The organism is Halorubrum sp. Ib24, assembly GCF_002252745.1.
Classification (GTDB): domain Archaea; phylum Halobacteriota; class Halobacteria; order Halobacteriales; family Haloferacaceae; genus Halorubrum.
Map to the genome: position 1 here is coordinate 1 of NZ_NHOX01000043.1, position 53,920 is coordinate 53,920.

General features: G+C 68.0%; 61 protein-coding genes, 1 tRNA gene and 2 pseudogenes. 24 read left to right on the forward strand and 40 right to left on the reverse strand.

Annotated features, from left to right (window positions below):
- The 3 genes from DJ82_RS15075 to DJ82_RS15390 all read left to right on the forward strand — a co-directional run.
- On the forward strand, positions 1–330 hold a 330-nt coding region (locus tag DJ82_RS15075), incomplete at its 5' end, for a hypothetical protein (protein WP_206745233.1).
- Between the two features lie 607 nt (positions 331–937).
- Complete coding sequence (locus tag DJ82_RS12140) at positions 938–1,105, forward strand: AAA family ATPase (RefSeq protein ID WP_275093925.1); 168 nt, start codon at positions 938–940, stop codon at positions 1,103–1,105.
- A 1,004-nt stretch (positions 1,106–2,109) separates the two neighbouring features.
- Positions 2,110–2,457: a DUF5815 family protein gene (locus tag DJ82_RS15390; protein WP_241881512.1), complete on the forward strand. Its 348-nt coding sequence runs from the start codon at positions 2,110–2,112 to the stop codon at positions 2,455–2,457.
- A gap of 550 nt (positions 2,458–3,007) precedes the next feature.
- Here the strand turns inward: DJ82_RS15390 and DJ82_RS12145 are convergent.
- Complete coding sequence (locus DJ82_RS12145) at positions 3,008–4,045, reverse strand: S66 peptidase family protein (protein ID WP_094581911.1); 1,038 nt, start codon at positions 4,043–4,045, stop codon at positions 3,008–3,010.
- Positions 4,046–4,203: 158 nt separating this feature from the next.
- Here DJ82_RS12145 and carB point away from each other — a divergent pair, with 158 nt between their 5' ends.
- A complete protein-coding gene (gene carB, locus DJ82_RS12150; protein ID WP_094581912.1) occupies positions 4,204–7,467 on the forward strand; it encodes a carbamoyl-phosphate synthase large subunit in 3,264 nt (1,087 codons plus the stop codon).
- A 183-nt stretch (positions 7,468–7,650) separates the two neighbouring features.
- A complete protein-coding gene (locus DJ82_RS12155; protein WP_094581913.1) occupies positions 7,651–8,799 on the forward strand; it encodes a signal peptidase I in 1,149 nt (382 codons plus the stop codon).
- A gap of 12 nt (positions 8,800–8,811) precedes the next feature.
- Here DJ82_RS12155 and DJ82_RS14615 read toward each other — a convergent pair whose 3' ends face one another.
- From DJ82_RS14615 to DJ82_RS12165, 3 genes are all read right to left on the reverse strand, one after another.
- Positions 8,812–9,735 carry a hypothetical protein gene (locus tag DJ82_RS14615; protein WP_143420553.1) on the reverse strand — a complete coding sequence of 308 codons (924 nt, stop codon included), beginning with the start codon at positions 9,733–9,735 and terminating at the stop codon, positions 8,812–8,814.
- Positions 9,725–10,297, reverse strand: coding sequence for a hypothetical protein (locus tag DJ82_RS12160; protein ID WP_094581914.1), 573 nt, complete (start codon positions 10,295–10,297; stop codon positions 9,725–9,727). The genes DJ82_RS14615 and DJ82_RS12160 overlap by 11 nt, the downstream gene beginning before the upstream one ends.
- A gap of 136 nt (positions 10,298–10,433) precedes the next feature.
- Entirely contained in the window at positions 10,434–11,129 is a 696-nt protein-coding gene (locus tag DJ82_RS12165) for a hypothetical protein (RefSeq protein WP_094581915.1), read from the reverse strand.
- 281 nt (positions 11,130–11,410) lie between these two features.
- Here DJ82_RS12165 and DJ82_RS12170 point away from each other — a divergent pair, with 281 nt between their 5' ends.
- On the forward strand, positions 11,411–12,499 hold the full coding sequence (locus DJ82_RS12170) for a hypothetical protein (protein ID WP_094581916.1): 1,089 nt from the start codon (positions 11,411–11,413) through the stop codon (positions 12,497–12,499).
- Positions 12,500–12,518: 19 nt separating this feature from the next.
- Here DJ82_RS12170 and DJ82_RS12175 read toward each other — a convergent pair whose 3' ends face one another.
- Positions 12,519–13,088 (reverse strand): nitrous oxide reductase accessory protein NosL, encoded by a 570-nt coding sequence (locus DJ82_RS12175; protein WP_094581917.1) that lies wholly within the window; start codon positions 13,086–13,088, stop codon positions 12,519–12,521.
- A gap of 105 nt (positions 13,089–13,193) precedes the next feature.
- Between DJ82_RS12175 and DJ82_RS12180 the strand changes: the two genes are divergently transcribed.
- From DJ82_RS12180 to DJ82_RS12190, 3 genes are read left to right on the forward strand one after another with little or no spacing between them, the layout of a single operon-like run.
- Positions 13,194–15,257 carry a NosD domain-containing protein gene (locus DJ82_RS12180; RefSeq protein ID WP_094581918.1) on the forward strand — a complete coding sequence of 688 codons (2,064 nt, stop codon included), beginning with the start codon at positions 13,194–13,196 and terminating at the stop codon, positions 15,255–15,257.
- Entirely contained in the window at positions 15,250–16,065 is an 816-nt protein-coding gene (locus DJ82_RS12185; protein WP_094581919.1) for an ABC transporter ATP-binding protein, read from the forward strand. Before DJ82_RS12180 ends, DJ82_RS12185 begins: the two co-directional genes overlap by 8 nt.
- Positions 16,062–16,925: a copper ABC transporter permease gene (locus DJ82_RS12190; RefSeq protein ID WP_094581920.1), complete on the forward strand. Its 864-nt coding sequence runs from the start codon at positions 16,062–16,064 to the stop codon at positions 16,923–16,925. The genes DJ82_RS12185 and DJ82_RS12190 overlap by 4 nt, the downstream gene beginning before the upstream one ends.
- A gap of 25 nt (positions 16,926–16,950) precedes the next feature.
- Here DJ82_RS12190 and DJ82_RS12195 read toward each other — a convergent pair whose 3' ends face one another.
- On the reverse strand, positions 16,951–17,319 hold the full coding sequence (locus tag DJ82_RS12195; protein WP_241881518.1) for a hypothetical protein: 369 nt from the start codon (positions 17,317–17,319) through the stop codon (positions 16,951–16,953).
- Between the two features lie 122 nt (positions 17,320–17,441).
- On the opposite strand from DJ82_RS12195, the gene DJ82_RS12200 reads away from it, so the two are divergent.
- From DJ82_RS12200 to DJ82_RS12215, 4 genes are all read left to right on the forward strand, one after another.
- A complete protein-coding gene (locus tag DJ82_RS12200) occupies positions 17,442–17,945 on the forward strand; it encodes a winged helix-turn-helix transcriptional regulator (RefSeq protein WP_094581921.1) in 504 nt (167 codons plus the stop codon).
- Between the two features lie 119 nt (positions 17,946–18,064).
- Positions 18,065–18,925 carry a sulfite exporter TauE/SafE family protein gene (locus DJ82_RS12205; protein WP_094581922.1) on the forward strand — a complete coding sequence of 287 codons (861 nt, stop codon included), beginning with the start codon at positions 18,065–18,067 and terminating at the stop codon, positions 18,923–18,925.
- A 73-nt stretch (positions 18,926–18,998) separates the two neighbouring features.
- Entirely contained in the window at positions 18,999–19,685 is a 687-nt protein-coding gene (locus tag DJ82_RS12210; protein ID WP_094581923.1) for an SCO family protein, read from the forward strand.
- Between the two features lie 43 nt (positions 19,686–19,728).
- Positions 19,729–20,370: a DJ-1/PfpI family protein gene (locus DJ82_RS12215; RefSeq protein ID WP_094522479.1), complete on the forward strand. Its 642-nt coding sequence runs from the start codon at positions 19,729–19,731 to the stop codon at positions 20,368–20,370.
- A 5-nt stretch (positions 20,371–20,375) separates the two neighbouring features.
- Here DJ82_RS12215 and DJ82_RS12220 read toward each other — a convergent pair whose 3' ends face one another.
- The 6 genes from DJ82_RS12220 to DJ82_RS12245 form a co-directional block, all read right to left on the reverse strand.
- Positions 20,376–20,849, reverse strand: coding sequence for a universal stress protein (locus tag DJ82_RS12220; protein ID WP_094558356.1), 474 nt, complete (start codon positions 20,847–20,849; stop codon positions 20,376–20,378).
- A 134-nt stretch (positions 20,850–20,983) separates the two neighbouring features.
- Positions 20,984–21,286: a hypothetical protein gene (locus DJ82_RS12225; RefSeq protein WP_094581924.1), complete on the reverse strand. Its 303-nt coding sequence runs from the start codon at positions 21,284–21,286 to the stop codon at positions 20,984–20,986.
- Positions 21,283–22,599, reverse strand: coding sequence for a helix-hairpin-helix domain-containing protein (locus tag DJ82_RS12230; protein ID WP_094558358.1), 1,317 nt, complete (start codon positions 22,597–22,599; stop codon positions 21,283–21,285). The genes DJ82_RS12225 and DJ82_RS12230 overlap by 4 nt, the downstream gene beginning before the upstream one ends.
- Positions 22,596–22,988: a hypothetical protein gene (locus DJ82_RS12235; protein ID WP_094581925.1), complete on the reverse strand. Its 393-nt coding sequence runs from the start codon at positions 22,986–22,988 to the stop codon at positions 22,596–22,598. The genes DJ82_RS12230 and DJ82_RS12235 overlap by 4 nt, the downstream gene beginning before the upstream one ends.
- Positions 22,978–23,574: a hypothetical protein gene (locus DJ82_RS12240; RefSeq protein ID WP_094527467.1), complete on the reverse strand. Its 597-nt coding sequence runs from the start codon at positions 23,572–23,574 to the stop codon at positions 22,978–22,980. Before DJ82_RS12240 ends, DJ82_RS12235 begins: the two co-directional genes overlap by 11 nt.
- Positions 23,575–23,654: 80 nt before the next feature.
- A complete protein-coding gene (locus tag DJ82_RS12245; RefSeq protein ID WP_094527468.1) occupies positions 23,655–24,173 on the reverse strand; it encodes a hypothetical protein in 519 nt (172 codons plus the stop codon).
- A 287-nt stretch (positions 24,174–24,460) separates the two neighbouring features.
- On the opposite strand from DJ82_RS12245, the gene DJ82_RS12250 reads away from it, so the two are divergent.
- Entirely contained in the window at positions 24,461–24,697 is a 237-nt protein-coding gene (locus tag DJ82_RS12250; RefSeq protein WP_094581926.1) for a hypothetical protein, read from the forward strand.
- Here the strand turns inward: DJ82_RS12250 and DJ82_RS14620 are convergent.
- The 7 genes from DJ82_RS14620 to DJ82_RS12265 form a co-directional block, all read right to left on the reverse strand.
- Entirely contained in the window at positions 24,694–25,083 is a 390-nt protein-coding gene (locus DJ82_RS14620) for a hypothetical protein (protein ID WP_143420555.1), read from the reverse strand. The two genes, DJ82_RS12250 and DJ82_RS14620, sit on opposite strands and share 4 nt — an antisense overlap.
- Before the next feature lie 118 nt (positions 25,084–25,201).
- Positions 25,202–25,990 carry a hypothetical protein gene (locus tag DJ82_RS14625; RefSeq protein ID WP_143420557.1) on the reverse strand — a complete coding sequence of 263 codons (789 nt, stop codon included), beginning with the start codon at positions 25,988–25,990 and terminating at the stop codon, positions 25,202–25,204.
- A gap of 90 nt (positions 25,991–26,080) precedes the next feature.
- Positions 26,081–26,389, reverse strand: coding sequence for a hypothetical protein (locus tag DJ82_RS12255; RefSeq protein ID WP_241881513.1), 309 nt, complete (start codon positions 26,387–26,389; stop codon positions 26,081–26,083).
- Positions 26,386–26,562, reverse strand: coding sequence for a hypothetical protein (locus tag DJ82_RS14830; RefSeq protein WP_158217306.1), 177 nt, complete (start codon positions 26,560–26,562; stop codon positions 26,386–26,388). Before DJ82_RS14830 ends, DJ82_RS12255 begins: the two co-directional genes overlap by 4 nt.
- On the reverse strand, positions 26,559–26,690 hold the full coding sequence (locus tag DJ82_RS15510; RefSeq protein WP_275093924.1) for a hypothetical protein: 132 nt from the start codon (positions 26,688–26,690) through the stop codon (positions 26,559–26,561). Before DJ82_RS15510 ends, DJ82_RS14830 begins: the two co-directional genes overlap by 4 nt.
- A gap of 80 nt (positions 26,691–26,770) precedes the next feature.
- Entirely contained in the window at positions 26,771–27,064 is a 294-nt protein-coding gene (locus tag DJ82_RS12260; protein ID WP_094581927.1) for a hypothetical protein, read from the reverse strand.
- Complete coding sequence (locus DJ82_RS12265; RefSeq protein ID WP_241881514.1) at positions 27,061–27,381, reverse strand: hypothetical protein; 321 nt, start codon at positions 27,379–27,381, stop codon at positions 27,061–27,063. Before DJ82_RS12265 ends, DJ82_RS12260 begins: the two co-directional genes overlap by 4 nt.
- A gap of 224 nt (positions 27,382–27,605) precedes the next feature.
- Between DJ82_RS12265 and DJ82_RS12270 the strand changes: the two genes are divergently transcribed.
- A complete protein-coding gene (locus tag DJ82_RS12270) occupies positions 27,606–28,475 on the forward strand; it encodes a trypsin-like peptidase domain-containing protein (RefSeq protein ID WP_094581972.1) in 870 nt (289 codons plus the stop codon).
- 166 nt (positions 28,476–28,641) lie between these two features.
- On the opposite strand, the pseudogene DJ82_RS12275 reads toward DJ82_RS12270, so the two are convergent.
- Positions 28,642–29,252 (reverse strand): annotated as a pseudogene (locus DJ82_RS12275) (tyrosine-type recombinase/integrase).
- 202 nt (positions 29,253–29,454) lie between these two features.
- Between DJ82_RS12275 and DJ82_RS12280 the strand changes: the two are divergent.
- Positions 29,455–29,760 carry a hypothetical protein gene (locus DJ82_RS12280; protein ID WP_094581928.1) on the forward strand — a complete coding sequence of 102 codons (306 nt, stop codon included), beginning with the start codon at positions 29,455–29,457 and terminating at the stop codon, positions 29,758–29,760.
- Here the strand turns inward: DJ82_RS12280 and DJ82_RS14630 are convergent.
- From DJ82_RS14630 to DJ82_RS12305, 6 genes are all read right to left on the reverse strand, one after another.
- Positions 29,757–30,734, reverse strand: coding sequence for a hypothetical protein (locus DJ82_RS14630; protein WP_143420559.1), 978 nt, complete (start codon positions 30,732–30,734; stop codon positions 29,757–29,759). The genes DJ82_RS12280 and DJ82_RS14630 overlap by 4 nt on opposite strands.
- On the reverse strand, positions 30,734–30,961 hold the full coding sequence (locus DJ82_RS12285; protein ID WP_094581973.1) for a hypothetical protein: 228 nt from the start codon (positions 30,959–30,961) through the stop codon (positions 30,734–30,736). Before DJ82_RS12285 ends, DJ82_RS14630 begins: the two co-directional genes overlap by 1 nt.
- Positions 30,954–31,376, reverse strand: a complete 423-nt coding sequence (locus tag DJ82_RS12290) for a hypothetical protein (protein ID WP_143420561.1) — start codon at positions 31,374–31,376, stop codon at positions 30,954–30,956. The genes DJ82_RS12285 and DJ82_RS12290 overlap by 8 nt, the downstream gene beginning before the upstream one ends.
- A 235-nt stretch (positions 31,377–31,611) precedes the next feature.
- Positions 31,612–32,253, reverse strand: a complete 642-nt coding sequence (locus DJ82_RS12295; protein WP_094581930.1) for a hypothetical protein — start codon at positions 32,251–32,253, stop codon at positions 31,612–31,614.
- Positions 32,250–32,636 (reverse strand): hypothetical protein, encoded by a 387-nt coding sequence (locus DJ82_RS12300; protein ID WP_094581931.1) that lies wholly within the window; start codon positions 32,634–32,636, stop codon positions 32,250–32,252. Before DJ82_RS12300 ends, DJ82_RS12295 begins: the two co-directional genes overlap by 4 nt.
- A gap of 324 nt (positions 32,637–32,960) precedes the next feature.
- Positions 32,961–33,034: transfer RNA gene (locus DJ82_RS12305), tRNA-Tyr, on the reverse strand.
- Between the two features lie 152 nt (positions 33,035–33,186).
- On the opposite strand from DJ82_RS12305, the pseudogene DJ82_RS12310 reads away from it, so the two are divergent.
- A pseudogene (locus tag DJ82_RS12310) lies at positions 33,187–33,983 on the forward strand (hypothetical protein); the annotation flags it as partial.
- Between the two features lie 194 nt (positions 33,984–34,177).
- On the forward strand, positions 34,178–34,768 hold the full coding sequence (locus DJ82_RS12315) for an NAD(P)/FAD-dependent oxidoreductase (protein ID WP_094558363.1): 591 nt from the start codon (positions 34,178–34,180) through the stop codon (positions 34,766–34,768).
- 43 nt (positions 34,769–34,811) lie between these two features.
- Here the strand turns inward: DJ82_RS12315 and DJ82_RS12320 are convergent, their stop codons facing one another.
- The 9 genes from DJ82_RS12320 to DJ82_RS12360 form a co-directional block, all read right to left on the reverse strand.
- The gene (locus DJ82_RS12320; protein ID WP_094581932.1) at positions 34,812–36,050 is read right to left on the reverse strand and encodes an FAD-dependent oxidoreductase; all 1,239 of its coding nucleotides are present in this window, start codon (positions 36,048–36,050) and stop codon (positions 34,812–34,814) included.
- Positions 36,051–36,236: 186 nt separating this feature from the next.
- The gene (locus DJ82_RS12325; protein WP_094522498.1) at positions 36,237–36,470 is read right to left on the reverse strand and encodes a DUF2892 domain-containing protein; all 234 of its coding nucleotides are present in this window, start codon (positions 36,468–36,470) and stop codon (positions 36,237–36,239) included.
- Positions 36,471–36,522: 52 nt separating this feature from the next.
- Positions 36,523–38,322: an FAD-binding domain-containing protein gene (locus tag DJ82_RS12330; RefSeq protein ID WP_094581933.1), complete on the reverse strand. Its 1,800-nt coding sequence runs from the start codon at positions 38,320–38,322 to the stop codon at positions 36,523–36,525.
- A gap of 188 nt (positions 38,323–38,510) precedes the next feature.
- Positions 38,511–39,383, reverse strand: coding sequence for a sulfurtransferase (locus DJ82_RS12335; protein ID WP_094581934.1), 873 nt, complete (start codon positions 39,381–39,383; stop codon positions 38,511–38,513).
- 135 nt (positions 39,384–39,518) lie between these two features.
- Positions 39,519–39,944, reverse strand: a complete 426-nt coding sequence (locus DJ82_RS12340; protein ID WP_094522504.1) for a universal stress protein — start codon at positions 39,942–39,944, stop codon at positions 39,519–39,521.
- 71 nt (positions 39,945–40,015) lie between these two features.
- Positions 40,016–40,990 (reverse strand): Gfo/Idh/MocA family protein, encoded by a 975-nt coding sequence (locus DJ82_RS12345; protein WP_094581935.1) that lies wholly within the window; start codon positions 40,988–40,990, stop codon positions 40,016–40,018.
- A 59-nt stretch (positions 40,991–41,049) separates the two neighbouring features.
- Positions 41,050–41,562, reverse strand: a complete 513-nt coding sequence (locus DJ82_RS12350; protein WP_094581936.1) for a GNAT family N-acetyltransferase — start codon at positions 41,560–41,562, stop codon at positions 41,050–41,052.
- Positions 41,559–42,860 carry a TIGR00300 family protein gene (locus DJ82_RS12355; RefSeq protein ID WP_094581937.1) on the reverse strand — a complete coding sequence of 434 codons (1,302 nt, stop codon included), beginning with the start codon at positions 42,858–42,860 and terminating at the stop codon, positions 41,559–41,561. The genes DJ82_RS12350 and DJ82_RS12355 overlap by 4 nt, the downstream gene beginning before the upstream one ends.
- A gap of 88 nt (positions 42,861–42,948) precedes the next feature.
- Positions 42,949–44,814, reverse strand: coding sequence for a site-2 protease family protein (locus tag DJ82_RS12360; protein ID WP_094581938.1), 1,866 nt, complete (start codon positions 44,812–44,814; stop codon positions 42,949–42,951).
- Positions 44,815–44,982: 168 nt separating this feature from the next.
- On the opposite strand from DJ82_RS12360, the gene DJ82_RS12365 reads away from it, so the two are divergent.
- Entirely contained in the window at positions 44,983–45,225 is a 243-nt protein-coding gene (locus DJ82_RS12365) for a hypothetical protein (RefSeq protein ID WP_094522512.1), read from the forward strand.
- An 89-nt stretch (positions 45,226–45,314) separates the two neighbouring features.
- Here the strand turns inward: DJ82_RS12365 and DJ82_RS12370 are convergent, their stop codons facing one another.
- The 3 genes from DJ82_RS12370 to DJ82_RS12380 all read right to left on the reverse strand — a co-directional run bounded on the left by DJ82_RS12370 (position 45,315) and on the right by DJ82_RS12380 (position 48,959).
- Entirely contained in the window at positions 45,315–47,033 is a 1,719-nt protein-coding gene (locus DJ82_RS12370; RefSeq protein ID WP_094581974.1) for a methyl-accepting chemotaxis protein, read from the reverse strand.
- Positions 47,034–47,192: 159 nt separating this feature from the next.
- Positions 47,193–48,176, reverse strand: coding sequence for a 5,10-methylenetetrahydromethanopterin reductase (locus DJ82_RS12375; RefSeq protein WP_094581939.1), 984 nt, complete (start codon positions 48,174–48,176; stop codon positions 47,193–47,195).
- 24 nt (positions 48,177–48,200) lie between these two features.
- Positions 48,201–48,959, reverse strand: a complete 759-nt coding sequence (locus DJ82_RS12380) for a coenzyme F420-0:L-glutamate ligase (RefSeq protein ID WP_094581940.1) — start codon at positions 48,957–48,959, stop codon at positions 48,201–48,203.
- A 462-nt stretch (positions 48,960–49,421) separates the two neighbouring features.
- Between DJ82_RS12380 and DJ82_RS12385 the strand changes: the two genes are divergently transcribed.
- Positions 49,422–49,925, forward strand: a complete 504-nt coding sequence (locus DJ82_RS12385; RefSeq protein ID WP_094522517.1) for a DUF367 family protein — start codon at positions 49,422–49,424, stop codon at positions 49,923–49,925.
- 108 nt (positions 49,926–50,033) lie between these two features.
- Positions 50,034–50,507 (forward strand): redoxin domain-containing protein, encoded by a 474-nt coding sequence (locus DJ82_RS12390; protein ID WP_094522519.1) that lies wholly within the window; start codon positions 50,034–50,036, stop codon positions 50,505–50,507.
- Between the two features lie 45 nt (positions 50,508–50,552).
- Here the strand turns inward: DJ82_RS12390 and DJ82_RS12395 are convergent, their stop codons facing one another.
- On the reverse strand, positions 50,553–50,915 hold the full coding sequence (locus DJ82_RS12395) for a DUF5518 domain-containing protein (protein WP_094522521.1): 363 nt from the start codon (positions 50,913–50,915) through the stop codon (positions 50,553–50,555).
- An 88-nt stretch (positions 50,916–51,003) separates the two neighbouring features.
- Between DJ82_RS12395 and DJ82_RS12400 the strand changes: the two genes are divergently transcribed.
- The 3 genes from DJ82_RS12400 (at position 51,004) to DJ82_RS12410 (ending at position 52,718) form a co-directional block, all read left to right on the forward strand.
- Positions 51,004–52,041, forward strand: coding sequence for a hypothetical protein (locus tag DJ82_RS12400; protein ID WP_094581941.1), 1,038 nt, complete (start codon positions 51,004–51,006; stop codon positions 52,039–52,041).
- A 93-nt stretch (positions 52,042–52,134) separates the two neighbouring features.
- Positions 52,135–52,434, forward strand: coding sequence for a hypothetical protein (locus tag DJ82_RS12405; RefSeq protein ID WP_094522525.1), 300 nt, complete (start codon positions 52,135–52,137; stop codon positions 52,432–52,434).
- A 104-nt stretch (positions 52,435–52,538) separates the two neighbouring features.
- The gene (locus tag DJ82_RS12410) at positions 52,539–52,718 is read left to right on the forward strand and encodes a hypothetical protein (RefSeq protein ID WP_094522527.1); all 180 of its coding nucleotides are present in this window, start codon (positions 52,539–52,541) and stop codon (positions 52,716–52,718) included.
- Positions 52,719–52,763: 45 nt separating this feature from the next.
- Here the strand turns inward: DJ82_RS12410 and DJ82_RS12415 are convergent, their stop codons facing one another.
- Positions 52,764–53,831: a type II glyceraldehyde-3-phosphate dehydrogenase gene (locus DJ82_RS12415; RefSeq protein ID WP_094581942.1), complete on the reverse strand. Its 1,068-nt coding sequence runs from the start codon at positions 53,829–53,831 to the stop codon at positions 52,764–52,766.
- Positions 53,832–53,920: the final 89 nt, after the last annotated feature.

Consider the following 53,920-nt stretch of genomic DNA (forward strand, 5'->3'; position numbering starts at 1 on the left):
GAGAGAGAAAAGACCGGCGATCACAAGTACGAGACAGTCGCGGCCTGCAGAAAGAGATCAGTCCGTCACAGTGAGATGGTCGAACTGCCGAGAAACACCACGCAGATCATTCATCGAAGCTGGATCATGAGCAGCGCAGGGGTCCTCACTGCACGTCGCACGGGACGGAGGAGACCTGCTCGCGAAGGCCGTCGCCAACGAGACGAACGCGTCGTTCTCTCGATCGCCGGCCGGAGAATCATCGTCGAATACTACGCGATCCACAGCCTCCGGAGATCTTCGCAGGACCGAAAGAGGAGAACCCGAGCATCATATCTCATGCGAGCCTGACTCGAAGTATCGCGCCTAAGCGCAGGAGAATGACGGCGAGGTAGTCGCGTCGTCCGAGCAGCTCCATCACATGATTGACGGACTCAGAAAGACGCGCGGAGCAGGTGTCGTGCATCCGGGCGTACCAACCGCATGGACAGCGTGACCCGCGCTCTCGCCGCCCCGGCCGTTCGACCGCGAGAATCGAATCGCGTCGTCCCGACGAGACGGCCGCCAAAAATCCTCCAGATCCACACCCGCGAATACTCGTCTCGAACGACTCTCCCTCGAACCACCCGCCCGAAGACGCACGGCTTCGTCGGCGCGACATCGAGAGCTGACGAAGAGGCCGCGATGAACGCGCTCCGGCGCTAACATCCCGAGATCGATCCTCGACGACGAGAGTGCCGCCGAGCCTGAGTCGACCGATATCGTCAAGGCTGATGACTTTCTCCGGCGCTCGACGGAAGGGGAGCCGTCGCGATGCCAGGTGCTCGCAGCTCTCGAAGTATCGTGGGACACCGTCGCGGCTCAGCGAGGCAAAATAGCAGGTCCAGAGAGATCCGGTGAGTGAGCCGCTCACCTCGCGGAGAGTTCGACCGATGGCGTCGTACGCGCCGAGCTCCCTCTGTACGGCCCGCCCGCACCCGGGAAGACTACTATGCGTAAGGCCGTCGCCAACGAAAAAAAAAAAAAAGACAACGCCGACTTCATCTTCGGTTCGGGGCCGCGCTGCCTCGCAGTGGTCGGCGAAGTCGAGAAGGCGATCCGCAGCCTTCCGGAGGCCCGCAGGTGAGACCGACGATCATCTTCTTCGCACGAGCTCAGACAGCTCTCCTGCCTGCCTCTCGCGGCCAAGAGATGGGAATAAGTTCCGCAGCGCGTCGTCAACCAGATGCTCACCGAGCTCTGAGGCGTGGAGGATGGCCGCTGAATGGGATACGGGGCCACGAACCCCCGACATGATCGACAACGCGCCTTGCTTCGCTCTGGCCGTTCGAACCGCTCGTGATGCATCGTCCAGCCGGACCAGGGGCCGCGAACAGATCCTCGACATCCACACCAGGACACGCCGCTCGCGCCCGACGTGACTCCGCGAGTCCGGAGATCACGGACGGCTACGTCCCGCTCCGACCTCGAGGCATCGCCCGCGAGGCCGCCATCGAGGCCGCTACGCGACGACTACGACGCCGAGGAGTCGAGATGAAGCACTTCCGCGCGCCAGGTCGTGCGCCGATCCGTTCCAACCGACCATCCTCTCGTATTACGAGGAGTACGAAAAGCATTCGGCCGCGGCGGCGAGACGCTCCGCGACACGGCGGCCGATGGGTTTCAGTAGGCGGCCCGCCACGTCTCCCACCCCGACCTTTTCGTCTGGGGGGCGTATCGACGCCCGGCTATGTCGACTAGGGTCACCCGATCGACGTTTGAGTGGAAGTCGAGGTCGACCAGCAGACGAGCTGCGACATCGAGCGCGTGACTATCGCCGAGCGTCGTGGAGCACTACGAGGCCGGCGGCGTCGAGATGATATCTGAAGCCGAGGTGGAGACGCCACGGTAGCGATGAGACTCGACGAGCGGGCGCTGGCACGACGAGAGCATGGCGCTGAGACACGACGAGCATACGGCGCATGGAGACGGAACGACGAGAGTAGTTCTGGGGACGACGACGGCTCCGATTCCGAGGAATACGACGACAGTAGTCATCGTCGCCGACCGGTCGCGGCCAAGCGCGTCGCGATTCCGCGCTTTTAACCCGACAGCGACCAAGGATCCCATGCCCCAGCCGCGCGCCCGGCGGTGACGAGAACACGCTGGAGGCTGCCCTGCGGACAGACGATAGCGCCGGCGAGTGGACTCGGATGCGCGAGTTCGAGTGCGACTGCGAGGACCACCGGTCGTGATGGACCTGCACCCACGGAGCGCTTCCTCCCGACTTCCTCGTCGAGGTCCTCCCAGGCGAATCGAGACTACCAGCGAGAGATGCCGCAGTTTGACACGCCGCACTCTGCTCGCGTCGTGCTAGAGGGAGTTCCCGGAGCCGTCGTCGCGTACGAGCCAGCGAGAACGCGACGTCGCTACGCGATGACGTGGTGGCCGATCGTCCCGGCGCTCCACGAGATCGTCGTCGAACTCGTCGTCGACTGATGAGACGCCCGTGAGCCACCCGACGACGACGAGGCGCTTCGGCGTTCAAGCGAGTTGGTCGAGTTCGACGTGACCGATTCGTCGAGCAGTACGCGCCGAGCGCGACTTTGGAAGCCGAAACCCGTACGCCTGACGCCGACGGGTGAAAGGAGGACTGGGACGAGACGGTGAAGCCTCACGAATCGCGTGAGCGTCCGTTTCGAACGTTCCGTGTTCAGACAGTTTGTCCGACTCCATGTCTCACATGAAGCCTATATGTCGCCCTACCGTACGTAGGACGTATGAGCCGCGATACACCGTACGACGAATCCGCAGCGTGCTCACCGAGGCCGACGAGCCGCTACGGCGCGGAGATCTCGGCGCTCCGCCGACGGTCGAGGGAGTCTAGACAGCCGCACCCCGTCGCGACCGTGCTGCGGTGGGCCGACGCGGCGAGGTCGGGATCATCTCGGACCGCCCGTACCGGTACCGCTGAGACTACCGCGGCTGCAGGCCGGGCGATCCCGGCGGCGAGTCGCGGCGCCCCCGCCGGCGAACGAGGGGACCGCAGTCAATCCGGCCCGAACCGGAGCGCGCCGTCCGTCGGGTCGAGCGTCGCGACCGCGCCGATCGGGAGCGGGAACGACGGGTCCGTGTGGCCGAAGTCGTAGCCGAACCCGACCGCCGCGTCGGAGGCGTACCGTTCCACCTCGCGAGTCACGACGCGCTCCAGTTCCGCCGGGTACTCGTTCGGGTCCGGGTCCCACTCCAGGGTCGGCGCGTTCGTCCGCGGACGACCGACGAGGACCCCGTCGAACCGCTCCAAGAGCCCGCGCTCGCCCATCGCGCGGAGGGTGTAGCCGACCTCGCGCGGCGGGGGCACGTCCTCCGAGGTCTCCAGTGCGAGGACGGCCTCGTCGAGCCGCTCGGGGTCCGGCAGGTATCGGCCCGCCTGGAGGTGCCACTTCACGATCCCGAAGGAGCCGCCCCACACTCGGCCGCGGACGGGGTCCTCGGGATCGGCGTCCGGACCGACCCACGTCGTCGGCCCCGGGTTCTCGCGCCACGCGCGCGCCTCGCCCGTCTCGAAGTCGAACCAGTCGTCGGTCCACTCGTCTGCTGGTTCGACGGCGCCGAGGGAGTCCTCGAACAGCGCGCGCCGGAGGTGCCGCTCGGTGTAGGGGTGTAGCTCTGGGTCACAGACGAGGTCCGGGTGGATCCCGAGCCCGTAGCTGACGATCCCGCGGTTCCAGAGGAACAGCCGGAGGTTGTCGTTGTCGCTGTACCCGAAGAAGCGGGTCGGATTCGCGGCGAGCGCGTCGCCGTTGAGGTGCCGCAGGACGCGTATCTGGTCGTCGCCGCCGGTGTACGCCATCACGGCGCCGATCTCCGGGTCGGCGAAGGCGTCCTCGACGTCGGCCGCGCGCGCCGCGGGCGACGCCGGCTCCTCTCGATCGGGGTCCGCGGTCGGGAACACGCGCGTCTCGACGCCGAGGGCCGAGAGTCGTTCGCGGCCGATCCGGAGCTTCGTCGCCTCGGCCGGCCGCGAGGGCGCCACGACCGCGAGCGCCTGGTCGTCCCCGAGCGGCGGGGGCGTCGTAAACGACATGCTGGCGGCTTGCGTCCGACGTCGGCATAAGTCACCGGGTCGTGTGCCAAACCGTCTCGCGTGCTATGTCTCGACGTACCTTGCGAAAATCGCAAACTCGCTGCGAGATTCGTATTCTATCGTCGGCCTTATTACGATGAGCGTACTCCGTCGCGATAATGAGCGAGGACCGGACCATTCTACTCATCGGTAGCGGGCCGATCCAGATCGGACAGGCGGCGGAATTCGACTACTCCGGCGCACAGGCGTGTCGCGCCCTCCAGGAGGAGGGGGCCCGCGTCGTGCTAGTGAACTCGAACCCGGCGACGATCATGACCGACCCGGAGACCGCGGACCGGGTGTACATCGAGCCGATCACGCCGGAGGCGATCGCCGAGGTCATCAGGATCGAAGAGCCCGACGGCGTCATCGCCGGGCTCGGCGGCCAGACCGGACTCAACGTCACCGCCGAGCTCGCCGAGGAGGGGATCTTGGAGGAACACGACGTCGAGGTGATGGGGACGCCGCTCGACACCATCTACGCGACGGAGGACCGCGACCTGTTCCGTCAGCGGATGGAGGGCCTCGGGCAGCCGGTGCCCAAGTCGACGACCATCTCGCTGGACGAGGGCGAGTCGGTCACCGACTTCGACGAGGAGGCGTTCCGCGGGCGCGTCCGGGAGGCGGTCGACGCGGTCGGCGGGCTCCCCGTCATCGCCCGCACGACCTACACGCTCGGCGGCTCGGGCTCCGGAGTCGTCGACGACTTCGAGAAGCTCGTCGAGCGCGTCCGCAAGGGGCTCCGCCTCTCGCGGAACAGCGAGGTGCTTATCACGGAGTCCATCGCGGGGTGGGTCGAGCTCGAGTACGAGGTGATGCGGGACGCCGACGACTCCTGTATCATCATCTGCAACATGGAGAACATCGACCCGATGGGGATCCACACCGGCGAATCGACGGTCGTCACCCCGTCCCAGGTGATCCCCGACGACGGGCATCAAGAGATGCGCGACGCCGCGCTCGAAGTCATCCGCGACCTCGGTATCCAGGGCGGCTGTAACATCCAGTTCGCGTGGCACGACGACGGGACGCCGGGCGGCGAGTACCGCGTGGTGGAAGTGAACCCGCGCGTCTCCCGCTCCTCGGCGCTCGCGTCGAAGGCGACTGGCTACCCGATCGCCCGCGTGACGGCCAAGGTCGCGCTCGGCAAGCGCCTCCACGAGATCGACAACGAGATCACCGGCGAGACGACCGCAGCCTTCGAGCCAGCCATCGACTACGTGGTGACGAAGGTGCCGCGCTGGCCCATCGACAAGTTCGACGACGTCGACTTCGAGCTCGGCACGGCGATGAAGTCCACCGGCGAGGCGATGGCGATCGGCCGGAACTTCGAGGAGAGCCTCCTGAAGTCGCTCCGCTCGTCCGAGTACGACCCCGCCGTCGACTGGGCGACCGTCGACGACGACACGCTGGAGACCGAGTACCTCGAACGCCCGAGCCCGGACCGCCCGTACGCGATGTTCGAGGCGTTCGACCGCGGCTACACGGTCGCGGACGTGGAGGCGCTGACCGGGATCAAGCCGTGGTACCTCGAACGGTTCAAACGCGTCAGCGACTCCGCGCAGGCCGCTCAGGACGGCGAGTTCGCGCAGGCGGCCACCGCGGGCCACACGAACGCCGAGATCGCCGCCCTCGCCGGCGGCGTCGACGTCGATGCCGTCGAGGAGGACGTCCCCGGTCGGACGTACAAACAGGTCGACACCTGCGCCGGCGAGTTCGCCGCCGAGACCCCGTACTACTACTCCGCCCGTCAGTCGGAGTTCAACCGCGGACCGCTGAAGGGCGACGCCGCGGCCGCCGAGCTCGTCGTCGACAAGAGCGTCGACAGCGTGGTCGTCGTCGGCGGCGGCCCGATCCGCATCGGGCAGGGCGTCGAGTTCGACTACTGCTCGGTCCACGCGATCCAGGCGCTGCGCGAGCTCGGCATCGAGGCGCACGTCGTCAACAACAACCCCGAGACCGTGTCGACGGACTACGACACCTCCGACGGGCTGTTCTTCGACCCGATATCCGCCGAGGAGGTCGCCGACGCGGCCGAGGCGACCGGCGCCGACGGCGTGATGGTCCAGTTCGGCGGACAGACGTCCGTGAACATCGGCGAACCGCTCGAAGCCGAGCTGGAACGCCGCGGGCTCGACTGCGAGATCATGGGGACGAGCGTCGAGGCGATGGACCTCGCCGAGGACCGCGACCGCTTCAACGTCCTGATGGACGAGATGGGAGTCGCCCAGCCGAAGGGCGGCACCGCGACGAGCGAAGCGGAGGCGCTGGAGCTGGCCCACGACATCGGCTACCCCGTCCTCGTCCGGCCCTCGTACGTCCTCGGCGGTCGCGCCATGCGGGTCGTCGAGGACGACCCGGAACTCGAGGAGTACATCGAGGAGGCCGTCCGGGTCTCCCCCGATAAGCCGATCCTGATCGACCAGTTCCTCGACGACGCCGTCGAACTGGACGTCGACGCCGTGGCGGACGTCGGCGCGTCACACGCGCCTGCAAGCGAGACGGAGTCTCGCCCTGGCGAGGACGTGCTCCTTGGCGGCGTGATGGAGCACGTCGAGAGCGCGGGCGTCCACTCGGGCGACTCCGCGTGCATGATCCCGCCGCGCTCGCTCGACGAGGAGACGATGGCGCGGGTCCGCGAGGTCACCGAGGACATCGCCCGCGCACTCGACACGGTCGGCCTGCTCAACGTCCAGCTCGCGGTGACGGGCGTCGGCGACGACGTCGACAGCGAGGTGTACGTGCTGGAGGCGAACCCGCGCTCCTCGCGGACGGTCCCGTTCGTCTCGAAGGCCACGGGCGTCCCGATCGCGAAGCTCGCCGCGAAGGTGATGACGGACGACCTGACGCTCGCCGACCTCGACGCCGACGAGCAGATCCCCGAACACCGCAGCGTGAAGGAGGTCGTCCTGCCGTTCGACCGCCTGCCGGGGTCGGACCCGCGGCTCGGCCCCGAGATGAAGTCGACCGGCGAAGTGATGGGCACGGCCCGGTCGTTCGGCAAGGCGTACGACAAGGCGCAGGACTCCACCGGCAAGCCGATCCCCGAGTCCGGCACGGCCGTCGTCGACCTCTCCGCGGAGGAGTTCCCGGACCCCGACACCGAGGCCGGCGAGGCGCTGGTCGAGGGGTACGCCGAGCACTTCGAGCTCTCGACGGCGACGGACCTGATCGAGGCCGCGAAGCGCGGCGAGATCGACCTCATCGTCTCTCGGCAGCGCGAGCTGCTCGAAGTGGCGGTCGAAGAGGAGATCACCTACTTCTCGACGCACGCCTCGGCGAAGGCCGCGCTGGAAGCGATCGCGCACGCCGACGACGACCTCGACGTGATGGCCGTCTCCGACCGGCCGAAGCGGGTCGAGAGCTGGGGCGCGAGCGAGTAGAGACGGACCGGCTCCCCGGCGCTATCTGCGCTGCCCGGTTCCACCGAACGATTCCGCCCGCGCCGAACGTACTGATTCGCGATGACCGGACGTCGACCGGTCGCGGGACGCGGCTTGAGAGCGGGTCTCGCGTCACCGAATCGCGTTCGATGTTTTAAGTCCCGACGCCGTGTTCATACCTACATGTCACGGGAGGCGGCGAGAGACGCGTTCGCCGTCCTCGCCGTGCTCGTCGTCATCGCGCTCGTCGTCGGTCAGCTCGCCGGACAGCCGGTGTTTCTGGGATACGTCACCTCCGGAAGCATGGCGCCGACGCTGGAGGCCGGGGACGGGTTCGTCGCCGTGCCGGCGGCGGTGTCCGGCCCCGTCGACGAGGGCGACGTCGTCGTCTTCGAGGCGTTCGAACTCGACGGCGGCGGAACGACGACGCACCGCGTCGTGGGGACGACTCCGGACGGCTACCTGACGAAGGGCGACAACAACCCGTTTCGGGACCAGGACGGCGACGAACCGCCCGTCACCGACGACCGGATCGTCGCGACGGCGCTGCAGGTGAACGGCGACGTGGTGCGGGTCCCGGGACTCGGGACCGCGATCACGGGGCTCCGAGAGGCGGCGACGGGCGCCGTCGTCGGGCTCGCGACGGCGGTCGGTCTCGACTGGTCGCCGGACCAACGCGGGCTCAGCGGGCTGTTCATCTCCGTCGGACTCGCGCTGTTCCTCGTCGTCCTCGTCGACGACCTCCGGAACAGCGGGCGGCGGACGCGGAGCCGCGACCGGTCGCGGGGCGACGACGGGCTCGACGCTCGCTGGGTCGCGCTCCTCCTGGCGCTGTTGATACTCATTCCGGCCAACGCGGCGATGATCGCGCCCAGCGGCACGCATCACGTGACCTTCGACGGCGACGACCTCCCGGCGGGCACGGCTCCCGGCGGGCAGGTCGAGAACGGGTTCACCGCGGAGAACAACGGGCTCATCACGATGCTCGTCGTGCTCGAAACGAGCCATCCGGAGAGCGAGTTCGACCGGAATCAGTTGGCCGTTCCGCGGGGGGAGTCGGCGACGGCGACGCTGTCGACGACCGCCCCGGGACCCGGAGAACGCGCGACGGTCGCGGTCTCCGAACACCGGTACTTCCTCGTGGTTCCGCCCGCCGTGATCCTCCGGCTTCACTCGATCCATCCGGCCGTCGCGGTGGGAGCGTTCAATCTGTTAGTGCTCGGGAGCATCGCCACGCTGCTAGGGGCGTTCCTCGGGTCCGGATCGAGGCGGGTTCGAGAACGGAGACGCGGTGCATCGCTGAGCGTTCAACTTCGGCGGCTGTTTAAATAATTCCGAGGGAGCCTACTCGGCTCTTTCTTGCAATTCGAAGTAGCCGACTTCCACGCGATTATTTCCAGTGTCATTCGTTCCAAATATAAGATATAGTTCCCCACTATTTTCTATCGCTTCGCTTTCATCGTCGGTGAATTCGACTATTACTGTTCTCGTATTTTGCAATTTGCCCTTGCTGCCCTGGTTGTAGGTTAGCCGATCTCCATCGCCGTCAACGAGGTATACAGACCAGTTTCCAGAAACTTTGCTCACGTCAACTGCTAATTGATACGGGCCGTCGAACGAGACTGGGGGAAGGGCGTAACCGACTTTTGCCCTTTCCCCCGACTTCGAAATAGTTGCGTAATCGGTGTCTTTCTTATTTACATTTCCGGGAAGCAGGATGTTTCCCGCGGCATCTTCCGGATGGTCGGCCTGTCCTTCGTCACCGGAATCCCTGTAATTGTTAGAACTGCCGTAGTCGTAGCAGTTGATGTCAACTGGATCGTCCGTGGTACGAGTTGCGGTAATTGTGAACTCCTTTCCCTCAAAAACCGCCCTGAAAGCCAACTCGATATTGTATGAGCCGTAGACGCTCGATCCGTCAGAGCAACTCACTTCCACCACGTACGAGTCGTCCTCGTCACCGTCGGAAAACACCGCTTTAGAAGGTTCGGGTCCAACGACAGTGACTTCGCTCTTTTCTGAGTCGAAGGCGCCGATATTGTCCTTTATTTTGTACACCACAGCCGAGCCACCGAACTCGACGGTTTCCGCTTTTGAAGACTTATCGACGAACTGTAACACCGCGTCGTCGCCGTCGCCCGCGTTGACCTCGACATCCCGATACGTGGAGATCTGCGTCGACCCGCCGGTGCCGAACAGCAGGAGTCCGCCGCCGCTAACGATGGAGCCGACGGCGGCCCGTCGCGTCCACTTCTTGTTATCGCCCATCTCTGAGTTCCGGCGGCTTCCCGTCGCTGCCGAGGTTCATCTCCCGGTTCTGGAACACGTGGAACGCCGCGGAGGCGGTGAACAACACCGCGATTACCGCCGCCCACGCGAGGCTCGGCACCGACTCCGGAAAGACGCCGACCCACACGGCGGCGACGAGGCCGAGCGACACCGCACCGAGACCGAGGTAGTACTCGGCCCACGGGATCGAGTCGCCGGGCACGACGTCGACGTACACGTCGAGGTCCCGCGCCTCCTCGGTCAGCTCGATCGTCCCGCTGTCGTGGGTGATGATGCCCGCGCGCTCTAACTTCGGGATGTGGTTCTGCTGTATCGAACTGTACGCGAGGTGCCGCTCGCTGGAGGTGATCTCGGAGACCGATTTGTCGTTCTCCCACGCCGCGACCTGCTCGGCGACGTCCGAGAGCTCCGTGGTGCCGTCCTCGTTCTTAATCGCGTGGAGGGAATAGCGTCTTCGTGGGTTACTTAATATTTCATAAACTTCGTTCCGGGAAAGAGAGGGCGCTGATTGTTGATCGACAGTCGCTTGATCGAGGCTCATCACCTCGAACTCACCGCTGAGGATCGAACACTATTGTGAAATACTCTGTTCATCATATATTCTATTTAATAGATTTGAGTATTAAAAACAAACGCTTCGACACCCACGTGGATCAGCCGTATCGGGAGAAAACGCGTTAGCTGCTGCCGCTGCTCCCGATCGTGATTATCAGATCTTCCGTTTCAGTACTCCCCGGCTCACCCGTTTCAACGGTTCCGGGGAGAGTCACGTTACTCGAGCCGGTACCGGCACCGGTACTCACGTTGTTACCGGCCACGCTCGCGAGCAGTCCGTTGTCCGTGTCTCCTTTGTTGAATGTCACGTCGACGGCACCGTTCCTCACAACGCCGAAGAGCGATGATTCGGTCAGCGTTGCGTTCGGCGGCAGCTTGCGTCCGGGTTCGTCTGTCGGTCCGAAGACGATTGTGACATCGTTGGCGACGAGGCTCACGTAGTTTCTATCGACAGTAGTACCGTACGTGTCGTCGAAAACCGGGAACAGCGATCGCCCGTCGTACTCTGTATCGTCGGCTTTCACCGTGACGTTACTCGACGCGGTGTTTACCAGAACGTCGGCAGAGCCGTCGTCACCAAGAATAGTGTTCGCGATGTTGTCTTCCGCATCTCCGACATCTCCGACACTAGGTTCGCTCTCAGGATTATCGGGGTTCAACTGAACGACCCCATCGTCACCGAAATCGTTACCGAGCACGTTCACTTCCACTTGGCGCTGCGCTTCGACCGTGGTGAACGCTCCCGACCCGAACGCCGCACCAGTTCCGACGCCGATCATCCCGATGGCCCCCAACACGCTTCTGCGATTCAGCTTCATTGTTACGTCATCTGCTTGGTCGGATACCCACTTACTATTAGGCCGCGTTAGCGGGTTTCAGGCCGTCATTGAAGACGATTTCCCGCCGTAACGCCCGCAGTTAGACGATTCAACGCGACGCTGAAACGCCTAACGCGGTTCACTACTAACACCGTCGGTGGCATGGGCCCTACCGTGAGCGTACGGGCCGCGCCGATGCCGACGATAGCGACGATGCCGAGTAGCCTCGGCTCGGTCGTCGGCCGGGGCGACCCGACCCGGACGACGAACTCGGTGGGAACATGAACCGCGCCATCGTCGCGCTCGCCGTCGTCGTCGTGCTGCTCGGTGGCGGAGCCGCGACCGGGGCCTCGTTTACCGACGGCGACGAGGTCGCGACGGACTCCGGCGTCTACCTGTCGCCCGCCGACAGCGAGAACGCCGACAGGTACGTCGCGTACGACGACGCCGGCGAGCTGCGGCTCCGCTTCGGATCGGTCCCGCCGGACGCGCGGACGAGCGTCGACGACCTGTTTCTCGTCGGGTTCGCCGGCTACGAGGGCGACAAGACCGGGGAGAACGCCACGACCGTCCGGATCGAAACCGAGACGGACCGGGTGACGCTGTACCGGATGGACACCGGCGAGCGCGTGACGGGCGGCGAGCTCACGTTGCGACCGAACTCGTCCGTCACGCTCGGCGCGACCGTCCCGCCGACGGTCGGGAGCTACGCGGAGATCGTGCGTTTCACCGTCGACGTCCCAGAGGACGGGTCGGGATCCGGGACGAGTCCGGGCGACGGTGGGACCGGTGACGGCGGACAGCGGGATGACGGGTGGACCGGTCGACGGCGGGGCGGTGAACGGTGGACCAGGCGGACGGGACGGACGAGAGGGAACGCCGGCGGCGACACCACGGGAGACGCGAGGCCGCAGACCGGTGGCGACGACGCTGACGGGCCGGTCGGATCGGTCGACGGCGACTCCGACGCGGAATCCGGCGGCTCCGCCGACCAGGCCTCCGGCGCTGACGACGAGGGGCCGACGGCCGAGCCCGCCGGCATCCGGTTCAACGGGGTGCCCGTCGCGTGGTCGCTGTTCGCGGGCTTCCTCGCGGGGCTCACGAACTACCTCGTCCAGACCCGGATCAGGGACGTGCTCCCGGCGCTGAAGACGGAGCGGTCGAACCGCAGGGAGCGCGTGCGGAACGTCCTCGCCCGAGAGGCGGTGATCACGGTTGCCGTGATAGCGCTCACCGTGCTGGTGGCGGGCGTCCTGTCCAACGCCGGAATCACCGGGATCCCGCGGCTCGTCGCGACGCTGGCGTTCTCGGCGATCGTCGGCGCCGTGTCCGGGGCACGCGGCCTTCCGGACCTCACAGAGCGCCGTTAATCGCCTCCGGCGACGGGCCTCACAGCGCTTCCAGCGTCGATCGCTCGACGTCCGTCGCCGCCATCGGCTCCCCGCCGTACTCATCGACGAACGCCGTCACGTCCGCCTCCTCGCTGAACGGGATCAGCTCCGGCCCCATCGCGCCGACGACCTCGCTACGCGCGACGACGGTGAGATCGGTCGTTCGCGAGAACGCCTCGCTCTCGACGTGCGAGGAGAACATGACGTCGGAGCCCTCCTCGAACACCTCTTGATCGACGAGCGAGTAGTCGGTGAGGAACGTCGCCAGCGGGGTCCGTCCGGCGTCCTCGGCGTCGAACCGGTAGGTGTACGTGCAGGTGCTGCTACAGAACTGCCCCGGTCGCCCGCCCTCGGGCTCGTCGTCCTCGAAGTGGGCCTGTCCGACCGGCCCGGGGTGGTCCTCGATTATCATTCCGCACTGGTCGCAGGCGCGCTCCCCGTCGAGCGAGATCGGCGTGATCGACGCGCTCTCTTCGCCGAGACAGCCGGCGGCCGCGAGCGCGATCCCCGCGCCGACTCCGGAGAGCAGTGGCCGACGCGACGTCGGCGGATGCTGGTGGTCTCCCATGCGTAACAGTTGCTGAACCATCGTCTTAGACCCTCTGGACCGATTCAATCCCCCGTTCGAGGAACGAACCAGATCGGATAAACCCCGGGAGAAATAAACGTCACCGTGACGAGATTCGACCCCTTCGGCGATCCGTCGCTCCCGGTCCGGCTGGCGCTCGCGGCGCTCGTCCTCGCCGCCGCGGCGGCGACGGCGGGGGCGTTCGTCGCCGATCCCGAGACGGCGGCGCCGTCGCCGGTCGCCTACGACGACGTCGTCGAGCTCGGCCTCTCCTCCGAGACGGACGCGCTGATGGCGGGATCGGCGACGATTCCGCGGACGCAGGTCTTCTACTCGCAGCTCCAGTACGTCGTCGGCTACAACGGCGTCGAGTCGTTCGCGAAGGCGCTCGAGGACGACCGGGCGGAGCGGCAGTTCGGCTACCCGGTCGTCGCCTACGTCGAGACGTTCGACGACGCGCGGCCGGGGACGACCGAGCGCGGCCTGTTCGACGCGGAGCTGGCCGGCGAGTGGACGCCGGCGCCGGAGGCGGTGTACGTGGTCGGGAGCGACGCCCGGAGCCCGGCGGGGGAGACGGTCGTCCCGTTCCGCGAGCGAGCCGCCGCCGAGGCGTTCACAGCCGACCACGGCGGGCGGGTGATCGACTGGGGCGCGGTCCGGGACCGGTCGTTCGACACGGACTCCGCGGCGGCGGTGCGCGGGATGGCCCCCGACCGCTGGACGGCGGCCGACCAGCGGATCGCGGCCGCCGACCGGCGCGCCGACCGACCCGTCTCCGTTGTCGTCGGCGAGGACGCGCCGACGATCGGGGCGGCGCTCGCGGCCGCGCCGGCGAACACGACCGTCGCCGTCCCGCCGGGCACCTACGAGGAGACCCTGACGGTGAACGAGTCGGTCACGATCGCCGGGGAGGACGCGCGCATACGCGGCGACGGGAACGGCTCGGTGATCACGGTGCGAGCGCCGGACGTGGCGATCACCGGGGTCGCGGTCGACGGCAGCGGGAACGAAACGCGCGACCCGGATGCGGCGCGATCGGGCCGCGACCCCGAGGGCGGGGCGTGGGACACCAACATCCAGCTCGGGTACGGCCACGGCGACGCGGGGATCCGCGCGATCGACGCGCCCGGGCTGTTCGTCGACGACGTGACGATCGAGGCGAGCGCCAGCGGCATCCTCCTCCGGGACGGCTCCGACGCCGCGGTCCGCGACCTCCGCGTCAACGGGACGGAGGAGTGGCAGGACGGGTTCATGGGAATTACTGGCATGCAGTCGCGGGTGACGGTGACGGACAGCGAGTTCGCGGGCGGCCGCGACGGGATCTACCTCCACCGCGCCGACGACTCCGTCGTCCGGAACTCCGAGTTCGCGGACAACCGCTACGGCGTCCACCTCATGTACACGAGCGACGCGCTGATCGCCGACAACGCCTTCCGAGACGAGCTCTTCGGCGGGGTAACGGTGATGACGCGCCCCTCGGGCAACGCGATCGTCGGCAACGACGTCCGGAACTCCAGCGCGGGGATCCAGGCCTCGGGGACCAGGGCGTACATCGGGTACAACACCCTCGTCGGCAACGAACTCGGCTTCTCGACCAGCTCGCGCGGGTCCCTGTACGAGCGCAACGTCGCCGCGAACAACGAGCTGGGGGCCCGCGCGACCACCGTCGTCCCGTCGAGTCGGGTCGTCGAGAACGACTTCGTCGCCAACGCGGACCACGCGGCCGCCGGGGCGGGCGCGCTCAGGGTCTGGGCCGACGGCGGCCGCGGGAACTACTGGGAGGGCGCGAACGTCGGGATCCACGACCCTGGCGAGCGCGCGTATCGACCCACCTCGCCCGTCGACGGCGCGCTCCACCGCGAGGTCTCCCTAGTCGCCGTGCGCGAGTCGCCCGCGGTCGCCCTCCTCGACCGCCTCCGCGGGACGGTCCCCGGCGCGCGTTCGGGGAGCATCATCGACCCCGCCCCGGCGACGGAGCCGGCCGCGTCCGACCGGGTAGCGGCGGCGCTCGACCCGGACGCGGGACCGGTCCACGCCGACTGGCGCGCCCGGTCCGGCGGCGGAGAGGGCGATAGAAACGCGACCGGGACGAACGCGATCGGGACGAACACGAACGCACCGAACGCGACGAGACGCGGGGCCGCGACGAGCGGGGTGGCGGATGTCTGACGGCCTCGTCGCGAGCCTCTCCGGGGCGGCGCGGACGTACGGCGGCGTCCGGGTGCTCGACGACGTTTCGCTCGACGTCGAGCCCGGCGTCACCGCCGTCGTCGGCCCGAACGGCTCCGGGAAGTCGACGCTGCTGCGAGTGCTCGTCGGCGCGACGGAGCCGACCGCGGGCGAGGTCCGGTACACCGGTGCGACCGGGCCGAAGCCGATCGGCTACCTCCCCCAGCGGGTCCCGTTCCGGGACGGGTTCACCGCCCGCGAGACGCTCGCGTTCTACGCGCGGCTCGTCGGCGACGACCCGGACGCGGCGCTTGAGCGCGTCGGCCTCGGCGACGCGGGTGACAGGCACGTCGAGGCGCTCTCGGGCGGCATGCGTCGGCTGTTGGGCATCGCGCAGGCGGTCCTCGGGGACCCCTCGCTCGTGGTCCTCGACGAGCCGGCGAGCGGGCTCGACCCCGGGATGCGCGAGCGCGCGTTCCGCGCGGCCGCGAACCGCGCCGACGGCGACACCGGGGTCGTCGTCTCGTCGCACGCCCTCGACCTCGTCGACGCCCACGCCGACCGGATCGTGATCCTGCGTCGGGGACGGGTCGGCGCCGCGGGCCCCCTCGATCCACTGCTCGACGAGCACGGCGCGGCCGACGCGAGCGAACTCTACCGCGCCGTGGTCGGCGAGCCCGGCGCGAGTCGGGGCGCCGCGGACGCCGGCGACGCGACGGAGGGAGGCGGCGAGCGCGAGGGGAGCGACGGCGAGGGCGACGAGGACGCGGAGCCGGACGTCCACGTCACGGGGGTGTCGGACCGATGAGCGGCCGCCTCGCGGGAGTCTCGACCGTGTTCCGGCGCGAGATCGCGACGGTGGTCCGTACTCCCGGCTACGGCGTGCTGGCGGTCGGCCTCCTCGCGGCCCTCGTCGGCCTCCTCGCGGCCGGTGGGGGCGGCGCGACCGGCTTCGTGCCGGCGGTCGTGGACCTGCTCCTCCCGACCGAGGCCCTGGTCCCGCTGGTCGCGGTGGTGTTGGGCTACCGCGCGCTGCTGACCGATGTCGCGAGCGGCGAGCTCGCGGTGATCCGGACGTACCCGGTCCGCGTCGGCGAGTACGTCGCGGGGGTGTTGCTCGCGCGGCTGGTCGCGCTCGTCGCCGTGGTCGGCGTTCCGTACGCGGCTATCGGCGCCGTCGTCTGGCTGACCGCCGCGCCGGACACGGGGATCTTCGCGACCCACACCGGCGTCGACTCGCCGCTGCTGTACCTGCGGTTCCTCGCGTTCGTCCTCCTCCTCGGCGCGTCGTACGTGTCGCTCGCGGCGGCCGTCTCCGCGCTCGCCGCGAGCCGCCGCAGCGCGATCGCGCTCGGGAGCCTCGCCTTGGTGGCGGGCGTGCTCGGCGGCGACCTCGTCCTGCTCCGATCGCTCGCCGCCGGGGCATCACCGACGACGGTCCCCGCGTCGATCGCGCTCGCTCCCAACGGGGCGTTCCGCGGGCTCGTCTTCGAGCACGTGATCGGCGTCGCCTTCGCGCCGGAGGGCGGGTTCGTCTCGACCGCCCGGGCGGTCGCGTCGCTGGTCGGGTGGACGCTCCTCGGGGCCGTCGTCGCGGGCGTCACGCTCGCCTACGGGCGGCGCGTCGACGCGGCGGTCGAGCGCGTTCGCCGCGAGATCGGGGACTGAGCGGCCGCGTGAGGCGGCCCGCCGATCAGTCGGCGGTCGTGTCGTCCCCGACCGACCCCGGGGCGTACGCGTACACCGCGTAGAGGACGACCGCGGCGATGAGGAAGTCCAGGCTGTGTTCGACGTAGTGGTGCACCGGCATCGGGACGACGCCGAGGACGGTGCCCGCGCCCACGACCGAGCGGGCGAGGAGGGCGCCGACCGCGACGCTTATCAGGCCGTACTGGGCGCTCCGCCGGCGGCGGTAGGCGACGAGGCTCACGAGGAAGAGCAGCCCCGTTCCGAGGCCGGCGACGAACACGACGCCGAGCAGCGGCAGCGAACCCTCGACGCCCCATCCGCCGGCGGTCGCGCTCGCAGTCGCGGTCGCGCTCGCAATCTGGCTCGCGAGAATCGGACTCACGTTCTCGGTGTCTACTGCGGCGAGCGACAAGAATACTCCCCCGGCCGCTCCCACGCGGAGAGAACGCGCGGGCTCGTTTTAGGTGCCGATCCGGTAGCTCCAAGCGAGCACCAATGCCGGAGACCAGAATCCGGGTTCGCCGACACGTCCGCGACACGCCGGGCGTCCACTTCAACCGGGTGAGCCGCGACCTCGACATCGCCACCGGGCAGGCGCAGTACCACCTGCGCCGGCTCGTCCGGGACGCCGAGGTCGCCGTGGAGCGGATCGGCGGCCGCGCCCACTACTTCGATCCGGCGTTCGACCCGTGGGAGCGACGGGCCGTCGCCTTCCTCCGCCGCGAGACCGCCCGCGAGATCCTCGTTCGGCTCCACGCCGAAGGGGCGACCCGCCCGGCGACGCTCGCGGCGGAGTTGGACCTCGCGCGGAGCACCGTCTCGTGGCACGTCTCGAACCTCACCGAGAGCGGGGTCGTCGAGAAGTCCGACGACCGGCCCGTGCGCGTCTCGCTCGCGCGTCCCGAGCGGACCGCGGCGCTCCTCGACGAGGTGTCGGCGTCGCTCCCGGACCGGATCGTGGACCGGTTCGTCCGGACCGTCGACGACCTGTTCGAGTAGCCCGCCCTCGCGGTCGCGGTCCGACGCCGTGACCGCGCTCCCCGCCGCCGGTAGATCGCGGGCCCCCGTTCGCCGATCGCACCAGATCCGTTAGGGCCGCCGCGTGCGTGGGTTCGGACATGCGCGAACTCGGGGGCGGCGTCGGCTCGCTCGGGGCCTCACTCGCCCCCGCGACGGCGACGTGCGAGCCCACCGGAACGATCCACTCGGCGGAGCCGCTGAGCCTCGGCGTCTTCCTGCTCGTCGGCCTCCTCGGCGGCGCGCACTGCCTCGGCATGTGCGGACCGCTCGTCTCCACGTACGCGGACCGGATGCGCGAGGGCGCCGCCGAAGGGCGAGCCGGCGGCCGGGACGACCTCACCGTGCGACAGGTGCGCCAGCACGCGCTGTTCAACCTCGGACGGACCGCCAGCTACGCCGCGATCGGCGGGCTGTTCGGCCTCGCCGGGAGCCTCGCGTTCGTGACGGGCCGCACCGTGACGACGGTCGCCGGCGACGTCCACGCGCTCGCGGGGATCGCGGTCGGCGGGGTCGTCATCGCGATCGGGGCGCGGTACGCGCTCCGGCTGGAACTCCAGCGGATCCCGGTTCCCGGGCTCGCCGCCGCCGCCGGAGCGGTGACCGGTCGGATCGTGCCCCGCGTGGACGCGTGGGTCGGCAGCTGGCGGATCGTCGGGCTCGGCGCCGCCCACGGCCTCCTGCCGTGCCCGCTGTTGTACCCCGCCTTCCTGTACGCGTTCGTCCAGGGGAGCGCGCTCGGCGGCGCGGCCGCGCTCGGCGCGCTCGGCCTCGGCACCGTCCCGGCGCTGTTCGTCTTCGGCACCGCGTTCGGCGCCGTGAGCGTCGAGACCCGCATGCGGATCCACCGGGCGCTGGGCGTCGCCTTCGTCGCGCTCGGGTACATCCCGCTCCAGCACGGGCTCGCGACGCTCGGCGTCCCGCTGCCGCACCCCCCGATCCCGTACTACTCGCCGTTATAAATCCCGCGAGCGACGAGCCGCGTTCGACGGGCGCACCAGACCGGTTATGCGAGCGCGGTCCGACGACTTCGGTATGCAACGGCGAGCGGTGCTCGGCGGGATCGCTGCGGCGACGACCGGCGCGGTCGCCGGCTGCGCCTCGGTGCTCGGCGACGAGCCGGAAGGGGTCGTGCTCGGCCCGCAGGAGGACCAACTCGCGGACAGCGAGGATCTCGCGTATCCCGCGTACGGCCAACCACTCCCCGCGTTCGAGCTTCGGGACCCGATCGCGGGGGTGACGATCGACAGCGAGGCGCTCGATCGGACCGCGATCGTGACCGGGGTGTTCACCACCTGTCCCGTCGAGTGCGGGATCCTCCTTCGACGGCTGGTGTCCGTCCAGCGGCGGGTCGCCGACGCGGGACTGACCGACGAGACGGCCTTCCTCCCGATCACCTTCGACGCCGAGCGCGACGACGCGGCGACGCTTCGGGAGAACGCCGAGACGATCGGCGTGAACCTCGACAGCGGCAACTGGCACTACCTCCGCCCGGAGACGCCGGAGCGGGCGAAGGCGGTCGTCGAGGACCGGCTCGGGATCGGCTTCGAGCGGACGACCGAGAGCGAGCGACTCCCCGGGTACGACTTCACCCACGTCGTCGTCACCATGCTCGTCAATCCCGACGGGATCGTCGAGCGCGCGTACCGCGGCGAGCGGATCGACCGCGACCGCGTCGCCGGCGACATCGAGGCGGTCGCCGACGCCTTCGCCGCGGAGTGACAGCGGGGGAACGCACAAGCCGTCCGCCCCCCTTCGAGTCGGTATGAACGTGGACGTGCTGCTGTACGACGGCTTCGACGAACTGGACGGGATCGGTCCGTACGAGGTGTTCGACTACGCGCTGGAGTACGCCGGAGAGGGGGACGACCCGGCCGGGCGCGTCCGGTACGTGACCCTCGGCGAGCGCGACTCGGTGACCGCGAGCCACGGGACGCGCGTCGGGGTCGACGGGACCCTGCCCGAGCCGGACGCGGACGACGTCCCCGACCTGTTGCTCGTTCCGGGCGGCGGCTGGAACGCGCGCGACGCGGAGGCGAGCGCGTGGGCGGAGGCGCGGAAGGGGGACGTTCCCCGCGCGCTCGCGGCCCACCACGCGGCCGGCACGCGGATCGCCTCGGTATGCACCGGGTCCATGCTGCTCGCGGAGGCCGGCGTCACCGACGGGCGGCGCGCGGTCACCCACGCCGGCGCGATCGACGAGCTGCGCGAGTCGGGCGCCGAGGTCGTGGACGCGCGCGTCGTCGACGACGGCGACCTGCTCTCCGCGGGCGGTGTGACCTCCGGGATCGACTTGGCCCTGTACCTCGTCGAGCGGGAGTTCGGCGGCGACGTCGCCGACCGGGTCGCGACGGTCATCGAGTACGAGCGCCGCTACGAGGTCGCGGGCGGGGGCGGGGGCGACTGAGTCTGTCAGTCGCCGCCGTCGTCCGGGATCGGGGCGTCCGCCTCGCTCTCCTCGCCCTCGTTGCTCGTGACCTCGCCGTCGGCCTCGACCGTGATCACGGTGCAGTCGAGTTCGCTCCGGAGGAACGAGTCGATGTCCGGGTCGGAGAGGAGCTTCTGGACCATCCGCCGCCAGCGACCCGCCTGCTTCGAGCCGATGACGACGACGTCGGCCTTCTCGGCGACGATCTCCTCTAAGATCGTCTCCTCGACGAGGAAGCCGCGTCGGACGACGTACCGCGCGCGGTCCACCGCCCCGATCCGCCGCTCGACGGCGCGCTTGAGGTCGCTGCGGGAGACGCCGCCCGAGTTCTGATACAGGTCAACGTGGAGGATCGTGAGGTCGGCGTCGCGCTCATCGGCGACGCGGACGGCCTCTCGCAGCGTCGCGGCCGAGTGCGACGACGGCGGGAACCGGACCGGGACCACGACGAGAGTCATGTCCGGAGAGTTGCAGTGGAGGGATAAATACGCTGTCGGTGCGAATACTCGCGCTGAGAATCGAATGGCCCCGCTCGCACGACGGGAGCGCCGGTCACACGGTGGGAGCGCAGGTCATACGACCGGAGCGCCGATCACGCGATAGGAGCGCCGGTCACGGCCGCGAACTGCTCCGGATCGAACCGAACGCCGCCGACGCTGTCGACCCACGGAAGCCGCCCCAGCCGCCGAGCGCGGTCGTGGGACACGCGGACGACCGCAAACCCCGATCGGTGATGGAGCACGAGCCGGCCGCCCGTCCCCACGAGCCCGAGCAGCCCGGTGACGAACGCGTCGTGGTCGACCGACTCCGGACGCTTCACGAAGAAGAACGCCTCCGCGTCGGGGTCGGGTCCCGCGACCTCGATCGACGCGCCGAACCGCTCCGCGAGGGTCACCGCTCCTCCGTCAGCCGGGTCGCCTGCTCGATCCAGTCGGCGGCTCGGCTCGTCGACGCCCGCGTGATCTCGGCGACCGTCTCCGGCTCGAGCGTCGACAGCCGCGCGACGGATCCGATCCCCTTCTCGCGGAGTCGACTCGCGTACGTCGGACCGATACCGGAGACGGATTCGAGCTCGATCGGCTCCTCGCGGCCGCCGAGCTCCTCCTGTAACGCGCGGACCCGTTCGACCGGGATCGACAACAGCTCGGCGAGCTCCTCCGGGTCCCGCTCCACGAGCGCGTCGAGGTCGGTGACGCCGGCGCGGCGCAGTCGGTCCGCGACGGCCGAGCCGTTCTCCGGGTCGACCTCAACGATCGCGCGGCGGAACGCCTCCATGCGCGCCTTCTCCTCGTCGTCGGTCCGTTCTTCGGGCCTCTCCTCAGCGGTCTCGTCGGAGTTCTCCTCTCCGGTCTCGTCGGCGGGCGCGTCGTCCGCGGGTTCGTCCGCGTTCGAATCGCTCCCTCCCGTCGCGTCCGAGTCGGTCGAGGCGCCGGTATCCGCCTCCGCGCTCGACTCGTCGGCCGACTCCGAATCGTCGCCGGGCTCCTCGGCGAGGACGAGGTCGACGGGAGCCCCGGGCTCGGCGACGGCGTAGGCGTCGGGGAACTGCTCGACGACGGCCCCGGGCGTCGTCGTCGGGTCGGGAGCGCGTTCGACCGTTCCGACCGCGAGGTCGGCGGCCGTCAGCCGGCTGACCGCGGCCTCGCGCGACAGCCCCCGTAGCTCCGGCACGTCGACGTACTCCGTCTCCGGTCGTTCCGGTTCGGTGCGGGGCGCCCGCAGCCGGAACGAGACCTCGCTGAGGTTCGCCGAGAGCGACGACTCGTCCAGCGAGGGGAGGTGCATCCGGACCCCCTCCTCGGTCTGGGTGACGTTCGCCTTGAGCGTGAAGTCGACGTCGTCGACGCGGTAGCGCTCGCTCGACAGGTCCTCGTCGGCCGCCTCCAGCGCCGCGCCGAGGTTCGAGAAGACGGTCTTCGGCTCCAGCGCCGGGCGCTCCATCTCCAGTTCCCGGACGCGCTCCTGAAGCCGCTCGCGGTCGTCCGTCAGCTTCGAGAGCTGGTGTTCGAGCGCGTCGCGTTCGGTCCGCACGTCGAGCACGTCGGTCTGGAGCCGGACGAGCGACTCCTGCTGCTCGGTGATCACCCGCTCGACCGCCGCCCGCTCGACGGTTTCGAACTTCTCGACGTCGACCTGGGGGATCTCCTCCAACTGAAACGTCTCAGCGATGCGATACGATTCGCTCTTGGCGTCGAACCGGTCGCTCATGGCCGACGCGACTCCGGCGGAACGGGCGCTATCTTGAGGCGTACCTCGCTCGCGATCTCGGCGTCCACCTCGTACTCGCCGACGACGACGTGGTTGAGCGGCACCGCGCTCACGACGGGCTTGTACCCGCGGACCTCGTTGGTCTCCGGGTCTCGGATCTCCTTACCCTCGACGGAGAGCGTCAGCTCCAGGTCCGCCTCGACCTCGGAGAACCGGAGCCAGGAGGCGTCGAGGTCGTACGCGAGTTCGCCGCTCTCGATCTCCCGTTCGAGCGCGCGCTGGGCCGCCATCGATCGGCGGTCCAACTCCTCCTGGCCCTCCGCGACCGAGAACGCGACCGAGCGGACGAACTCCGAGAGCGGTCGCGCGAGCCACTCGTCAGTCGGCACGGTCGCCTCCGCGTTCCGCGTCCGCTTCCGCCGGGGGGCCGACCCGCCTCGGCAGCGGCGTCGGTTCGAGACGCGCGGCCAGTCGAGCGTTCGCGCCGACCTCCCGGTCGAACCGCCGCCGGTCGATCACCGACTGCGTGCTCGCCGTGAGCCCGCTCGCGGGATCGTTTCCGTCGTCACCGAGTCGGTCGGCGTCGTCCGTCCCGTCGTCACCCGCGCCGGCGTCGTTGCCCTCGCGCTCGGCCACTCGCACGTCCGCCTCGACTTCGATCGTCGCCTCGCTGAACCGGTACCACGCGGGCGTGATCCCGAGTTCCAGCAGGGACCGACGCTCCGTCGCGGCCGGCGTCGCCGTGACCGAGCCGTCGGTGTCGATCGTCCGCGTGACCGACGGGACGACCTCGAGTTCGGTCTCCGCGAGCGACGCCCCCGTCGCCGCGCTGTGCGCGTCGAGCGCGGTCTGCGCGTCGGCGACGCCCGCGGCCAGCAGGGAGACGAGGTCGTCGAACGGGACGTCCGCGACCGGCTGAGTCGGTCGGCGGCGGGCTGTACTAGGCGGGGAAACGTGATGGGCTCGTAGTGGCATAGGTGTCGGTGTCGCGGGTGCGGATGCGGTCGCCGGCGAGAGCCGCGCTCTCGGGTGTCGGCGACCGGGACCCGATTCGATCACTCCTCGGTCGTGGTGCGGTTGTCGACCGTCTCGACCTCGGGGAAGAGGTACGGCGGCTCCGGCACCGGGACCATCGTGGTCTTCAGTTTGCTCGTCCCGTGGACCTCCTTCCCGAACTTGCGGTTGTGGCTCACGTCGGTCTGGATGCTGCCGCCCCACAGGCCGAACCCGGCGTGCGCCTCGGCGCTGACGTCGATGTTCGTCTCCCGTTCGGTGGTCGTCTTGATGTCCATCTCGACCTCGATGACGGCCTCCGAGAACCGGTAGAACGTCGGGAACAGCCCCGCCTGCAGCAGCGAGACGTCTATCGCGTCCGCCGAGGAGTAGGTGACGTCGCCGTTCGAGTCGATCGTCCGCGTGATCGCCGGGACGACCTCGATCTCGGTCTCCGCCAGCGTCTTGGCGACCTCGACCGAGTTCATGTCCAACTGGTTCTGTGCGTCCGCGATCCCCTGCCCCATGCTGGCCACCATCTCGGGGAACGGTACGTCGAGTAGCTCCTGTCCTACGGACATTCTTAAGTAATAATCACAATAGATATTAAACTAGTATGTAATAAATTAGAGGAGTTGTCACCGGTTTTTGTCGGCGTAACCGCGCTCGCGCCGTCTGTCGACGGCCCTCGGGTGTCACGAATTCTGGCTCAGCAGCGCAATCCGCGCTCAGCATTCGACTGAAATCCTCCGGTTCCTTCGGCCCCGTTTTTCCACCATCGTTTCCTGCGTCCTACGTGGCGGCACACCGCGGCCTATCAAGTGTTTAAACAAAGACATAAATCAGACGGGAGGAGTAACAGTGACACATGTCTCTGCTGGAAGCTTATCGCGCGGATCTGCGACAGTTGGTCGCCGCCCTCGACGATCGCGGAATCTTCCGACCCGGTGAACGTGAAGCGTGGGACGAGGGGATCGAGGAGGCCGACGACATGGCCGAGCTGAAGCGGACCGGCGAGGCGCTCCACGAGGCGATGGTCAACCGGGAAGGCGTCGAGGAGGTCGTTAGCGAGCATACCGAGGAGCGGACGCAGTCGTTTGTTTAGAGGTATCCTACAACAGTACTGATCATATCTACTACTCTTGTTTGGAAAATTATTGCAAACCCAACAACATAGGCAAGTACTGACTTGTTGTCTAAATAATTCCAGTCAGCGAGGTTGTTAGCTGCTAGTACGCTAAAAATCAGTATGAAACCCACCATTCTTTCAGTTCCTATCGAACGTCTTAGACCATCTAAAAGGTCGACGATTCGAGGTGTTACAAGGACAACAGACACAACGGAAGCCAACACTAACAACGGTGCAGCAACCTTGCCTTGAAAGCTACCACCACTCAAAAAGAAACCATCTCGGCCTTCGTAGAGCCATCCACCGAGGATTATCAATAAAAGCGCGGCGAGGATCTGTGAAATATATTGGTCAACAATCACATCAGAAATAATTTATCAGAATATACTTAAAACTCACGGGCTCGGTTAAAGCGCTCAGTATTTGACAGCTGTACACCTGGGGTATAGTCATTCAATGGAGTGACCGAGCGCGAGAACGTTAGGCTCTACACTGCTGCACTGCCTCAGAAAATGAACCCCCACGCTTTCCTACGACGTAATGCAGACCTTTTTCACCTGATTTTGTCTCAACCAACTCTTGAGTACCAATAAAAGAGATCTCTCGCGTTTCGGAATAATCTGATTCCAACGACGGCGGTGACAGTGTGCGCTCCTCTGTGAATTGTGCACCTTGAGCTGACCATCGATACATTAGCTCGTGCTCGTTCACAGGATTTGAATCTACCAAGACGTCACACGTTTCGAACTCTTGAGTAACAACAAACTCAACAGCCAGACGCTCGCCTTGGCCCAGCGAGCTTTCGGTCATCTCCAATACTTTTGTACAAGACATTTCTTGAATAGATAATTTTGACTGGGTACTGATCTCCAGTGAGTATCTATCGTGAAGCCAGAACTCTCCATATATCATCTCTCCTTGCGTGTTCGATTGAGCAATGCAACCCGGTGCATTCCATCGTAATTTTAGCCTGTCTACCGGGCGCTCATTTGTATTCGAGATCTCAATTCTATAGACATCGTAGCTCTTGTTCCAAACCAACCCGCTGAACTCTTCTACCGGTTCTCCGGGCGGGTAAAACTCACCTGTTTTCTCGATTGATGTTTGAACTTCAGGACCATCATGTACTCCAACAGACACAAGCAGATGTGCGATTGGAGCACTAATTAACGGAGACAATAGAGCCGTAATGATCACTCCGATTACAGCACCGAGAATAAGGTTGGTCCAGTTAGTATTATCCCTGATATACTCTAGGCGCTCTTTCACACTGGATTGAAAATAGTTTGGTCAACATTATGAGTGTTTCCCAAATTATAGAATATCTACTTCCAAAATTCTCATCGTTACTTCAGAACATCACCTGCTCTGCTCTTCGATTTGAGCCACCACTGGGTAGACAATGCGCTTCCAGAGCTCATCCAACGGTGTCGGAAGCGCAGTCGCATGTTCTATCGCGTCGTCAATAGAGACTACCCAGCCGAGCCCTGCGACGAATAACGCCACCAGCGTGCCGACGGAGCCGATTGCGGGGTAATAAGGCCAGATCGATCCAAATGAAAACAACGCACCAGCACCGCCGACCAACTGGATGATCAGCCTAAGGTACATATGGCGCGGCGCGAGGGCGTCCCCGTCAGGCTCCTCCTCGGGGTCGAACAGCTTCACGCCGGATCCCCTCCGTCGTCGGGAGCGTCAGCTCGGCGATCGTCCAGCAGACGCTTCCGAACCGTCTGAACTGCGGCGCCAGACCACACCTTCGGGTGAGTGAGCAGCGCGAGCACGAACATCCAGTTCGGCGGGCCGGTCGCGACGGCCCACTCGGCGGCGGCGTCGATCATAGTTTCCCCCCCTCCTCGAACACCTCGCGATGCGCCGAGACGCGCTCGACGAGACCGTTCCACTCGTCGTCCTGTTCGACACCGTATAGCGTCCGGCACCGCTTTCTCTGACCGAGCCAGAGCGCCACTGCGACCGTGAACGTCCCGGTCGTCGCGGCCGCCGTGACGATCGCCGCGGCGGAGACGACGTACTACACGAACGGGTCGATCACGCCGGGATCACCCCGCCGACCACCGACCAGAGCGGCCGCGTGTAGGTGTAGGCGACCCCGGCGAGCACGACCGAGCCGAGGCCCCACGCCCAGAGCGGCACGACCTCCCAGAGCCGTTCCAGCAGCGAGAGACCAACGTCTCCCGCCGCGTCCGCCGCGTCGTCGGGGACGTTGTCGGCGAGCTCGACCTTCGCGAACCGTCGATCGAACCGCCCGGTAAGGTGTTCGGCGTGGTCATCGCGGACCGCGTTGGCGTCGGATCTTGTGCCAAACTCCACGATCTCTGTCACGAGCGGCCCTCCACTACGTCGACGCTCAGCGGATCGAACTCTAAACACGGGTGAACGCGCACTTCACTGCCGATATGCGCCCCTTCCGCGGCTTCGCCGTCGGCGGCGTCGGCGCGCATCTCGTCGCGGAGTACTAGGGCGTCCTCACCGGTCGGATTGAGGTCGCAGTAGCGTTCCAGCTCCCCGTCCCAGTACGGCGCTGGGAGACGGTACTGGGTCGCCCGGCGGTAGATGTCTCGGAGCCGCGAGAGCGCCGTTTTCTCGCCCTCATCCTCCGGCTGGAGCGCGAGGGCGACGCCGGCTTCAGAGGCGTGCATCACGGGTACCCCCCGTTTTGAGCTGTTCGACTGTCGAAACGTCACTGGTCAAGGGGACCATATCCGCAAATCACGCAGTGTGTATAATTTTCTTATCACTGAATAAATAATTAAATAAATTATCAAAGTTTTGATATTATTTTGTTGGAGTCACAAAGAAAAAGTGAAATACAAATGTTCTATTTATCGGAACATATATGTAATATAAACGTAAAGTCATGAATATGAAGAGGTCTCGCAGAGAATTTCTCAAAGTCAGTTCAACAGGACTCGCAGCAGGGATCGCTGGCTGTTCAGACTCACAATCATCTGAATCTCAACCTACTAACACGTCATCCGGTTCTGGCAGTACAAAACAGGAGCTTCGAGCACAAATTGAAGAACTCGAAGCGACAATTGCAGCGAAAAATGCACGTATCGAAGAACTTGAGCAAGATGGATCCACGACATCACCAGCTCAAGAATTCTCTAATGACGTGTTCGAGCAAGCAGAAACGATGGCAAGGAACGCCCGGAATGGTATCGTAACGGTTCGTGGGGAGAATGGGTCTACTGGAACCGGTTGGGTTCTTGATTCCGATCGGGGTCACATCGTGACCAATTCGCACGTCGTCGTAGATTCAGCGTCTTTTTCGATCGAAACATTCGATGGAGAAACCGAAAGTGCCACTCGAATTGGGTATCACGAAGATATGATACCGGATGTTGCGCTTCTTGAGACCAATCTAGACGGATTACATGAACTCTCTATCGGAGACGAATCGACCCTTTCCAACGGTGATCCACTTCTGACGATCGGACACCCAGGTAATGTCGGTAATTGGATTATGAGTATCGGGCGACACGAGTCTTACGAACGTGGGATAGGTTGGTTACTTTCGACAGTCCCGACATCATCGGGAAATAGCGGGGGACCACTCTTGACAGTAAATGGGGACGTTGTTGGTGTTGTAAGCGGAGGAACTAGCATGGGTGAAAACCGTGACAGATATTCTAAGTCTGACAAACTGTATACGGAATTACCGTCGTCACGTGATTTAACGACGAGCGCCCCGGTAGCGACGTTAATGGAGTCAATTAATGAGTGGGTCTGAAATACAATAAATAATTCCAATCATATTGCAGTCTTATCCAAAATATAATTAGCTAAGTTTGGCTGGTCGACCTGACGTGAATTGGTTTTTTGCGAGATTCATCGGCGTATTTAGTATGAATACTGACATCAGCCACTGACAAAGGATTTAAAAACAATAGTGGGACTCAGACGCGGTCGATGTGGTCGTAGACCTTCTCGGTGGTCTGGATCGTCGCGTGTCGCAGCCGATTCCGCACGTCGTAGAAGGAGTGCCTATTCTCGACGTTGAGCATCCGGTAGGCGGCGCTGTGCCGGAGCGTGTGCCGCGTCACCTGTCCGGGTCACCTCGCCCGTGCAGCGTCATCGGCTTCATGTCGGCGCCGACGGCGGCCGCGGTGACGACGTTGCGAACGGACTCGGTCGTCATCCGGTCGGCCTGTCGCGACGGCCAGAGCGCTTCGGTGTCCTTCCAGCGGCCGGCGAGGTACGTCCGGAGCGTCCGAACGGTCTCGTCGGCCAGCTCGATCTCGGTGTAGCTCGGCGTTCGGTCGGTCGGGTAGTCCTTCTGTAGGTTAGCCGGAAGCGCGAGCACGCCGTCGTCGAGGTCGACGTGGTCGGCCACGTCAAGCGCCACACACTCGGCGACCCGGAGCCCGGAGTCGTAGAGTGTCGCGATCAGCGCGTCGTTGCGAGCCGCGAGGTACGGCGCGCTCGCTTTGACGGTCGCGGAGCGCATTCGATCGACCTGCTCCGGCTTCACCCAGACGGTCGCTTTTTCTTGAGTTTGGGTTTCCATTATTCGGGGTGTTTCGAGGTCGGTCGTTTATATACGGTACAACGCGGGGGACCGGCGAGTTTGGGTTTCTGTAACGAGAATCCCAAACTGGTCTTAGGCGTTGACACACCCTGCAGTTTCATGATCCGATCGAACCGACTCGCGCGGTCGCTCATGCGGTACCACCCCGCTTTTTAACAGCTCGGGCCGTGATCTTAGGTCGATGACACGTCGCGACCAGATTCAGAGTTGGCTTGAGGACGGCGGCTTCCTGAAGGCTGGGCTCGCACTGGGGATCAAGATCATTGTTGAACTTGGAATTGCCCTTGTGGTCGCGACTGGCTTCGCTACGGTTCTCGGCTTTCTGTTCGTCCCACCGACGATCACAGCGACGAGTATCACACTTGGACCCGGTTTCGCAGGTGTAACTGTTGATGAGCCCACGCTCCCGCGCTGGGTCGTCATCGCAATCGGGAGTCTGTGGATGTGGAACGGGCTTGGGGACAAGTGCTTCTGCCGACTGGTTTAGCGGCTCGGATCGCCCAACAGCGTGATCTGAACCAGCCCCTTGGCGGTGTCCGCAAGATCCGTTAATATCCGTTGGACCTCCGTTTTCCACAACCACCCAAGTCTGAGCCGTCTCCCGATCTTTTCTATCATGCTCTGCTTCCATTCCACGGAATGAGGCCCAGGCCTGTACAGAGGTACGTCTGAGGGAGACCCATTGGGAGGAGTAACTTGCCGAGTGGCAGATGCTCGTGGCGCGGTTTTCAGTAACCGCCGGGTTAGCCCGATCCCAGCAATCGCGAGTGAGTAATCGAACCGACGAAACGCCTCCCGATCGGCCGCAACAGCGACGATCACAGCACCCAGTCCAACAACTGGATCGGTGACCCGCGTAACCGCATACCCGACCCCGATAAACGTCCCGAACTGTACGCTCATACCGATGAGGACGAATAGACCCAACAGTAGCTGGCGCTGGCCGGAGCTCGGAATACTCAGCGTAGGCAGTCCCCGTTTGTTGCTGTCGCCCCCTGTCTCGATTTCGTTCGTGACAAAGATCGGCGCTGCAGTGGCGACTGCAACGAGGAATGGAACGAGGTACAACAGCCGGGTCGTCGGTGACACAACTGCGACTACGACAACCGGTAGGGTGCCAACTACTGTACCGACAGCTGCGGCCCCGGTACCGATCAAAAGCCGGCCGGCAAGCACACCTGCTGCGCCGACGAGTCCGAGATCGGGACGGACTTTCTCGCTCCGTTCTGGAAACTGAATGGACATCGCTGTCTCTGTACTCTCTATCATTGTAGAGCGGCTTGCTAAAAGCATCGGCAACGTCGATGTAGTTTTCAACCGGACCGTCGTCTTCGTCGTCAGCCATCCGGGGTGCGCTTCGATCTTCTCTGCGTTGAGGTGCGATTGGATGGGTCTGGTACGACATCTCGGCCCGTCCCAGTTCTCGCGGTCGGTATCACCCGCATCGCCAAGCGCACCCATCAGCGGCCCACCTCAACGTATTCGACGTAGTGTGCGGCGTTCTGCTCGTCGTGGTCGACGAACCGGGTCTCGCCCGGCTCAACGTGGATCCGCTCGCTGTGGTCACACGACAGGCACGGCACCTCGTAGATTCGGTGTCGCCGGCGATCGCCCGCTTCCTCAACATCTCTCTTCCCGCGCAGGTCGACGTTCGGCGCTGCGCCGACGACGTTCACCTCTTTACGCATCGCGAGCACCTCCGTCAGTACGCACGGTGCGGGCGAGATCGGCGAGCTCGTCAGGCTGCCGGATCACCAGCACGCCCCAGTTCGGCTCCACGACCTGCTGCCCACCGACGCGCTGGCGTTCGAGCGGGAGGATCACGCGCCGCTTCACGCTCCCCTTCGGGATGTTGAGCCGGTTCGCGACCCGGCTCATCGCGGTGTCGACGTCGATCCGCGACTGGAACGGCGAGGCTTCGTCGCAGAGCACTTCGTAGCCTCGGCAGACAACCGGATCGTCCGGGAGGTAGGCGGCCACGCTCGCCTCGTTGCTGTCGCGGTCCGCGTAGCTCTCGCGCAGCGCCGCCCGGATCGCCTCCGACCGCGACCCGTGCTCGTCTGCCGCGTCGTCGAGCGCGTCGAGGAGCTCGTCGGCGCTCATCGACTCACCTCGCTTCCGGTGACCTCGCTCGGCTCGGCCGTCCACGCGCAGCAGCGCGCGCGCCGCCTGCTGTTCGCCCGCACAACGCCCGTGCATGAGGGGGGACGCCGTTCTGACGACGCGCCCCCGTCTGTGTGACACGGACTGATTCCGGCAGTAGCGTTCTTGTTACCCCCGAAGACTGCTGAATCGGTCTGTGTGACACGGACGTTGTTTGTCACACGGATCACGGTGTTCATCGGTCCACCCTCTCGCCGAGCAGCCGGCGATCGTCGGTGACCCCGTCGCGACGTGCGGCGGTGCCGCCGTCGGCGCGGAGCTGCTGTTCGTGCTCGTGGACTTTCTCGCGAGCGACCCGGAGCCGGTTCGAGACCGTACCGGGCGACGAGTAGCCCTTCTCGCGCTGGAACTGGCGGACGCCCTTGTCCCCGAGTTCGCACGCCAGGTACGCCTCGCGCTGCTTCTCCGTGAGGTACGGGTAGCGGCGCTCGGCCGGGTCCACGGCGTCGAGGTCGCAGATACGGACCACTCGCCCGTTGATGTCCCGCTCCGGCGTGACGCCCTTCCATGCGGCCTTTCTGAGGGCGCAGAGGTGGACACAGGGGCCGTCGTTGTACTCCCAGCCCTTGCAGTCGCAGAGCCCGACGTGGTGGTCTCCCTCGCAGGCCAGGACGACGTGGTGCCACTCCTCGCCATCGGGGCTCTTGACTTTGAACGCGAGCCGCGACACGGTCTCGATGTCCGACTCGTAGGGGACCGCCTTCTTCCAGCTCGTATCGTCCGTGCCGGCGAGCCGCTCGAAGTTGATCGACTCGCCGATCTGCGTGTCGACGCGGCCGAACTCTTCGAGCCCGCTGCGGGATTCCGCCCGGCTCATGGCGGGGAACACCCCCGAACGAAGGTACCGACGCCACCTGCATGTCTATCGAGGATGTGATCCCGAACGGACTCCGCAACGTCCTCGGCCGGGACGGCTTCCTCGTGGATGTACTCCGATTCGACGGTGACCTCGGTACCCTCGACGATCGTCCTGGTAAGGACGTTGACGTGGTAGTATTGGTCGCCGCGTCTCTCGTAGCCGTTCCAGCCGGCGCTGTCGCTCCAGAGCTGGAGCCGCGCGTCGCAGTTACCCTCCTCGACCGGCCGAAAGAGCTGATCGACGCGCACCGTTTCGATCCGCTCGCGCTCGATCTCGACCGCGTCGCCGTCGATGTCGACAGCGACCTGTATCGCCTCGTCGCTGTCGCGCTCCGCACTCATGCTTCACCCCCGTCCACTGCAAAATTCGCAGGACAGCGTCGGGGGGTGTGATCGACCTTGTTGCACTCCGATTTTTCGGGGCGTCTTCCGAAAACGCGGACTAGTCGCTCACGTCTTCTACGGCGAAAGTACGACAAACCGGATTAGAGCCGGTACAGACGGAAAATTCGGATCCACTCTCCCCGAATTGAACTCACCGAGACAGTCCGGGCGTGCGGCTCGCTCCGCTCGCCGTTCCGGGCTGTGACTCGTCTGCTCAATTCGGGTCGATCGTCCCTCACGTTCAGCAACCGTTCGCTGTCGCTCACGGTTGCTGAGGTTCAGTCCGCCCTCCCCGAATTGAACGGGGGACAAGTCGATCTACAGTCGACTGCTCTACCAGGCTGAGCTAAGGGCGGTCACTGAAACATAGCCGCTGGATTCGACTTAAGGGTTCCCTTTCAGCGCAGGTGTGATCCGCCGTACCGCGGGCGCCTCGGGCACCGCCCGGCTCGCTCCGATCCCGCCCGCCGCGCGCGGTTTTTAAGTCGCTCGCGGCGGGAGCGGGCGTATGGCCGACGGCGACGACAGACAGGCGACGTTCGGGTCGGACGGGAGCTTGGAGACCGACACGACGCCGGACGCGACCGGCGACAACGACTTCGGCGAGCCGAAGGAGGCGAACGAGACCGACGGGGGGTACAACCGCTACGCCGTCTCCAGCCTGCTCCAGAAGGCCGTGCGCCGCTCCGACGAGGAGGTCGCCGCGTGGGCCGCCTGGGAGCTGGCGCGCTCCGGCTACGCGTGGAACCTCTGGGACCGCCTGAACCTCTACGTCGTCGAGGACCTCCGCGCCGGCAGCGACGTCGCGCTCACGATCCAGCGCTACGAGGAACTCGCTACCGAGCGCTGGGAGCCCGCCGAGTGGAAGGGCCGACTCTGCGCGATCCACGCCGCGCTGGCGGCCGCCCGCGCGCGGTCGACCCGCGAGGGCCCCAACGCCGACGAGTACTTCCGCGCCGTCGCCGACCGCCGCGCCGAGCCCGCGAGCGCGGCGAAGCGCCACGACTTCCGGTCGGCGACCCGAACCGGGGCGCGGTTTCGACCGATATTCGACGGGCCACGGCAGGGGCGAAGCTGGGGCGCGGCCGCGCTTCTTCCAAGACGCGCGGCGCGCGGGTCGACCGAGGGGAAGGCGAGCACAGCGCCCGCTGTCAGCGCCCTCGCGATGCGCTCCGACGCGACCCGACTACTCCGCCGCCCGAGCTCGACGCGCCGTCGAGCCGTGACCCGCACGACCCGTGGCCAAGCCCCCCCCGAGACGTCGGCGGCGGGACGACCGAGAGCGCGAGGGAGACCGGAACGCAGGGCGAGAGTCGGAACGGAGTACGACACGACGACGTTCCACTCTCAGACTTCTCGTCGTATGCCGCGGACCCGCGGACCAGCGGACCGCCGACCGCCGTCCGTCGACCGCCGACCGCCAATCGCCGATCGTCCGCTACCGCACCCGTGTCGCCGGTTCCGCCAACGCTTATCAGCCCGGCTTGGGAAGTGACGGCATGGCAGACGTAGCGATCGTCGGTGGCGGACCGGCCGGACTCAGCGCGGGGCTGTTCGCGGGCAAGAACGGGCTCGACGCGGTCCTGTTCGACACCGACAAGACCTGGATGCACAAGGCGCACCTGTTCAACTACCCCGGGATCGGCTCGGTCGGTGGCGACGAGTTCCTCGCGACCCTCCGCCAGCAGGCGGACGACTTCGGCGTCGATCGGAAGCAGGGCGAGGAAGTCACCGACGTCGCCGAGTCGGACGCTGGGTTCGCGGTGACGACCGAGGCGGGCGAGTACGAGGCCGACTACCTCGTGCTCGCCACGGGCGCGAGCCGCGACCTCGCGGAGTCGCTCGGCTGCGCGCTCGGCGACGACGAGACGGTCGACGTCGACGTCTCGATGGAGACCAGCGTCGACGGCGCCTACGCGACGGGCGGGATGGTCCGCGCCGAGGAGTGGCAGGCGGTCATCTCGGCCGGCGACGGCGCCGCCGCGGCCCTCAACATCCTCTCGAAGGAGAAGGGCGAGCACTACCACGACTTCGACGTCCCCGACACCGCGACCTCGGTGTTCGGCGACCTGATCGACGACGTCGAGTAGCCGGACTCGCCCCCGGCGCCCTCGCCGTCCGATCCCCGCCGTTTCAGTCGTCGTCAGCGGCGGCGCTCACGACGCCGGCGTCGGTCGGGTTCGCCCCGCGCGTTACGTTCGGACGAAACTCGTCGAGCCGAGCGGGGTCGTCGGCGCCGGGGAGCGGCTCCGTCGCGGTGTCGCAGCCGGCGTCGACGTCGAGTCGCTCGCAGACGCGGTCGGCCGTCAGCTCGGCCATCTCCCGGTAGGTCGTCAGCTTCCCGCCGACGACCGTGTGGAGGTTCCCGACGCCTTCGTCGGCGTGGTCGATCACGGTGAATCCGCGCGAGATCCCGCGCCGGTTCGATCCCGTCTCGTCCGGCGCGTACAGGGGGCGGACGCCCCACCACCGTCTCACCTCCGGGGCCTCGGCGACCGCGGGGAGCATCGCCGCGCACTCCTCGATCGAGCGCTCGACCTCCCAGTCGGCCGTCTCGTACTCGTCCGGGTCGTCGACCGGGACGCTCGTCGTGCCGAGCACGGCCTCCCCCTCGTGGGGGACGACGATGTCGCCGTCGTCGGGGTCGCGACACCGGTTCAACACCGGATCGAGCCCGTCGTACTCGACGGATATCATCACGCCGCGGCTCGGCGCCATCCCCACATCGACGCCGGCCAGGTCGGCGATCCGGTCGGCCCACGCCCCCGTCGCGTTGACGACGTGGTCCGGTCGGAGCGCGGCGTCGACGTCGCCGCCGACGCGCACGGTCGAGACCGCGCCGTCGGCCGTCTCGACGGCCTCGACGGGCGCGTCGGTGTGGACGGTGGCGCCGTGTCGCTCGGCGTCGGCCGCGTTCGCGGCGACCAGCCGAGAGGGATAAATCACGCCGTCCGGCACGCGGAACGCCTCCGCGACGTCGTCGGAGAGCCCCGGAACGACCGCCTGCGCCTCGTCGGCGTCGAGCCGCTCGGTCTCGATCCCGATCTCCTCGCAGGCCGCCACCTTCTCTTCGAAGTAGTCCGGGTCGTCGCCGCCGAGGCGGACGAACAGCCCGTCGGTCTCGCGGAGGCACGCCCCGGCGATCTCGCGGAGCGTCCGGTTCTCGCGGAGGCACTCCTCGGCGCCTCGGGGGTCGTCCTCCGCGTAGCGGGCGCCGCTGTGAAGCAGGCCGTGCGAGCGCCCGGAGGTGCCGCCGGCGAGCCCGCCGCGGTCGACGAGCGTCACGTCGACGCCGCGGAGCGCCAGGTCGCGGGCGACTCCGGCCCCGGTCGCGCCGCCTCCGATCACGAGGACGGTCGGGGTGTCGCTCACGATCGGCCACCTCGGTCGGCGAAGCGGTTCGCGCGCACGTACACGACAGTCATTGGTCTGCGTCGCAGGCTCATGTCACACGTTACGACTAGCCACACTTGAGGCTACCGTCGCCGGTGGTTCGAAACCGTCGAGAAGAACCGTCTCAACCCTTCTGTACGTGAAAGCTCGGACCGGTCGAGGGTCTTACCGGGAGCCGCCGGCCGACGCCGGGCACGTGTCGACGCCGAGCAGGGAGTAGAGCGCGCACGTGCCGGTCGCGGCGGTCCCGAGCATGATCAGCGAGACGACGCCGAGGACGGGCGCGGCCAACGCCGGCACCGGAACCGCTCCCGCGAGCGTCGCGAGCGAGGCGATTCCGAACACCGCACCGAGGGCCGTTCTGACGCGCTTGTCCGTGGAACCGACATTCTGGTTCATGATTCACAATACGGTACACACATGTAAATACGTTCCCACGCCGGCTCGTCGGTCAGCCGTCGTCGTCGAAGGCGCACAGATCGGTCTGACGACCGCGCCGACGCCCGTCAGCGGTCGCCTCGCCGGCACCGCCGCTCGCTTCGGCCCCTCGTTCCGAGGCCTCGCTCCCGTGCTCCTCCGCGATCGCCCGTGCGGCGTCGAGTCCGCCCGAAAGGGAGGCGCGGCGGGCGATCCGCTCGTCCGCCAGCCTAGCGGCGGCCTCGGGATGCGCGTCGTAGTACCGCCGCTGGAACTCCTCGCGGGCCGCCTCGAAGTCGATGACGGGGTAGGGGTACTCCTCGCCGATCGAGACGCCGCACTCAGCCTGAACGGCGAGCGGGGCGTGCTCGGGGCGGTCGAGGTGCTCGACTGGGAGCGGCTCCAGTTCGGGAACCCACCGCGCGATGAACTCCCCGTCCGGGTCGTGGTCGCGGACCTGCTTGCGCGGGTTGTAGAGCCGGAGCCCGGGGCGACCCACGAGCCCGCACTGCGACTGCCACTGCGTGTAGTTGATCGCGGCGTCCGCGTCGATCAGGTGCTCGTGGAAGTGGTCCGCGCCGATCCGCCACGGCTGCTGGAGGACGTGGAAGTAGACGCTCGCGCAGAGCGCCCGCATCCGGAAGTTGAGCCAACCGGTCTCGCGGAGGCAACGCATGCTCGCGTCGACCATGGGAAACCCGGTCTCGCCGGCCTTCCACGCCGCGACGAGCTCCGGGTCGTGTCGGTCCCGGTTGAATCCGGCGTACACCGGGTTGACGGCCTCGTCGAGCCACCCCGGCCAGTCGACCAGCTTCTGCCGGTAGTGGCGGTTCCAGAACAGCCGGGAGACGAACATCGACTTCCCCCGGCCGTCCGGCGCGTGCTCGTCGACGTACCGGTGGACCTCCCGAAGCGAGAGACAGCCGAACCGCAGGTACGGCGAGAGGCCGCTCGTGCCCTCGCGGGCGTCGACCGGCGAGGAGATGTTCCCGGGGTAGTCGCCGAGCCGCCCGGCGAACGACGCCAACCGATCGCGGCCCGCCGCCCGACCGCCGTCCGGCACCTTCGATTTCTCGGGGGTCACGTCGTAGGCGGCCGCGACGGCCTCGGGCGACGGAACGAACGAGTCGCCGGTGTCCGGGGACGAGTCGGAGCCCGATCCCGATTCCGGTCCGGTCGCTATCCGCTCCACGTCGACGCGTCGCGGGTCCCAGTCGTGCGCGTCGGCGGCCAGCCACGACTCGATCGCTCCCTTCCACTCCCGGCGCGAGCGATCGGCGTCGCGGACCAGTCCGTCGCCGTCGACGAACTCGACGCCGATCTCGTCGCGGGCGCGCTCGTCGCGCCGGAGTCCGTACCGACCGGTCACGCTCCGCGTCGCGACCACGTCCCAGCCGGCGTCGACGAAGCGACCGAGCACCTCGATCGGGTCGCCGTGGGCGTACGTCAGGCCCGGCGCGCCCACGTCGCGGTACTGTCGGTCGAGGTCGCGCAGGGAGTCGTGAAGGAACGCGATCCGGGCGTCGCACGCGAGGCCGCGGTCGCCGTAGAAGGCGGGATCGAAGACGAACAGCGGGAGAACGACGGGGTCGGCGTCCTCCGCGGCCGCCGTCCCGTCAGCGTCCTCCGCGGTCGCCGCCTCGTCGGTATCGCGCTCCGTCGCCGCGGCCGCGGACGCGGACGCGGCCGTCGCGAGCGCGGGGTTGTCCGCGATCCGGAGGTCCTCGCGGTGCCAGACCACGGTGCCGGCCTCGGTCGGCGACCCGGTGACCGACCGAATCGCCTCCGGATCCGGGACCGTCGGCGGCGTCGGCGCGTGGTCGTCCGCACCCATGTTCGATCCCGGATACGGGCTCTCGCCGCAAGGCCCTGTCGGCGGCGGCCCGGGTGGCCGGCAGACCCGGACGGCCGGCGGCCGACACCGCGGAGACCTTGCCGCCGAACGGGCGTGCGCGGCGTCCTCCTCGCTTAGTGACTTATTTAAATAGCGTCAGCGGGTCGACGGCGGCGACCGAGCGCCGCTTACTCGCCCGTCTCGATCGGCGCGCCGACGAGGTTGCCCCACTCGGTCCACGAGCCGTCGTAGTTACGGACGTCGTCGTAGCCGAGCAGTTCGTGCAGGAGGAACCACTCGATCGACGAGCGCTCGCCGACGCGGCAGTAGGTGATCGTGGACTCGTCGCCGTCGACGCCGGCCTCGCTGTACAGCTCGCGGAGCTCGTCGGCGCTCTTGAACGTGCCGTCCTCGTTCAGCGTGGTCCCGATCGGGACGCTGCTGGCGCCGGGGATGTGGCCGCCGCGCTGGGCCGTCTCGTTGAGTCCCTCGGGCGCGATGACCTCGCCGGAGAACTCCTCGGGCGAGCGGACGTCGACCATCGGGATCCCCTCCTCGATCGCCTTGTCGATGTCGTCCTTGTAGGCGCGGACGCTCTCGAAGGGGCCGCGGGCCTCGTAGTCGCGCGGCGTGAAGTCGGGCTCCTCGGTCGTGAGCGGGTAGTCGTTGGCGACCCAGTACCCCTTCCCGCCGTCGATAACGCGGACGTCATCGTGACCGTAGTACTTGTAGATCCAGTAGCCGAACAGCGCGAACCAGTTCGGGACGCGGCCGCCGCCGTAGACGACGACCGTCGTGTCGGCGTCGATTCCGGCTTCCCCGTTGCGGGCCGCGAAGTCCGCCTTCGAGACGATGTCGCGCTCCGTCTCGTCGGTGAACACCTCGTCCCACTCGAAGTTCAGCGCGCCGGGGATGTGCCCCTCTTCGTACGGCGTGTACTCCGACTCGTCTGTGACGGTCGGATTGTTGATCTCGACGAGCCGGTGATCGGAGTCGTCGTCCTGAAACGCGTCGAGGTTCGATTCCACCCAGTCCGCCGTGACGAGTACTTCCTCAGACATCACCTCATGTTACGCGGGCGACGGTTTTGAAGGCCCGGTACTGGTGGTCATTGCCGTCGTCTCTGACGCCGCGGCCGCCGCGGACGTCCTCGGTCGGCACTCCTCGCCCGTCGAGCGCGGCGATCGCGGCCGACGCTACCGGATCACAGTCACCGGCACGTCCGCCTTGTCGACGACGCTCTTCGCGACGCTGCCGACGACCTGCTCGCGCTCCTCGCTCAGCCCCCGGTGACCGACGTATATGGCGTTGACGTCCGCCTCGGCGGCGTAGTCGGCGATCGCGTCGGCCGGGCGACCGGTGAGCAGCTGCGTCTCCACGTCGATGGACTCGTCGCCGACCGCCTCCTCGGCGACCGTCTCGGCGTTGGCGAGGACGCTCTGGCCGGCCTCGACCGCGGCCTCCTCGCCCGGGAGGACGATCGTTCCGTCGACGAGCTCCGAGTCCGGCGTCAACACGTGGGCGATCTCGAGGGTCTCGTAGAACGCGACCGCCTGACGCGCGGCGTACCGGACCGCCTCATCGCTCTCAGTCGATCCGTCGGTGGCCACGAGATAGCTCATATCCGAAGGTCGCGGCGGCACGCATATAACTCCTGTCCGGCGTTCTCACGTCCTGCGGTTCCGGTCCGCCGTCAGCCGTCGAGGGCGACGCGGTCCCCGTCCGACGCGTGGATCGCTTCGAGCGCCGCCTGGACCCGGGTCGCCTCCCCGAAGGAGACGAGGTCGCCCCCGTCGCCGTCCATCGCCCGCGCGAACTCGGTCAGCAGCGCCGCGGTGGTGTCGCCGCGCTCGTCGACGAGGGTCCGCTCGCCCTCGCGGCCGCGGTCGCGAACGAGCCGGTGCCACTCAGTCAGCGAGAGCGACCCGTCGTCCCCGACGACCGTGACGACGTTCTCCTCCTCGCCCTCGTGGTCGCAGAGCAGGTCGATCGTCCCCCGAAGGCCGTCGGCCCGGAACGTCCCGACGACGTCGTCCTCGTACGCGTCCGGCCCCGCGTAGCCGACGTCCGCGCTCACCGCGTCGACGGCGACGAACAGCTCCCGGACGCCGAAGAGGAAGTGGGTCCCGACCTCCCGCAGCGGGCCGCCCTGTTCGCGCGACTCCAGCCACGCGACGTCCTGCCACTCGCGCGGCCACTGCGGGAAGCGGAACCGGAGTTCGACCCGGCGCGGGTCGCCGATCGCGCCCGCTTCGACCAGCTCTCGAAGCCGGACGAATCCGGGCGTGTACCGGAACGGGAGGTTCACCGCGGTCGCGAGGTCCCGGTCCGCGGCGAGGGAGCTCATCCGCCGGCCCGCCTCGGCGTCCGCCGCGATGGGCTTCTCGCAGATCACGTGGCGGCCGGCGTCGAGCGCGTCGGTGACCACCGCCTCGTGAGCGACCGGGGGGACGCCGACGTAGACGGCGTCGAGCCCCTCTCGCTCCGCGAGCGCCGCGTGATCGGTCATTGTCGCCGTCGACGCCGTGCCGTAGTCGGCCGCCAGGGAGGCGGCCCGGTCCGCGTCGAGGTCGCAGGCCGCGGCGAGCTCGTACCGATCGTGGGCGTCGACCGCGGCGGCGAGCCGGGTCCCGATCACGCCGCAGCCGACGATGCCGATGTCGTACATGGATCCGGGGAACGGGCAGGGAGGCTTGTACCTTCGGAAGGGGGTCGCGCGGCCGCGACTCAGTCGCGGTCGACCGGTCGCGCGACCATCTCGCCCCACGATTCGAAGCCGTGGCGGTCGTAGAACGCCCGGGCGCGCTCGTTCGCGGGGTCGACGTCGAGCACCACCCGGTCCAGCGGGAGCGACTGGTCGCCCGCGAGGTCGACGGCGGCGGCCATCAGGTCGTCGGCGACGCCCGTGCCGCGGTGTTCCGGGGCGACGTAGAGCTCGTTTATCACGGCCGCGTCCCAGATCATCGCCAGCCGCTCGGGAAGCACGAAGACGTAGCCGACGACCGACTCGCCCTCCCCCTCGTCGACCGCGACCGCCACGCACCGCTCGTCGTCGGCGACGCATCGCTCGACCCACGCCAGCCACTCCTTCCGGTACTCGTCGGTGAGCTTCCCCTCGTAGACGGCCGCCTTGTCGTCGCCGCCGGTGTTCGCGCCGAGCCCGCGCTCGAAGGCGAGCTTACACTCGTACAGGTCGTCGGCGTCGCTCGCGGGGTCGTACGGTCGAAGCGCGACGCTCACGCCTCCTCGCCCCCGCTCCCGGCCTCGATGTCGTCCCCGTTGCCGGCCTCACCCTCGTCCCCGCCCTCCAGCACGAACTCCGCGAGCGTCGGCACGAACGTCCCGATGTCGGTGACCATCCCCACGGCCTGCGCCGAGCCCCGGTCGAGCAGTTGGGTGACGGTCGCCGGGTTGATGTCGACGCAGACGGTCTTCGTCGTCGACGGGAGGCAGTTGCCGACGGCGACCGAGTGGAGCAGCGTCGCGAGCATGATCACGATGTCGGCCTCGTGGGCCTGCTCGCGGATCGCGTTCTGCGCCTCGACGGCGTCGGTGATCGTGTCCGGCAGGGGCCCGTCGTCGCGGATCGAGCCCCCGAGGACGACGTCGACGTCGCGCTCGACGCACTCGTACATCACGCCCTCGGTGACGATCCCCTCCTCCACGGCGGGTTCGATCCCGCCCGCGCGGATGATCTCCGAGATGGTCCAGATGTGGTGTTTGTGCCCCTTCCGCGGGTGTTCGAGCGTCTCGACGTCCATCCCGAGCGACGTGCCGTACAGCGAGCGCTCCAGGTCGTGGGTCGCGAAGCCGTTCCCGGCCGAGAGCGCGTCGACGTACCCCGCGGCGACGAGGTCCGCGAGCGCGTCGCCCGCGCCCGAGTGGATCACGGCCGGCCCCGCGACGACCATCACGGTGCCGCCCGAGCGCTTCACCGCGCGGAGCTCCGCGGCGACCTCGCGGATGGTGGACTCGGAGGGCCGCTCCGCGGAGACCCCGCCCTGCATGAAGCCGAAGGCGCCGCCGCCGCTCCGCGGGCGCTCCGGCGGCCGCACTCGGATCCCCGACTGGTCGGTCGCGATCAGGTCACCCTCCTCGACCGCGTTGAGCACCTTCGTGTGCGCTCGCGGCTCGCCGTTCGGACCGCCGTCCGGCTCCACGACCAGCGCGCAGTCCATCTCGATCCGCTCGACCTCGGTCCACTCCCCGTCGTACAGCACCTCGGTCGGGTGGTTCGTGGTGGAGTAGAAGTCGGGCGGCACGACCCTGTCCGCGGGGGCCGCGACGAGGTCCACGTCGGTCGGACTCTCGAGCACCGCGCCGTTCTGGTGGAGCTCGTGGAGGATCGCCCGGAGCGTCTCCGCGTCGTCGGCCGAGACCGTCATCCGGCAGTAGGACTCCTCATCTTCGTGTTTTCCCACGTCGAACCGCTCGACGTCGAAGGAGCCGCCGAGGTCCATCACGGCGCCGAAGCAGCGCTGCATCGTCCCGCTGTCGATGATGTGCCCCTCTATCTCGACGGTGCGTTCGTGGCTCATACCGCACCGTTTCGGCCCGCGGAGAAACCCGTTTCCCCTTCGGCGGGGACACCGCGGGAACTCCGGCCCGGCCGGCGGTCCCGGAGCCTCAGATCAGCCCGAGCGCCGCGAGGATCTGGTTGCCGAACACCATCGCGATCAGCCCGGCGAGCATCACGAGCCCCGACGAGACGGTGATCGTCCGGACCGCGGCGTGCCGGTCGGAGAGCGGGATCCGACTGATCACCGCCTCGGCGACCATCCGGAGGATCCGCCCGCCGTCGAGCGGGAACGCCGGGAGGCAGTTGAACAGCGCGAGCTGGATGTTGATCCAGCCGGTCCAGAAGAGGAGGTTCGCGAGCAGGAAGACCCCGCCGGCGAGCGCGCCGGAGGCCCCGTCGACGACGAAGAAGTTCGTCACGTCGCCGGTGAACCCCGCGAAGTTGAACGGGAGCCCGAAGAGACTGCCGAGCGGGAGGATGAGCGAGACGAACACGAGCCCGAGCGGCGAGTCGGTCAGGCCGCCGAGCGCCATTCCGTCGCCCGCGGCCTCGCCGCCGTCGCCGCCGAGCAGTTCGAGGTACGCGCCGGCGGGGTACTCGGAGACGCCGAAGTCGTCGAGCGCGAGCCCGCTCGATCCGGGGAACACCGAGACGCCAACGAACCCGCCGTCGCGGTTCGGGTGCGGGGCCAGCTCGACGTCGTACGTCTGCCGCTCGTCCGCGGCGTCGTAGGCGATCACCTCGACCGTCGCGCCGGGGTCGCGCTCGCCGAGGACCGCCGAGAGGTCTCCGGCGTCGTGGATCCGCTCCCCGTCGATCGAGACGATCGTCAGCGGCTCGCCGGGCGCCGCCCCGGCGTCGTCGAGCGGGCCGTCCTCCTGCACGCCGAGCGCGTAGGCGCCGATCGGGATCTCCGCGGTCGTCGCGTTGCCCCCGTCGCCGCCGGCGCTCCTCACCGACACCGTGGCTCGCTCCGCGTCGCCGACGGCCTCGTAGAAGCCGCGCTCGGTCGCCACCGGGTCGCCGTTCACCGACTCGACGGTCAGCGGCGCCTCCGCGATCATCACGCCGAGGGGGTTCCCGCCGGCGGAGCCGACCGCCTGCAGCGAGCGCTCGACCTCGACGGTGCGCTCCCCGTCGCCGTCGTCGGCCGTGACGGTCACCGTGTCGCCCGCGTCCGCGAGCGCGGCCTCGAACTCGGCGGCCGTGTCGACCGGCGCGCCGCCGACCTCGACGATCCGGTCACCCGCCGCGAGGTCCGCGGCCTCGGCCGGCGAACCGGGGTTCACCTCGCCGACGGCGTAGCCGGGCGCCGGCGAGATGGCGCCGGCGACGGGGCCGAACAGCAGCGCGAACACGAGCACCGTGAGCAGCGTGTTGGCGGTGACGCCGGCCGCGAACATCCGGGCGCGGGCGCCGCGGGAGACCGCCTGCGTCGCCTCCTCGTCCGGTTCGACGAAGGCGCCGACGGGCAGGACCGCGAAGAAGACGAGTCCCATCGACTCGATGTCGATGTCCTCGACGCGGCACAGCAGGCCGTGCGCGCCCTCGTGGACGACCATCGCGACCGCGAGCCCGCCGACGATCTCGGGCGCGACCGACAGCGGCAGGAAGTCGTTGACGCCGGGGATGATGAGGAAGTTCTGCGGCTGCCGGATCGCGGAGGGCTGAGCGGTGTTCAGCGCCGAGGCCGCCGACGAGAGGATCAGGAAGAACGACCCGATCATCGCGACGAGGGCCCCGCCGAGCCCGAGGTTCGCGAGCCCGCGCCAGAAGCGTCTCGGGGCCGCGAGCCGGTCGAGGAACTCCCGGCCCCGGAGCGTGCGGAGGGTCAGTATCGGACCGGAGACGCCGACCGACTCCGGCAGTATCCCGCGGTCCCGGAGCCACAGCGCGGCCGCGGAGTACGCGAGGACACCGGTGAGGACCCACAGGAGCGTGTTCTCGGCGAACAGGTCCGTCAACGCGTTCATTACCGTCACGTCCGTGTCCGTTCGGTGTAAGGCGTTCGGTTATCGGAACCGACTCGGCGGGGAGCAGCCGTCGCGTCGGCCCGCCTCCGAGCGGGGCGCCGTCCGTATTCCGAAGGGATAGCGGCCGAGAACTCAACACCCAAGTACCCCGCGGATCAACGCCCGTCCATGTTCGCGCTCATCGACTTCGTCGCGCGGGTCGTCGGCGACATCGGCCGCTTCCTCGACATCTTCCTGAACGACCTCATCCTCGGCGCCGGAGACCCGCTCTCGGCGCTGCTCGTCCTCGTCGGGCAGGTCCTGATCGTCGCCTCCGTGGCCGCGCTCGGCTACGCCGCGGTCGGCGCCCTGTTACAGGAGATCGGCGTGAAGATCCCCTCGCTCGGCGGTCGCGGTCGCTCCGAGCAGTAAGCGGGCGTCGACCTCACTCGCCGCGGCGACGTGGACCGCGGTCGCGACCGGATCCTCTGCGACGGCGTCGACCGCGGTCGCGACCGGGCTCAGTCGTCGGTCGAGGCCGGCCGCGTCCGGGCCGACGTCCCCGACTCCGACCCCGTCGGCCGCGGCGTCCCCGCGACCGGTTCCGCCGGCACCTCGAACTCGTCGAGCCTCGCGAGGAGTTCGTCGGACCGGTCGGAGAGCGCGTGCGCGCTGTCGGTCGCCTCGGAGACGCTCGCGGTCTGTTGCGCCGCCGCCGCGGCGACGGTCTCGGCCTCGCTCGCGGTCTGGCCGCTCACCGCCGCCACGTCCTCGACCATGTCGACGACCTCCTGGGTCGTCCGGGCCTGGTCGTCGGTCGCCTCGCTGATCTCCTGAACCGTCTCGTCGACCACGGTCACGTCCTCGACGACCTCCTCGAACTCTCGGAGGGTCGACTCGACCGCGCCGACGCTCTCGGACACCTGCGACTCCATCGCGTCGACGTCGGCCGCCGTGTCGGTCGACACCGACTGTATGCCGTCGATCCGGTCCGAGATCGCCGCCGCCTCGGCCCGGGTCTCCTCCGCGAGCGCCTTCACTTCGTCGGCGACGACCGCGAACCCGTCGCCGGAGCCGTCGGCCCGAGCGGCCTCGATCGAGGCGTTCAGCGCGAGCAGGTTCGTCTCCTCCGCGATCCCGTCGATCACGGCCGCGATCTCGTCGATCTCGTCGATCCGGTCGACGAGGCTTTCGACGGCGGTCGCCGTCTCCCCGATCCGCGCTTCGAGGGCCTCCAGTTCGGCGATCGCCTCGGCGGCCTCCTCCCGGCCGGCTCGACCGCGGTCCGCGGCGCTCCGGGCCGTCGTCGCCGCGTCGTCGGCGGAGGCGGCGATCTCCTCGACGGTCGCCGACAGCGTGCTCATCTCCGCCGAGACGGCGTCCAGGTCGTCCGTCTGCTCGCTCGCGCCGTCGGATATCTCCCGTACCGACCGCGCGACCTCCTCGGACGCGTCGTCGACCTCGTCCATGCTCGCCCGCACGTCGTCGCTCGACGCCGCGACGCCCTCGGTGAACGACCGGACCTCGCCGATCGTCTCGCCGACCGTCGCGACGAGTCGGTTGTAGTTCCCGACGAGCTCGGCGTACCGGTCGTCGTCGGTGCCGAGCGACTCGGCGTCGATCGTCGCGGTGAGGTCGCCCGCCTGCGCGCGCTCGGCGGCGTCTCCGAACGCGCCGACGACCGACTCCAGTTCTGTCGTGTACGCCGCCATGTTCGCGGCCATCTCGTCTAAGGCGTCGCCGAACTCCCCCGGGACCTCCTCGTCGAGGACCGGGTCGTCGAACTCCTGCGCGGCGAGCGCCTCGGCCTGCGCCGAGACGGTCCCCAAGTAGCGTTCGACCTCGACGAACGAGCGGACGAGGCCGCCGATCTCGTCGGGCTGGTCGCGGCCCACGGGTCCGTGAGAACGATCGCGGACAACCCGCTCGTCAGAACGATCGCGGCCCACCGGCTCGTCCGCCTGATCGCCGGACCCGTCACGACGGACGTCGCCCGCCGCGATCGAGTCGGCTCCGGCTTCGAGGCGTCGGAGCGGCGCGACGAAGTCCCGGCGCACGATGAGCAGCGTGTTGTAGATCGCCGCGATCGCCCCGAGGAACAGCGTGCCGGAGACCGCGGACGCGAGGGCCCCGGAGAGGACGAACGGGGTGAGGAAGATGCCGACGGTGACGAGGAACTGGATGCCGACGGCCGTCAGGATTTTGCGCTCTATCGACTCGGAGACGCCGAGGCGGTCCATCGTGGCCCAGAGGAGGGCCTCGTACCGCTCGCGAACTCCCCGGCGTCGCTCTCGGTCGCTCGACATGATCCGAACTGGGCCGAAGCGGCTTAAGAACCTCTGCCCCGAGTTCTCAGGAGCGATTCTCGATTCTCGGACCGCGGGAGCGCGGGGGGCGAGTTAAAAGAGGCCGTCGACGGTCTCGGCCGCGAGGTCGACCGCCGACTCCAGGTCCGGGCCGAGCGGCGAGCCGACGACGAGCCCGTCGGCGTGGTCGGCCACGGCCGCCGCGCGCTCGCGGACGGTCGCCGGCGAGCCGGCCATGCAGAACGCGTCGACCATCGCCGGCGTCACCAGGTCGAACGCCGCCGAGAACTCGCCCGCGGAGACGCGCTCGCCGATTTCGGACGCCGCGTCCGGGTCGATCCCGTGACGCTTCAACACCGGCGGCGCCGCGCCCGCAGTTATAAAGGCGACCGGGGGTCGGGCGGCCTCGCGGGCCGCGTCCTCGTCCTCGTCGATCGAGACCGCGGCGTACGCGATCAGGTCGAAGCCGCCGCGGTGATCCGGCCGGTCGGCGAGCCCGTCGTCGACCTGCTCGCGGGCCCACTCGAGGTCCTTCGGGTGCGAGCCGTTGTACAGCAGGCCGTCCGCGTGCTTCGCCGCCATCCGGCACATGTGCGGGCCCTCGCCGCCGACGTGGATCGGGATGTCCGCGCCCTGCGGCGGCTCGTAGTTGAGCCCCGCCTCGCTGGCGTCGAACGTGCCGTCGTGGTCGACGCGCTCGCCTGCCCACAGCTTCTGCGCGGTCTTGAACGCCTCCAGCACGGAGCGGAGCCCGCGCTCGTCGGCGAGCCCGAGGTTCGCCAGCGTGGAGGGGTCGCCGGGGCCGAGCCCGAAGACGGCGCGTCCTTCGGAGAGCTCGTCGACGGCGGCGACCCGGGAGGCGAGCGTCACGGGGTGGGTCTCGTAGGGGTTCGCGACGCCCGGGCCGATCCGGACCGACTCCGTGGCGGTCGCGAGCTGCGAGAGGAACGCCCACGGGTCGCGGTTGTTGTAGTGACACGTCGAGTAGACGGCGTCGTAGCCGGCCTCCTCGGCGCGGACGCCGAGGTCGACGAGGCGGTGCAGGTCGTGTTCGGGGGTGAGTTCGATACCGAGCATGTCAGTTGTCCTCGTAGCTCCGGTTCAGCTGTCCTCGTAGCTCCAGTCGCGCAGCGCCTGCCGGACGAAGTCGCCCGCGACCTCGCGGAAGTGGTTTTCAGAGCCCTCGTGGTCGCCGAACGTCCAGTCCCGGACGACGACGACCGGCGTCCCGCCGTCGCCCTCGCCGGCGACGAGGTTCGCCGCCGCGGCGAGCTCGTCGATGACGTTCTGGACGGTGACGCCCATCTCCCGGCCGTCGCGGTCCCGCTCGCCGCGCCAGTCGCGGCTCGCCGGCAGGCCGGCCCAGCCGATCGCGACCCCGCGCTGGCCGTGGCGGAACGGTCGCCCGCAGGTGTCGCTGACGACCACCCGGTCGGCCGCGAGCTCCTCGCGGATCCGCTCCGCGCTCTCGGAGGGGCGCTCCGGGAGCAGCAGCAGGTCGCCGTCGGGGACGTTCGACCGGTCGATCCCGGCGTTGACGCCGATGTGGCCGAAGCGCGTCGCCGTCAGGAGGAACGGCGCCTCCATGATGAGCTCCGTCGACTCCTCGATGACGGCCTGCGCGAAGCGCGGGTCCTTCTCCTCGCCCGAGAGCTCCGCGAGCCGGTCGCCGACCTCGTTCGCGCGCGGCCCGGCCGGAAAGTCGGAGAGGTCGAACGTCCGTCCCTCGGCCTTGGAGACGACGGTGCTGGCGACGACGACGACGTCGTCCTCGCGGAGGTCGACGCGCTCGTCGATCATGGCCGCGAGGTCGTCTCCCTCCCGGATCTCCGGGAGGTCCGGGACGGCGAACAGCTCCATACGGACTCCTGCGGGGCGACGAGGAAAAACCCCGCCGGTACCGGGCCGGTTTGACGGTATTCGGGACACCCCGCGGAGCGTGGAGACCGCGACGTCGAATCCGTCTCCCGTCATGCCTTTACAAACCAGCCTAACGTCCAGTTGAAAGCGTGTTTAGAAAACGTATAAGCAAAGTTAGAGATAGTAAGCAAACACATATTAGGAAATATGCGAAATAATGATTTTTTCAGCCGAACGCATTTACGTGGTCGGCCACGAGCACTGACCGCGATGAGTGAACCCACAACCGAAGGCGAATCGGAGCCGATCGGGACGCAAACGCGCGTCCCGCCGGAAAGCGACGACCGCGGCCCGTTCGTGACGCGGACTCGCGCCCCGTGATCGGGCGGGAACGACCGCCGCGACATTTTTTCGCCTCGTCCCGTCCGCACGGCTTATACGCGGCTCCCGCGAACGCCGGGTGTGGACCTGCACGTCCGGTACGAGGGCGACGACGACCCCGACAAGTGCACGGCCCGGAAGCTCGCGCGGTTCGACCTCGCCGAGCTGCACCGCTCGGACCGCGCGACTCCCTACGGGGTCGTGCTCAACCCGCACGCCGAGCGCGCCCTCTCACCCGCCGACGCCGAACTCGCCCGCGAGAACGCGCTCGTCGCGCTGGACTGCTCGTGGGAGTCGGCCGGCGAGAAGATGTTCAGCCTCCCCGGCGAGCACCGCGCGCTCCCGTACCTCGTCGCCGGCAACCCCGTGAACTTCGGCCGACCGATGCGGCTCACGACGGTGGAGGCGTTCGCGGCCGCGCTCGCGATCCTCGGTGAGCCCGACCACGCGGAGCGAGTCATGGCGAAGTTCACGTGGGGAGAGACGTTCCTCGACCTCAACGAGGAGCCGCTTCGGCGGTACGCCGACTGCGAGGACTCGGCCGAGATCGTCGCCGTTCAACAGGAGTACCTGGACCGGAAGTAGCGGGGGATCGGATGCCCGTTCCGGACTCGCGTGACGCGGCGCGAGCGGTACCGGATCCGAACGGGGGTGCGGCAAGCCTTTTGACCGAATCGCACGTATTGCGTGCCGATGGTTTCTACTGGTGACACCGCACCCGACATCTCAGCGAAGATCGGTACGAGCGACCACGAACCGTTCGAGCTTCACGACCACCTCGGCGACGGCGCGGTCGTGCTCGCGTTCTTCCCCGGGGCGTTCACGCCGCCCTGTACGAACGAGATGGTCGCGTTTCAGGAGCACGCCGACGCCTTCGACGAGGCCGGCGCGACGATCTTCGGGATCAGCGCGGACTCCCCGTTCTCGCAGGGCGCGTTCCGCGAGGAACACGGCATCGAGTTCGACCTCGTGAGCGACATGGGCGGCGACGCGATCCGGGCGTACGACCTGGAGATGGACATCGCCGAACTGGGGCTCCACGGCATCGCCAATCGCGCCGTCTTCGTGCTCGACGAGGCGGGCGAGGTCGTCTACGACTGGGTCGCCGAGGACCCGACGAACGAGCCCGACTACGAGGCCGTGCTCGACGCGGCGCAGTCCGCCTGAACGCCGGCGACCGCGTCGCCGTTCGCTCCGCTTCTATTTATCCGGTCAGTCGCCGAGCACGCCGCCGATCGCCCCCGCAAGCGCCGAGTCGATCGCGAACAGGAACGTCAGGAACAGGCCGACGACGAGGACCCCCGCGCCACCGAGGAGGCTCCCGACCGGCCCGCCGGCGAGCCCCACGAGGCCGCCGAACGCGGCCAGCAGGAGGGTGACGACGACCCCGCTCACGGAGCCGGCCAGCAGGCCGTGCCACGTCCCGGAGAGGAGCCCCCCGCCGGCGACGTAGCCGGCGACGAACCCGCCGATCAGTCCGGCACCGACGTGGCCGACTACTGGGGCGAACGTCGCGAGCAGCCCGGCGATCAGCATCACGACGAACCCGTAGCCGACGGCGTGCCAGTCTGTCATGCCCTCGGGTAGCCGTCCGCGGAATAAGTATTCGCCGGGACGGCCCGGGCGTCGGGATTTAACACATCAAGCGCGCTATACACACGGCGTGCCTTCCGATTCGCCCTCCTCGGCCGAGGAGACGGTCTCGGCAGCCGCCGGCTCCGCCGCCGAGAGTGACACCGCCGGCTCCGTCGCCGAGAGTGACACCCCCGACTCCGCCGCCGAGAGCGACGCGACCGACTCCGCCGCCGAATCGCATCGCGCCGTCGAATGGGGCCCGGTCCGCTTCGAGCGCCTGCGTTCGCTGGCGCTCGGCGCGACCGTGACCGCGGGCGGGCTCGTCCTCGCCGCGCTGCTGTTCGTCGGCGTCGGCGTCGCCGCCTCCCTGCTCGGCGGGGAGGGACCGCCGTCGTCGACGTGGGCGATGGCCGTCGTCCTCTTCGTCGGCGGCCCGATGTCGCTGCTCTACTGGGTCGTCGCGTACGACCGGACCTCGCCGGAGCGGCGCCGAGAGCTCCTCTCGCAGTTCGGCGACTACTCGTTCGACCCCGCTCGCTTCCGCGCCGGTTGGACGGTCGCCGGGGCCGGAGCCGTGCTCGCGGTGGCGGTGGCGGCTATCGGCCCCGGTCCGTTCTCGGCCTCGCCGTCGCTGTTCTCGGGGTTCGCCCCGATGCTCGTTTCGCTCTTCGTGTTCCTTCCGATGATGGCGGGCTCGCGCGGGACGGATCTGCGGCTCGACCCGACCGCCGGGACGATCGAGCGGACGGACAGGAGCCACGACCGAACGCGCTCGGACGACCTCGGTGCCGTGGTCCGAACGCGGCGGATCGACCTCCCGTGGGCGACCGTCTTCCTGCTCGCCTACCGCGGGAACGCGTGGTACCGGTCGACCCCGTGGCTGTTCGTCCCGACCGAGCTCGCGGACGACATCGAGCGGGGCATCGAGGAGGCGCTCGCACGGAGCGACGGTCCCGATCGGGCCAGCGTCCCGGAACGCGTCATCCTCGCGATCCTGGGCTCCGCCTCGCTCGTCGTGGGCGTCACGATGGCCGTCGCGACGGGCGAGGGCGCCGCCGGCGCGCTGTTGACGCTCCTGACGGCGCCGTTCAGTCTCCTCTTCCTCGCGCTCGCGGCGCGGCTGTAACCCCTGAAGGCGGCCTCGGGCATGCCCTCGTCGACACCGGACGTGTCACCCCCTACCACGCGACTCATATACCCGGCTCTCCTAGTCCCGGGTATGGACAGAACGCGTCTAGAGAGCGCGCTGGAGGAAGCGTTCGGCGGCACCGAGGCCGAGCGGCGGGCGGTCGCCCGGGCGGCCTGCGACCTCGCCGACTCCGGTCGACCCTCCGAGGACCGCGGGCACGCGCTCACCGTCGACGGCGTGGTCGATCACCTCGACGACGCGCCCGACGGCTCCTCGGTCGTCGAGCGCTGGAACTGGTGGCTCGGCGCGCTCGACGCCGCCTACGGCGGGTACGACTACTTCACCGTCCGGTTCGTCGAGGGGGACGAAGAGGCGGGGCTCCGTCGGTAAGTCCGCGCCGCCGGGATCGTCGGCGTTCGCCGCCGATGAGTTTACTTTCACTTTCACTCCGGGCATGGCTCGCTTATACGGGCGATCCCCCCGAACGCTGAGGTATGAGCGCGAGTACACACGATCGGCCCCGATACGCGACGCCGACGCGCGTGGACGTCACCGACTGTCGAACGGACCGGATCGCCGACCGCGTCCGTACGAACCGCGTGCGCGGGAGCGAGGTGGCACTGGAGCGCCGCGGCGGGAGAACGTTTCTCGTGACGCGGCCGTCGTCGGAGTGAGAGTCGTCGTCGGAGTGAGAGTTGCCGTCGCCGGCGCGGAGCGAGTCAGTCGTCGGCCGTGAGCGGGCTTCGCCCGGTACCGCCGTCGGAGAGCAGGCTTTCGAGGCCGATCCCGAGCGATTCGTCCGTCCGGGCGATCGACTCCGCGCGGGGCGTGTCCGTCGCCAGCGCCCGGATCGCGTCGACGTTCTCCGGCACGACGTCGGCCTCCTGGTGGACGTTCTGGAACAGGTAGAGGTCTCGGCCCTCGACGCTTATCGACTCCTCCCAGACGCAGTTCTCCCAGAGGTCGCCGCGCGGTCGCCCGACGTCGGCGGCGTAGTCCTTCAGCGCGCCGGCGCCGTCGATCCCGGCCCGCTCGGGGATCAGGAACAGGCGGCCCTCGCCGCCGAGGAGGGCCGCGACCGCGGCGGCGGTCGGCTCCGCCTCGAGGGTCACGTTGACGCTGTGTGTGTGCATCGCCGTGACCGACGCTTTCAGCGCGGCCGTGTCGACGTCCACGCCCGGGAGGATCGTGTTCACGTCGGGACCGTGGTGGGAGGGGACGGTCTTCGGATCGGGCACGACGTCGTTGATCGGCCCGCGGTCGGTCTCGCTCGGGTCGCCGCCGCGGCGGACGAGCGTCACGCGCGCCTTCTCGACGCCGTACGTCTCGTCGAGCGGCGCGAGGAGTCGGGAGAGCCCGGTGGTGTTACAGGAGACGACGCGGAGCGAGTCGGCGTCCCAGACGCCCTCGTGGCTCCCGCGGGCGTTGAACGAGGCGTCGGCGATCGCGGCGTCCTCGCCGCCCTGGTAGACCGCTGGCACGTCGTGGGCCTCGTACGTCGGTCGGTTGCGCTCGCCGATCCCGGAGGGACAGCAGTCGACGACGACGTCGACGGCGTCGAGCAGGTCGGCGAGCGTCCCGGTCACGCCGACGCCCGCGTCCTCGAACTCGCCGATCCGGTCTTCGATCGCCGCGTAGAGGTCGTAGCCGCGTCGGATCGCGGCCTCGGCGCCGTAGTTCGGGGTCGTCTTCGTCACGCCGACGAGGTCCATGTCCGGCTGGGCCGCGACCGCGTCCGCGACCCGCTTACCGATCGTGCCGTAGCCGTTGACGCCCACGCGTATCATGGCGTTCACTCCATTCCGTAATGGCATAATCTTTTCGAGTATTCTGGCAAGAAATTAACTACGGCGTGAGTAACGGGTCGGTAAATTCG

What these genes read in the sequence shown, in the direction of transcription:
- DJ82_RS12265 (WP_241881514.1), bottom strand. Translation starts at nt 27,381, where the DNA reads ATGCACGCCTCTGAAGCCGGCGTCGCCCTCGCGCTCCAGCCGGAGGAT.
- DJ82_RS12325 (WP_094522498.1), bottom strand. Translation starts at nt 36,470, where the DNA reads ATGAACCAGAATGTCGGTTCCACGGACAAGCGCGTCAGAACGGCCCTC.
- DJ82_RS12155 (WP_094581913.1), top strand. Translation starts at nt 7,651, where the DNA reads ATGTCACGGGAGGCGGCGAGAGACGCGTTCGCCGTCCTCGCCGTGCTC.
- DJ82_RS12395 (WP_094522521.1), bottom strand. Translation starts at nt 50,915, where the DNA reads ATGACAGACTGGCACGCCGTCGGCTACGGGTTCGTCGTGATGCTGATC.
- DJ82_RS12335 (WP_094581934.1), bottom strand. Translation starts at nt 39,383, where the DNA reads ATGTCTGAGGAAGTACTCGTCACGGCGGACTGGGTGGAATCGAACCTC.
- DJ82_RS12295 (WP_094581930.1), bottom strand. Translation starts at nt 32,253, where the DNA reads ATGAGCCGGGCGGAATCCCGCAGCGGGCTCGAAGAGTTCGGCCGCGTC.
- DJ82_RS12330 (WP_094581933.1), bottom strand. Translation starts at nt 38,322, where the DNA reads ATGGGTGCGGACGACCACGCGCCGACGCCGCCGACGGTCCCGGATCCG.
- DJ82_RS12280 (WP_094581928.1), top strand. Translation starts at nt 29,455, where the DNA reads ATGACACGTCGCGACCAGATTCAGAGTTGGCTTGAGGACGGCGGCTTC.
- DJ82_RS12200 (WP_094581921.1), top strand. Translation starts at nt 17,442, where the DNA reads ATGCCGGAGACCAGAATCCGGGTTCGCCGACACGTCCGCGACACGCCG.
- DJ82_RS12230 (WP_094558358.1), bottom strand. Translation starts at nt 22,599, where the DNA reads ATGAGCGACCGGTTCGACGCCAAGAGCGAATCGTATCGCATCGCTGAG.
- DJ82_RS12205 (WP_094581922.1), top strand. Translation starts at nt 18,065, where the DNA reads ATGCGCGAACTCGGGGGCGGCGTCGGCTCGCTCGGGGCCTCACTCGCC.
- DJ82_RS12410 (WP_094522527.1), top strand. Translation starts at nt 52,539, where the DNA reads ATGAGCGCGAGTACACACGATCGGCCCCGATACGCGACGCCGACGCGC.
- DJ82_RS12315 (WP_094558363.1), top strand. Translation starts at nt 34,178, where the DNA reads ATGGCAGACGTAGCGATCGTCGGTGGCGGACCGGCCGGACTCAGCGCG.
- DJ82_RS12405 (WP_094522525.1), top strand. Translation starts at nt 52,135, where the DNA reads ATGGACAGAACGCGTCTAGAGAGCGCGCTGGAGGAAGCGTTCGGCGGC.
- carB (WP_094581912.1), top strand. Translation starts at nt 4,204, where the DNA reads ATGAGCGAGGACCGGACCATTCTACTCATCGGTAGCGGGCCGATCCAG.
- DJ82_RS12380 (WP_094581940.1), bottom strand. Translation starts at nt 48,959, where the DNA reads ATGGAGCTGTTCGCCGTCCCGGACCTCCCGGAGATCCGGGAGGGAGAC.
- DJ82_RS12165 (WP_094581915.1), bottom strand. Translation starts at nt 11,129, where the DNA reads ATGAAGCTGAATCGCAGAAGCGTGTTGGGGGCCATCGGGATGATCGGC.
- DJ82_RS12240 (WP_094527467.1), bottom strand. Translation starts at nt 23,574, where the DNA reads ATGCCACTACGAGCCCATCACGTTTCCCCGCCTAGTACAGCCCGCCGC.
- DJ82_RS12170 (WP_094581916.1), top strand. Translation starts at nt 11,411, where the DNA reads ATGAACCGCGCCATCGTCGCGCTCGCCGTCGTCGTCGTGCTGCTCGGT.
- DJ82_RS12160 (WP_094581914.1), bottom strand. Translation starts at nt 10,297, where the DNA reads ATGAGCCTCGATCAAGCGACTGTCGATCAACAATCAGCGCCCTCTCTT.
- DJ82_RS12345 (WP_094581935.1), bottom strand. Translation starts at nt 40,990, where the DNA reads ATGTACGACATCGGCATCGTCGGCTGCGGCGTGATCGGGACCCGGCTC.
- DJ82_RS12360 (WP_094581938.1), bottom strand. Translation starts at nt 44,814, where the DNA reads ATGAACGCGTTGACGGACCTGTTCGCCGAGAACACGCTCCTGTGGGTC.
- DJ82_RS12415 (WP_094581942.1), bottom strand. Translation starts at nt 53,831, where the DNA reads ATGATACGCGTGGGCGTCAACGGCTACGGCACGATCGGTAAGCGGGTC.
- DJ82_RS12365 (WP_094522512.1), top strand. Translation starts at nt 44,983, where the DNA reads ATGTTCGCGCTCATCGACTTCGTCGCGCGGGTCGTCGGCGACATCGGC.
- DJ82_RS14630 (WP_143420559.1), bottom strand. Translation starts at nt 30,734, where the DNA reads ATGGGTGCGCTTGGCGATGCGGGTGATACCGACCGCGAGAACTGGGAC.
- DJ82_RS12390 (WP_094522519.1), top strand. Translation starts at nt 50,034, where the DNA reads ATGGTTTCTACTGGTGACACCGCACCCGACATCTCAGCGAAGATCGGT.
- DJ82_RS12375 (WP_094581939.1), bottom strand. Translation starts at nt 48,176, where the DNA reads ATGCTCGGTATCGAACTCACCCCCGAACACGACCTGCACCGCCTCGTC.
- DJ82_RS12340 (WP_094522504.1), bottom strand. Translation starts at nt 39,944, where the DNA reads ATGAGCTATCTCGTGGCCACCGACGGATCGACTGAGAGCGATGAGGCG.
- DJ82_RS14830 (WP_158217306.1), bottom strand. Translation starts at nt 26,562, where the DNA reads ATGATCGACGCCGCCGCCGAGTGGGCCGTCGCGACCGGCCCGCCGAAC.
- DJ82_RS14615 (WP_143420553.1), bottom strand. Translation starts at nt 9,735, where the DNA reads ATGGGCGATAACAAGAAGTGGACGCGACGGGCCGCCGTCGGCTCCATC.
- DJ82_RS12185 (WP_094581919.1), top strand. Translation starts at nt 15,250, where the DNA reads ATGTCTGACGGCCTCGTCGCGAGCCTCTCCGGGGCGGCGCGGACGTAC.
- DJ82_RS12220 (WP_094558356.1), bottom strand. Translation starts at nt 20,849, where the DNA reads ATGACTCTCGTCGTGGTCCCGGTCCGGTTCCCGCCGTCGTCGCACTCG.
- DJ82_RS12215 (WP_094522479.1), top strand. Translation starts at nt 19,729, where the DNA reads ATGAACGTGGACGTGCTGCTGTACGACGGCTTCGACGAACTGGACGGG.
- DJ82_RS12190 (WP_094581920.1), top strand. Translation starts at nt 16,062, where the DNA reads ATGAGCGGCCGCCTCGCGGGAGTCTCGACCGTGTTCCGGCGCGAGATC.
- DJ82_RS12245 (WP_094527468.1), bottom strand. Translation starts at nt 24,173, where the DNA reads ATGTCCGTAGGACAGGAGCTACTCGACGTACCGTTCCCCGAGATGGTG.
- DJ82_RS12210 (WP_094581923.1), top strand. Translation starts at nt 18,999, where the DNA reads ATGCAACGGCGAGCGGTGCTCGGCGGGATCGCTGCGGCGACGACCGGC.
- DJ82_RS12270 (WP_094581972.1), top strand. Translation starts at nt 27,606, where the DNA reads ATGAAGAGGTCTCGCAGAGAATTTCTCAAAGTCAGTTCAACAGGACTC.
- DJ82_RS12300 (WP_094581931.1), bottom strand. Translation starts at nt 32,636, where the DNA reads ATGAGTGCGGAGCGCGACAGCGACGAGGCGATACAGGTCGCTGTCGAC.
- DJ82_RS12285 (WP_094581973.1), bottom strand. Translation starts at nt 30,961, where the DNA reads ATGCGTAAAGAGGTGAACGTCGTCGGCGCAGCGCCGAACGTCGACCTG.
- DJ82_RS12175 (WP_094581917.1), bottom strand. Translation starts at nt 13,088, where the DNA reads ATGGGAGACCACCAGCATCCGCCGACGTCGCGTCGGCCACTGCTCTCC.
- DJ82_RS12290 (WP_143420561.1), bottom strand. Translation starts at nt 31,376, where the DNA reads ATGAGCGCCGACGAGCTCCTCGACGCGCTCGACGACGCGGCAGACGAG.
- DJ82_RS12370 (WP_094581974.1), bottom strand. Translation starts at nt 47,033, where the DNA reads ATGGACCGCCTCGGCGTCTCCGAGTCGATAGAGCGCAAAATCCTGACG.
- DJ82_RS12355 (WP_094581937.1), bottom strand. Translation starts at nt 42,860, where the DNA reads ATGAGCCACGAACGCACCGTCGAGATAGAGGGGCACATCATCGACAGC.
- DJ82_RS12145 (WP_094581911.1), bottom strand. Translation starts at nt 4,045, where the DNA reads ATGTCGTTTACGACGCCCCCGCCGCTCGGGGACGACCAGGCGCTCGCG.
- DJ82_RS12250 (WP_094581926.1), top strand. Translation starts at nt 24,461, where the DNA reads ATGTCTCTGCTGGAAGCTTATCGCGCGGATCTGCGACAGTTGGTCGCC.